Source organism: Clavibacter rahimiani, from assembly GCF_052654495.1.
In genome coordinates this window covers 1,173,071-1,229,516 of record NZ_CP199790.1, presented here as the reverse complement: position 1 = coordinate 1,229,516, position 56,446 = coordinate 1,173,071, and the positions used below count along the sequence as shown (strand labels likewise).

General features: G+C 75.0%; 48 protein-coding genes, 1 tRNA gene and 1 pseudogene (2 of these 50 cut by a window edge). 28 read left to right on the top strand and 22 right to left on the bottom strand.

All coding sequences use genetic code 11. The features are described from left to right. Window positions 1-1,198 carry the 3' portion of an FAD-dependent oxidoreductase gene (locus ACT7CP_RS05915; protein ID WP_445443722.1) on the top strand. 74 nt of this gene lie to the left of the window's left edge, so 1,198 of the gene's 1,272 nt are visible here — the last part of the coding sequence; the start codon falls outside the window, past its left edge; its stop codon occupies window positions 1,196-1,198. Then, window positions 1,195-2,091 (top strand): RNA polymerase sigma factor SigJ, encoded by an 897-nt coding sequence (gene sigJ / locus ACT7CP_RS05910; protein ID WP_445443966.1) that lies wholly within the window; start codon window positions 1,195-1,197, stop codon window positions 2,089-2,091. The genes ACT7CP_RS05915 and sigJ overlap by 4 nt, the downstream gene beginning before the upstream one ends. A 12-nt stretch (window positions 2,092-2,103) precedes the next feature. Here sigJ and ACT7CP_RS05905 read toward each other — a convergent pair whose 3' ends face one another. Next, on the bottom strand, window positions 2,104-3,420 hold the full coding sequence (locus ACT7CP_RS05905; protein ID WP_445443721.1) for a carboxylesterase family protein: 1,317 nt from the start codon (window positions 3,418-3,420) through the stop codon (window positions 2,104-2,106). Between the two features lie 77 nt (window positions 3,421-3,497). On the opposite strand from ACT7CP_RS05905, the gene ACT7CP_RS05900 reads away from it, so the two are divergent. After that, on the top strand, window positions 3,498-4,151 hold the full coding sequence (locus ACT7CP_RS05900) for a TetR/AcrR family transcriptional regulator (protein ID WP_445443720.1): 654 nt from the start codon (window positions 3,498-3,500) through the stop codon (window positions 4,149-4,151). Here ACT7CP_RS05900 and ACT7CP_RS05895 read toward each other — a convergent pair. Next, entirely contained in the window at window positions 4,148-4,579 is a 432-nt protein-coding gene (locus ACT7CP_RS05895; protein WP_445443719.1) for an arsenate-mycothiol transferase ArsC, read from the bottom strand. The genes ACT7CP_RS05900 and ACT7CP_RS05895 overlap by 4 nt on opposite strands. Before the next feature lie 831 nt (window positions 4,580-5,410). Between ACT7CP_RS05895 and ACT7CP_RS05890 the strand changes: the two genes are divergently transcribed. The 3 genes from ACT7CP_RS05890 to ACT7CP_RS05880 are packed head-to-tail and all read left to right on the top strand — an operon-like array spanning window position 5,411 to window position 7,669. Then, window positions 5,411-6,550 carry a glutathione-independent formaldehyde dehydrogenase gene (locus tag ACT7CP_RS05890; RefSeq protein ID WP_445443718.1) on the top strand — a complete coding sequence of 380 codons (1,140 nt, stop codon included), beginning with the start codon at window positions 5,411-5,413 and terminating at the stop codon, window positions 6,548-6,550. A gap of 55 nt (window positions 6,551-6,605) precedes the next feature. Then, window positions 6,606-6,959, top strand: coding sequence for a Cd(II)/Pb(II)-sensing metalloregulatory transcriptional regulator CmtR (gene cmtR / locus ACT7CP_RS05885; protein ID WP_445443717.1), 354 nt, complete (start codon window positions 6,606-6,608; stop codon window positions 6,957-6,959). After that, window positions 6,956-7,669 (top strand): cation diffusion facilitator family transporter, encoded by a 714-nt coding sequence (locus ACT7CP_RS05880; RefSeq protein WP_445443716.1) that lies wholly within the window; start codon window positions 6,956-6,958, stop codon window positions 7,667-7,669. The genes cmtR and ACT7CP_RS05880 overlap by 4 nt, the downstream gene beginning before the upstream one ends. A gap of 42 nt (window positions 7,670-7,711) precedes the next feature. Here the strand turns inward: ACT7CP_RS05880 and ACT7CP_RS05875 are convergent, their stop codons facing one another. Next, entirely contained in the window at window positions 7,712-11,167 is a 3,456-nt protein-coding gene (locus ACT7CP_RS05875; protein ID WP_445443715.1) for a sialate O-acetylesterase, read from the bottom strand. Between the two features lie 233 nt (window positions 11,168-11,400). On the opposite strand from ACT7CP_RS05875, the gene ACT7CP_RS05870 reads away from it, so the two are divergent. Beyond that, window positions 11,401-11,874 (top strand): DUF3817 domain-containing protein, encoded by a 474-nt coding sequence (locus ACT7CP_RS05870; protein WP_445443714.1) that lies wholly within the window; start codon window positions 11,401-11,403, stop codon window positions 11,872-11,874. Here ACT7CP_RS05870 and ACT7CP_RS05865 read toward each other — a convergent pair. Beyond that, the gene (locus tag ACT7CP_RS05865; RefSeq protein WP_445443713.1) at window positions 11,859-12,521 is read right to left on the bottom strand and encodes a YitT family protein; all 663 of its coding nucleotides are present in this window, start codon (window positions 12,519-12,521) and stop codon (window positions 11,859-11,861) included. The two genes, ACT7CP_RS05870 and ACT7CP_RS05865, sit on opposite strands and share 16 nt — an antisense overlap. A 110-nt stretch (window positions 12,522-12,631) precedes the next feature. Continuing rightward, on the bottom strand, window positions 12,632-13,513 hold the full coding sequence (locus ACT7CP_RS05860; protein WP_445443712.1) for a siderophore-interacting protein: 882 nt from the start codon (window positions 13,511-13,513) through the stop codon (window positions 12,632-12,634). A 94-nt stretch (window positions 13,514-13,607) separates the two neighbouring features. Between ACT7CP_RS05860 and lipB the strand changes: the two genes are divergently transcribed. The 5 genes from lipB (at window position 13,608) to ACT7CP_RS05835 (ending at window position 18,577) form a co-directional block, all read left to right on the top strand. After that, window positions 13,608-14,303, top strand: a complete 696-nt coding sequence (gene lipB / locus ACT7CP_RS05855) for a lipoyl(octanoyl) transferase LipB (protein ID WP_445443711.1) — start codon at window positions 13,608-13,610, stop codon at window positions 14,301-14,303. 43 nt (window positions 14,304-14,346) lie between these two features. Beyond that, window positions 14,347-15,336 carry a lipoyl synthase gene (gene lipA, locus ACT7CP_RS05850; RefSeq protein WP_445443710.1) on the top strand — a complete coding sequence of 330 codons (990 nt, stop codon included), beginning with the start codon at window positions 14,347-14,349 and terminating at the stop codon, window positions 15,334-15,336. A gap of 127 nt (window positions 15,337-15,463) precedes the next feature. Beyond that, the gene (locus tag ACT7CP_RS05845; RefSeq protein WP_445443709.1) at window positions 15,464-16,057 is read left to right on the top strand and encodes a PadR family transcriptional regulator; all 594 of its coding nucleotides are present in this window, start codon (window positions 15,464-15,466) and stop codon (window positions 16,055-16,057) included. Beyond that, complete coding sequence (locus ACT7CP_RS05840; RefSeq protein ID WP_445443708.1) at window positions 16,054-17,772, top strand: ABC1 kinase family protein; 1,719 nt, start codon at window positions 16,054-16,056, stop codon at window positions 17,770-17,772. The genes ACT7CP_RS05845 and ACT7CP_RS05840 overlap by 4 nt, the downstream gene beginning before the upstream one ends. 139 nt (window positions 17,773-17,911) lie before the next feature. After that, the gene (locus tag ACT7CP_RS05835) at window positions 17,912-18,577 is read left to right on the top strand and encodes a peroxiredoxin-like family protein (RefSeq protein ID WP_445443707.1); all 666 of its coding nucleotides are present in this window, start codon (window positions 17,912-17,914) and stop codon (window positions 18,575-18,577) included. Between the two features lie 123 nt (window positions 18,578-18,700). On the opposite strand, the gene ACT7CP_RS05830 is transcribed toward ACT7CP_RS05835, so the two are convergent. The 3 genes from ACT7CP_RS05830 to ACT7CP_RS05820 form a co-directional block, all read right to left on the bottom strand. Beyond that, window positions 18,701-18,774: transfer RNA gene (locus ACT7CP_RS05830), tRNA-Met, on the bottom strand. A gap of 145 nt (window positions 18,775-18,919) precedes the next feature. Then, on the bottom strand, window positions 18,920-21,859 hold the full coding sequence (locus tag ACT7CP_RS05825) for a UPF0182 family membrane protein (RefSeq protein ID WP_445443706.1): 2,940 nt from the start codon (window positions 21,857-21,859) through the stop codon (window positions 18,920-18,922). A 139-nt stretch (window positions 21,860-21,998) separates the two neighbouring features. Next, window positions 21,999-23,090 (bottom strand): YlbL family protein, encoded by a 1,092-nt coding sequence (locus ACT7CP_RS05820; protein WP_445443705.1) that lies wholly within the window; start codon window positions 23,088-23,090, stop codon window positions 21,999-22,001. Window positions 23,091-23,303: 213 nt separating this feature from the next. On the opposite strand from ACT7CP_RS05820, the gene ACT7CP_RS05815 reads away from it, so the two are divergent. Both ACT7CP_RS05815 and ACT7CP_RS05810 read left to right on the top strand, forming a co-directional pair. After that, window positions 23,304-24,719, top strand: a complete 1,416-nt coding sequence (locus tag ACT7CP_RS05815) for a zinc-dependent metalloprotease (RefSeq protein ID WP_445443704.1) — start codon at window positions 23,304-23,306, stop codon at window positions 24,717-24,719. A 159-nt stretch (window positions 24,720-24,878) separates the two neighbouring features. Beyond that, window positions 24,879-25,721: pseudogene (locus tag ACT7CP_RS05810) on the top strand (TOMM precursor leader peptide-binding protein); the annotation flags it as partial. On the opposite strand, the gene ACT7CP_RS05805 reads toward ACT7CP_RS05810, so the two are convergent. Both ACT7CP_RS05805 and nudC read right to left on the bottom strand, forming a co-directional pair. Continuing rightward, window positions 25,687-27,606: an ATP-dependent helicase gene (locus tag ACT7CP_RS05805; protein WP_445443703.1), complete on the bottom strand. Its 1,920-nt coding sequence runs from the start codon at window positions 27,604-27,606 to the stop codon at window positions 25,687-25,689. The pseudogene ACT7CP_RS05810 and the gene ACT7CP_RS05805 overlap by 35 nt on opposite strands. 10 nt (window positions 27,607-27,616) lie before the next feature. Then, the gene (gene nudC / locus ACT7CP_RS05800) at window positions 27,617-28,570 is read right to left on the bottom strand and encodes an NAD(+) diphosphatase (RefSeq protein ID WP_445443702.1); all 954 of its coding nucleotides are present in this window, start codon (window positions 28,568-28,570) and stop codon (window positions 27,617-27,619) included. A gap of 140 nt (window positions 28,571-28,710) precedes the next feature. Here nudC and ACT7CP_RS05795 point away from each other — a divergent pair, with 140 nt between their 5' ends. Then, on the top strand, window positions 28,711-29,787 hold the full coding sequence (locus ACT7CP_RS05795) for a phosphotransferase (RefSeq protein WP_445443701.1): 1,077 nt from the start codon (window positions 28,711-28,713) through the stop codon (window positions 29,785-29,787). Here ACT7CP_RS05795 and ACT7CP_RS05790 read toward each other — a convergent pair. Beyond that, window positions 29,700-32,978, bottom strand: a complete 3,279-nt coding sequence (locus ACT7CP_RS05790; protein WP_445443700.1) for an ATP-dependent helicase — start codon at window positions 32,976-32,978, stop codon at window positions 29,700-29,702. The two genes, ACT7CP_RS05795 and ACT7CP_RS05790, sit on opposite strands and share 88 nt — an antisense overlap. Then, window positions 32,975-36,244, bottom strand: coding sequence for an ATP-dependent helicase (locus tag ACT7CP_RS05785; RefSeq protein WP_445443699.1), 3,270 nt, complete (start codon window positions 36,242-36,244; stop codon window positions 32,975-32,977). Before ACT7CP_RS05785 ends, ACT7CP_RS05790 begins: the two co-directional genes overlap by 4 nt. Before the next feature lie 181 nt (window positions 36,245-36,425). Here ACT7CP_RS05785 and ACT7CP_RS05780 point away from each other — a divergent pair, with 181 nt between their 5' ends. Further along, complete coding sequence (locus tag ACT7CP_RS05780; protein ID WP_094115501.1) at window positions 36,426-36,650, top strand: DUF3107 domain-containing protein; 225 nt, start codon at window positions 36,426-36,428, stop codon at window positions 36,648-36,650. Between the two features lie 9 nt (window positions 36,651-36,659). After that, a complete protein-coding gene (locus tag ACT7CP_RS05775; protein WP_445443698.1) occupies window positions 36,660-36,947 on the top strand; it encodes a hypothetical protein in 288 nt (95 codons plus the stop codon). 99 nt (window positions 36,948-37,046) lie between these two features. Here ACT7CP_RS05775 and ACT7CP_RS05770 read toward each other — a convergent pair whose 3' ends face one another. Then, on the bottom strand, window positions 37,047-37,766 hold the full coding sequence (locus ACT7CP_RS05770) for a ferritin-like fold-containing protein (protein ID WP_445443965.1): 720 nt from the start codon (window positions 37,764-37,766) through the stop codon (window positions 37,047-37,049). 149 nt (window positions 37,767-37,915) lie between these two features. Here ACT7CP_RS05770 and ACT7CP_RS05765 point away from each other — a divergent pair, with 149 nt between their 5' ends. After that, window positions 37,916-39,433: a DEAD/DEAH box helicase gene (locus tag ACT7CP_RS05765; protein WP_445443697.1), complete on the top strand. Its 1,518-nt coding sequence runs from the start codon at window positions 37,916-37,918 to the stop codon at window positions 39,431-39,433. Between the two features lie 137 nt (window positions 39,434-39,570). Here the strand turns inward: ACT7CP_RS05765 and ACT7CP_RS05760 are convergent, their stop codons facing one another. Next, window positions 39,571-40,446, bottom strand: coding sequence for a PHP domain-containing protein (locus ACT7CP_RS05760; protein ID WP_445443696.1), 876 nt, complete (start codon window positions 40,444-40,446; stop codon window positions 39,571-39,573). A gap of 92 nt (window positions 40,447-40,538) precedes the next feature. On the opposite strand from ACT7CP_RS05760, the gene ACT7CP_RS05755 reads away from it, so the two are divergent. After that, window positions 40,539-41,564, top strand: a complete 1,026-nt coding sequence (locus ACT7CP_RS05755) for an endonuclease/exonuclease/phosphatase family protein (protein WP_413964025.1) — start codon at window positions 40,539-40,541, stop codon at window positions 41,562-41,564. A gap of 49 nt (window positions 41,565-41,613) precedes the next feature. After that, entirely contained in the window at window positions 41,614-43,254 is a 1,641-nt protein-coding gene (locus ACT7CP_RS05750) for an aminopeptidase P family protein (protein ID WP_445443695.1), read from the top strand. Window positions 43,255-43,300: 46 nt separating this feature from the next. Here ACT7CP_RS05750 and ACT7CP_RS05745 read toward each other — a convergent pair whose 3' ends face one another. Beyond that, window positions 43,301-43,969, bottom strand: coding sequence for a YflT domain-containing protein (locus ACT7CP_RS05745; protein WP_445443694.1), 669 nt, complete (start codon window positions 43,967-43,969; stop codon window positions 43,301-43,303). 58 nt (window positions 43,970-44,027) lie between these two features. On the opposite strand from ACT7CP_RS05745, the gene ACT7CP_RS05740 reads away from it, so the two are divergent. Genes ACT7CP_RS05740 through ACT7CP_RS05730 form a run of 3 tightly spaced genes read left to right on the top strand, consistent with a single transcriptional unit; the run spans window position 44,028 to window position 47,101 of the window. After that, on the top strand, window positions 44,028-45,374 hold the full coding sequence (locus ACT7CP_RS05740; RefSeq protein ID WP_445443693.1) for a magnesium transporter MgtE N-terminal domain-containing protein: 1,347 nt from the start codon (window positions 44,028-44,030) through the stop codon (window positions 45,372-45,374). Further along, window positions 45,358-45,936, top strand: a complete 579-nt coding sequence (locus ACT7CP_RS05735; protein WP_445443692.1) for a DUF1003 domain-containing protein — start codon at window positions 45,358-45,360, stop codon at window positions 45,934-45,936. Before ACT7CP_RS05740 ends, ACT7CP_RS05735 begins: the two co-directional genes overlap by 17 nt. Beyond that, entirely contained in the window at window positions 45,926-47,101 is a 1,176-nt protein-coding gene (locus ACT7CP_RS05730) for an Mrp/NBP35 family ATP-binding protein (RefSeq protein WP_445443691.1), read from the top strand. The genes ACT7CP_RS05735 and ACT7CP_RS05730 overlap by 11 nt, the downstream gene beginning before the upstream one ends. A gap of 95 nt (window positions 47,102-47,196) precedes the next feature. Here the strand turns inward: ACT7CP_RS05730 and ACT7CP_RS05725 are convergent, their stop codons facing one another. Beyond that, window positions 47,197-47,319, bottom strand: a complete 123-nt coding sequence (locus ACT7CP_RS05725) for a hypothetical protein (protein WP_255414062.1) — start codon at window positions 47,317-47,319, stop codon at window positions 47,197-47,199. 115 nt (window positions 47,320-47,434) lie between these two features. On the opposite strand from ACT7CP_RS05725, the gene ACT7CP_RS05720 reads away from it, so the two are divergent. After that, window positions 47,435-48,352, top strand: a complete 918-nt coding sequence (locus tag ACT7CP_RS05720) for a LysR family transcriptional regulator (RefSeq protein WP_413964019.1) — start codon at window positions 47,435-47,437, stop codon at window positions 48,350-48,352. A gap of 56 nt (window positions 48,353-48,408) precedes the next feature. Here the strand turns inward: ACT7CP_RS05720 and ACT7CP_RS05715 are convergent, their stop codons facing one another. Further along, window positions 48,409-48,783 carry a twin-arginine translocase TatA/TatE family subunit gene (locus ACT7CP_RS05715; protein ID WP_307502352.1) on the bottom strand — a complete coding sequence of 125 codons (375 nt, stop codon included), beginning with the start codon at window positions 48,781-48,783 and terminating at the stop codon, window positions 48,409-48,411. A gap of 151 nt (window positions 48,784-48,934) precedes the next feature. Between ACT7CP_RS05715 and ACT7CP_RS05710 the strand changes: the two genes are divergently transcribed. Beyond that, window positions 48,935-49,567, top strand: coding sequence for an O-methyltransferase (locus ACT7CP_RS05710; RefSeq protein ID WP_043587585.1), 633 nt, complete (start codon window positions 48,935-48,937; stop codon window positions 49,565-49,567). 79 nt (window positions 49,568-49,646) lie between these two features. On the opposite strand, the gene ACT7CP_RS05705 is transcribed toward ACT7CP_RS05710, so the two are convergent. The 3 genes from ACT7CP_RS05705 to dapE all read right to left on the bottom strand — a co-directional run bounded on the left by ACT7CP_RS05705 (window position 49,647) and on the right by dapE (window position 52,275). Next, entirely contained in the window at window positions 49,647-49,820 is a 174-nt protein-coding gene (locus ACT7CP_RS05705) for a DUF3117 domain-containing protein (RefSeq protein WP_012037866.1), read from the bottom strand. 134 nt (window positions 49,821-49,954) lie between these two features. After that, entirely contained in the window at window positions 49,955-51,196 is a 1,242-nt protein-coding gene (locus ACT7CP_RS05700) for a hypothetical protein (RefSeq protein WP_445443690.1), read from the bottom strand. Beyond that, window positions 51,178-52,275, bottom strand: a complete 1,098-nt coding sequence (gene dapE, locus ACT7CP_RS05695) for a succinyl-diaminopimelate desuccinylase (protein WP_445443689.1) — start codon at window positions 52,273-52,275, stop codon at window positions 51,178-51,180. Before dapE ends, ACT7CP_RS05700 begins: the two co-directional genes overlap by 19 nt. Window positions 52,276-52,363: 88 nt before the next feature. On the opposite strand from dapE, the gene dapD reads away from it, so the two are divergent. After that, a complete protein-coding gene (dapD, locus tag ACT7CP_RS05690) occupies window positions 52,364-53,350 on the top strand; it encodes a 2,3,4,5-tetrahydropyridine-2,6-dicarboxylate N-succinyltransferase (RefSeq protein ID WP_445443688.1) in 987 nt (328 codons plus the stop codon). A 15-nt stretch (window positions 53,351-53,365) separates the two neighbouring features. On the opposite strand, the gene ACT7CP_RS05685 is transcribed toward dapD, so the two are convergent. Then, a complete protein-coding gene (locus tag ACT7CP_RS05685; RefSeq protein WP_445443687.1) occupies window positions 53,366-54,202 on the bottom strand; it encodes a PP2C family protein-serine/threonine phosphatase in 837 nt (278 codons plus the stop codon). After that, complete coding sequence (locus tag ACT7CP_RS05680; protein WP_445443686.1) at window positions 54,199-55,419, bottom strand: FHA domain-containing protein; 1,221 nt, start codon at window positions 55,417-55,419, stop codon at window positions 54,199-54,201. Before ACT7CP_RS05680 ends, ACT7CP_RS05685 begins: the two co-directional genes overlap by 4 nt. Window positions 55,420-55,638: 219 nt before the next feature. Here ACT7CP_RS05680 and ACT7CP_RS05675 point away from each other — a divergent pair, with 219 nt between their 5' ends. Together ACT7CP_RS05675 and ACT7CP_RS05670 are read left to right on the top strand one after the other, a co-directional pair. Further along, window positions 55,639-56,118: an Lrp/AsnC family transcriptional regulator gene (locus ACT7CP_RS05675; protein WP_307502369.1), complete on the top strand. Its 480-nt coding sequence runs from the start codon at window positions 55,639-55,641 to the stop codon at window positions 56,116-56,118. Window positions 56,119-56,224: 106 nt separating this feature from the next. After that, window positions 56,225-56,446 carry the beginning of a methylated-DNA--[protein]-cysteine S-methyltransferase gene (locus ACT7CP_RS05670; protein ID WP_445443685.1) on the top strand. 390 nt of this gene lie beyond the right edge of the window, so the window shows 222 of its 612 coding nt (coding positions 1-222); its start codon is at window positions 56,225-56,227; its stop codon lies beyond the right edge, outside the window.

The window sequence follows — 56,446 nt, the reverse complement described above, 5'->3', positions numbered from 1 at the left end:
GATGTCGGTGCGCGTCGTGGTGATCGGTGGAGGGTATGCGGGAGTGATGGCCGCGAACAGGGTGGCGGCGAGCCGCGGGAGCGCAGGTCTGGAGGTGATCCTGGTCACCGAGGCCGATGCCTTCGTGGAGCGCATCCGCCTCCACGAGCACGCGTCGGGGGCGGCCTCGTCGGCGACGGTCCCCTTCGCGTCCCTGCTCCATCCCGCGGTGCGGGTGCGCGTGCGCGCGGTCGATCGGATCGACGCGGCCGAGCAGGTGCTCGAGCTGACGGACGGATCCCGGATGCCGTACGACCTCCTGGTGTACGCCGCGGGGAGCCGGGGACGCGTGCCGGAGGGCGACGGCGTCCACGCGATCGGTGACCTGCGCGCTGCGACGCGCTCGCGGGCCGCCCTCGAGGCGCTCCCGCCGGGCGCGGTGGTGGTGGTCGTCGGCGGCGGCCCGACCGCGATCGAGGCGGCCGCCGAGATCGCGGAGCGGCACCCGTCGCTGACGGTGCGGCTGCGCACCGGCGGGGAGCTCGCCCCGGGGGTCTCGGTGCGGAGCCGCGCGCGCATCCGGCGTCACCTCGCCCGGCACGGCGTCGGGCTGGAGGAGCACGCCCCCGTCGCGACGACCGGCGACGTGCGGGCCGCGCTCGGCGCCGACGCCGTCGTCTGGTGCACCGGATTCCGGGGTGCGGCCCTCGCCGCGGACAGCGGCCTCCCCGTCACCGCCGACGGACGCCTCCGGGTGGATGCGACGCTCGCCGTCGTCAGCGGCAACGGCAGCAGCGGCAGCGGCAGCGGCAGCGGCAGCGGGCGCGTCTTCGGGGCGGGCGATGCGGCGGTCATCGAGGACGGCCGCTACGCGCACCACCGGATGGGCTGCGCCTCCGCCCTCCCGATGGGCGCGCACGCGGCCGACAACGTCCTCCGGGTGATCGCCGGGGAGGCACCCCTGCCGCTCTCGGCCGGCTTCGTCGCCCAGTGCCTGAGCCTCGGCCGGCGGGACGGGCTCATCCAGGCCGTCAGCGCGGACGACCGGCCCCGGAGCCTCGCGCTGTCCGGACGGTCCGCCGCGTTCGTGAAGGAGGCCGTGTGCCGGCAGACGCTCCGGTGGCTCCGCGGGGAGGCGCGGCGCGGCGGCTCGTACTCTTGGCCGCGGGGCCCGGAGACGGCGGCGCCGACGATCGAGGAGGAGGCAGCGTGGAGATGACCCGCGAGCAGCTGTTCGACCGGCATCGCGGACTCGTCTTCACCATCGCCTACGACATCACCGGATCCGTGACCGAGGCCGAGGACGTCGCGCAGGAGACCTACCTCCGCTGGCGCACCGCCGACGCCGACGTGCGGGACGGCCGCGCGTACCTCGCCGCCATCGCCGCGAACCTGGCCAGGAACGCCCTCCGCGCGACCGCGCGCCGCCGCGAGGACTACGTCGGCGGCTGGCTCCCCGAGCCGCTCGCCACCGCTCCGTCGGCCGACGCCACCGCCGACGACCCGGAGCAGTCGGCGATGCGGGCCGACGCCGTGTCCACCGCGCTGCTCGTCGTGCTGCAGAGCCTCGGCGACGACGAGCGGGTCGGCTTCCTGCTGCGGGAGGTCTTCGACTTCCCGTACGGGGAGATCGCCGCCGTGCTCGACCGCAGCGAGGCGGCCACGCGGCAGCTCGTGCGCCGCGCGCGGGGACGCGTGCGGAGCCGACCGCCGCGCAACGCCGTCAGCCCGGCCGAGCACGGGCGCGTGGTCGAGCGGTTCCTCGCCGCCGCGCGCACCGGGGACGTCGAGGCCCTGCTCGGCCTCCTCTCCCCGGGCGTGACGCTGCTCGTCGACGGCGGCGGCAAGGCGACCGCCGCGCTCCGCCCCATCGTGGGCGCCGAGAGGGCGGTCCGCTTCCTGCTCGGCCTCGCCGAGAAGCACGGGCGGACGTCGGTCGCCGTCCCGGTCGAGCTCAACGGCCTCGGCGCCGTCCTCTTCGCCGAGCACGACGCGATCACGACGTCGTTCCAGTTCGACGTCGCGGACGGCGTCGTCCAGGGCGTCTACATCGTGAGGAACCCGGACAAGCTGCGCCACCTGCAGGGGCTCCCCCAGGACGCGCTCCGCTGACCCGGGCTGCGCTCAGCCCGCGACGCGCCGCAGCTCCAGCACGCCCGGCACGACCTGCCGCGTCGGGATCCGCCCCCGCGCGAAGTCACCCCACACCTGCCGCACCCGCCGGGCGTCGCGCTGGATCCCCTCCCACGGCGCGCTCGCCAGGAGCCCCGCGCCGCGCCACGCCTCCTCGTCGCCGAACAGCAGCGGCAGGTCGACGGTGTGGGCGGCGCCGAACGGGCTGCCGGGCGCGGACCAGCGGATGACGTACCGGTGGGCCGTGCCGCCGGCGCGCGCGTGCCGCCGGGCGAACCGGCGGGCGGGCCGCCCGTAGACGAGGCTCGTCACAGCGGCGACGGCCGCGCGCCGGACGAGCGGGCCGACCACGGGCACGCGCGTCACGCGCGCGAGCCACGGGATCCCCGGCAGGAACAGGCGCGCCTCCTCCGCCGTGTTGCCGATGAGCACGTCGGCGGCGGGCGCGGCCCGGTCCCACGCGGCGTCGAGCCGCGACTCGGGCGGCAGCGGCGCGTGCCCGTACTGGGTGCCGAAGGGCATCGCGCCGAGGAGTCCGTACGGCGCCGCGGCGCGCTCGACCTCGGGCTGGCGCGCGAGCACCTCCTCGACGGGCATCACGGCCGTGAGCCCGCGGGAGGCGCGCGCCATGGCCGCGTTCATGCGCCGCCGGCCGCGGGAGATCCCGAGGGGTGCGCTCTGAATGATCGCCCGCCGGAACAGCCCCGCGGCTCCCGGCACGGCCATCAGGTGCGCGACCGCGTCGCCGCCCGCCGACTGCCCGAACGCGGTCACCTGATCCGGGTCGCCGCCGAACGCGCGGATGTTGCGCGCGACCCAGCGCAGCGCCTCCAGCTGGTCGAGGAGGCCGAGGTTCGCGGCCCGCTCGCCGCCGGCGCCGAGGTAGCCGAGGAGCCCGAGCCGGTAGGTGACCGTGACCACCACGACCCGCTGCTCCACGACGAGGGGCGCCGGATCCATGATCGGCACGTCCCCGGCGCCCGAGACGTAGGAGCCGCCGTGGATCCACACCATCACCGGCAGGCCCTCGTCCGCCCGCACGTCGCCCGGCATCGTCACGGACACGCGCAGGCAGTCCTCGTCGACGGCGAGGTGGGCGAAGCTCCCGAGCACGTCGTCGAGCTCCGGGAGGGGCAGCTGCGGGCACGCGGGCGCCCAGGCGAGGGCGTCCCGCGGCGCCGTCCAGTCGGGGTGCGCGACGGGCGGGGCGAAGCGGGCGGCGGTCGCGTACGGGATGCCGGTCGCGCGGACGACGTCGCCGTCGGCCCAGCCGACGACGGGTCCGCAGGGCGGCGAGAAGGCGCTCATCCGATCGACGCTACCGTTCGGGAGGCGTTCGCCGGCACGCCCGCGGACGCCCGGGATCGCGGTGCTACCGTGACGCCATGCCCCGCCTGATCGACCACGCCCGCCGCGAGGAGGAGCTCGCCGAGGCGGTGTGGCGGGTCATCCGGCGCGAGGGCGCGAGCGGCGTCTCGGTCCGCACGGTCGCCGCCGAGGCGGGTCTCAGCACCGGATCCCTGCGGCACAGCTTCCCCAGCCGCATCGACCTCGTCGCCCACGCGACGGCGCTGGTGGCGGAGCGCATCGACGCCCGCATCCGGAGCCGCCGCACCGACCCGGATCCGCGGCGCCGGGCCGTCCGGATCCTCGCCGAGCGCCTGCCCCTGGATGACGCACGGCGCGCCGAGGCGGAGGTCACGGCGGCGCTCCTCGCCGACGCGGCGTCGCACCCGCGCCTCCGCGAGGTGCGGACGCGGGCGCACGCCGCGGCCCGCGAGACCTGCCTCGCGCAGCTCGCGCAGCTGCGGGCGGCGGGGCTGCTGCGCCCCGACGCCGATCCCGACCTCGAGGCCGACCACCTGCAGGCGCTCCTCGCGGGGCTCGCCCTGCAGCTGCTCGTGGCGGAGCCTGATCCGGCGCGGGCCGCCCGCGCGCTCGGCGTGCTCGAGCGGCACGTGGACGCGCTCGTGGCGCGGCGCGCGGACCGCCTGGACCGTCCCGAGCGCCCGGACCGCCCGGCGCGCGTCGACGCCTAGCCCGCGGAGGGCGCTCCCCCGCCGAGCCGGCCGCGCAGTTCCTCGACGCGCGCGCGGATGTCGTCCCGCACGAGCCGCATCCGCTCCATGCCGTCGATGCCGCGCTCCGACGGCTCGTCCGTGATCCACGTCTCGACCGCGACGCCCTGGTCGCCGTCCACGTGGGCCTCGGCGCCGAGGACCACCACGAGGTCGGCCGCGCGCACCATCTCGTCGGTGAGGGGCTTGGGGCGCTCGTCGCCCACGTCGATGCCGAGCTCGGCGAGCGACTCCACGGCGAGCGCGTTGAGCGAGGACCCGGGATCCGTGCCGGCGGAGGCGACCGTGACGGCGGCGCCCGCATCGTGGCGCATGAGCGCCGCCGCGAGCTGGGACTTGCCGCCGTTGCGGGCGCAGACGAAGACGACGTTCGGGGCGTGGTCGGGCATGGGTCCTCCGGAGGGCGGGATGCGGGCCGCTGTTCGGCGCGACGGTCCGATCCTGCCATCCGCAGGCGGTGGGACGGAGCGGGGCGGCCAAGGCGGCCGGACGAAGGACGGGACCCGGTCGCAGCGACAGGGGATCCTTCCCATCCGCCTCCACCCGAAGAAGACGCCTCGCAGCGGACCCGCTCTCGGCGGCGCACGCCCCGCCCTTCGCCGCTCACTATCCGCGTAGCATCGCCCGCGCGTCAGGGGCTTGACAGCGCCCCCTTCCTCGGGGGGCCGGACGACGTGGGTGGGCGGCGACCCTCCGCTCGGCCCTCCTCCGGCATGCCACATCGGCGCGTCCCCGGTCAAGGGGACGATGCGGACTCCGCACCGGCGACGACGGGGAACTACTGTCGGCTCGACGGAGCATGTACCCGGTGCTCCCCACCAGGACCGCGGCGCCGTCCTCCGTGCACCCACGGAGGACGGCGGACCGGAGCTGGGATGCGATGCCGCCCGAACGGCACCGCAGGAGCGCAGGGCTCGGGGTGGCACCGCACCCCGGCGCCATCCCGAGCTCTCGTGCCGGACGCGTCCGAACGCTCCGTGCGCGCTCCACACGGACCCTGTCGCCTCTCCTCGGCACCGGTGTCAAGCCCGCAGACACACCGCCGAACCGTCGGCAGTGTCGAAGGCATCAGGCACGCATCGGCTCGAGCGCCTAGCCGCCATCGAGGGCGGCCGAACGCTGTTCGGACGATGACCGTGGAGGCTCCGCCTCGGGGCTGCCCGCCGCACCGGGCAGACCCCGCCTGTCCACCTCCGAACGTCATCCAGAAGGAGAAGCACATGAAGGCAGTCGTCTACAAGGGACCGTTCGACGTCGCCGTGGAGGAGGTGCCCGATCCCACGATCCAGGGCCCCCTCGACGCGGTGATCCGCATCACGAGCGCGAACATCTGCGGCTCCGACCTGCACCCCTACGAGGGCCGCGTCGAGTTCGAGTCCGGCATGGTGTTCGGGCACGAGAACATGGGCGTCGTCGAGGCCGTCGGCGCCGGGGTCGAGCGCATCAAGGTCGGCGACCGCGTCTCCGTCCCCTTCAACCTCGCCTGCGGCACGTGCCGCAACTGCAACGAGGGGTTCACCTCCGCGTGCCTGCGCGCCAACCCGTCCGGGCAGCCAGGCGCCGGCTTCGGCTACCCGGCCATGGGCCCTTACTGGGGCGGCCAGGCCGAGCTGCTCCGCGTCCCGTGGGCCGACTTCAACCTGCTCGAGCTGCCCGAGGGCACCGAGAACGAGCTCGACTTCACGATGCTCTCGGACATCTTCCCCACCGGCTACCACGGCACCGAGCTCGCGAAGGTCGCTCCCGGGAAGACCGTCGCGATCTTCGGCGCCGGGCCCGTGGGCCTCATGGCCGCGCACAGCGCCATGATCCGCGGCGCCTCGCAGGTGTTCGTCGTCGACTACCAGCAGGACCGCCTGGTGCTCGCCGAGGAGTTCGGCGCCACCGCGATCGACTTCTCGAAGGTCGACGTCACCGAGGCGATCATGGACCTCACCGACGGCTTCGGCGTCGACAGCGGCGTGGAGGCCGTGGGGTACCAGGCGCACGACCACACGGGCGAGGAGCACCCCGAGATGGTGCTCGACGCGCTCGTCAGCGTGGTGCGGGCCACCGGCGCGATCGGCGTCGTCGGCGTCTACAACCCGTCCGACCCGAAGGGCGCGACCGAGGAGGCGAAGCAGGGCCGGATCGCGTTCGACTTCGGCACCGCGTTCACCAAGGGCATCAGCATCGGCACCGGCCAGTGTCCGGTGAAGAGGTACAACCGGGAGCTCCGCGACCTCATCATCCGCGGGCGCGCGACCCCCGGCCGCATCGTCTCCCACGAGGTCCCGCTTGATGACGCGGTCGACGCCTTCGACAAGTTCGACAAGCGCGTCGACGGCTACACGAAGGTCGTCCTGCACCCCGCGGCCTGATCCGCGGCCCTTGCGACATGGCGCGACGGTACAGCCCATGCTGTACCGTCGTGCCATGACCATGCTCGCCCCGCGCCTTGACGTGATGACCCGGCTCGGCCGGGCGCTCGCGGATCCCACGCGCTCCCGGATCCTCGTCGAGCTCCTCGACGGCCCCGCGTACCCCGCGCTCCTCGCGGAGTCGCTCGGCCTCACCCGGCAGAACGTGTCGAACCACCTGACCTGCCTCCGCGGCTGCGGCATCGTCCGCACCGTGCCCGAGGGCCGCAGCATGCGCTACGAGATCGCCGACGCGCGCATCGCCCGCGGGCTCGGCGCGCTCGTGGAGGTCGTGCTCGCGGTCGACGAGGAGCGGTCCTGCGCGGATCCCGCCCTCTGCGCCCCCGGCTGCTGCGAGCCGCGCGCATGACCGCCGCGTCCGGCGCCGCGGCGTCCCCCGCCCCGGCGGCCCCCGCGCTCACCCCCGCCCGCCGCGACCTCCTGCGCCGCCGCATCCGCTGGATCGTCGCGGGCACCATCGCGTGGAACACCGTCGAGGCCGTCGTCGCGCTGTCGGCCGGGGCGATCGCGTCGTCGACGGCGCTCGTGGCGTTCGGGCTCGACTCCATCGTGGAGGTGCTCGCCGCGTCCGCCGTCGCGTGGCAGTTCTCCGCGCCGGATCCCGAGCGCCGCGAGCGCACGGCCCTCCGGCTCATCGCGGTGTCGTTCCTGGGGCTCGCCGCCTACGTGGGCGTCGACGCCGTGCTCGCGCTCGTCGGCGGATCCGAGGCCCGGCCGAGCGCCACGGGCATCGTCCTCGCCGCCCTCAGCCTCGCCGTGATGCCCGTGCTCAGCCTCCTGGAGCGCCGCACGGGCACGGAGCTGGGCTCGGCCAGCGCGGTCGCCGACTCGCGGCAGACCCTCGTCTGCGCGTGGCTGTCGGCGGCGCTCCTCGTCGGGCTGCTGCTCGACGCGGGGCTCGGCTGGTGGTGGGCGGATCCCGTGGCGGGCCTCGCCATCGCCGCGTTCGCGGTCCGCGAGGGGCTCGAGGCGTGGCGCGGCGACGCGTGCGCCGTCCCCGTGGCCGCCCTCACGGGCGAGCGCCCGGCGGACGCGCACGACTACGGCTCCTGCTGCTGAGCGCGGCCGGGATCGCCCGGCCGCGCTCCCGCTCCCGCTCCCCTACCTCGAGAGCTGCACCGCGCCCGTGGCGCGCTGGTAGGCGGCGAAGTACTTGTCGCCCATCGCGCGCGCCCCGGCGGCCGTGTAGTGGATCGAGTCCTCGCTCCGGCTGTACCCGGCGGCCCCCGGGATGTACGACACGTTCGACCGCAGCGCGGGCATGCCCTGCTGGGCGACGTCGATGGCCTGGCGCATGGACGAGCCGTTCAGCCACTCCGGCACCATGCCGCCGATGAGGAACGGCACCGCGCCGTAGCGGGCGTTCAGCCGGTCGACGAGGTCGAGCAGCATCGTCTGGTACCCGGCCGCGTTCGTGCGCGTCGCGTCGGACTCGCCCTGGGCCCAGACGACCGCGACGAGGCGGTTGTCCGGATCCTGCGCGAGCGCCTGGTCGATCTGCCCGAGCGCCCGGGTGAACAGGTTGATGCGCGACCTCGTGTCCGACGGGTTCCAGGCGTAGGCGCCGTCGCCCGTCATCGAGGTGGACGCCATCGCGGCGGGGACGAGCAGCACCTTGCGGCCCGGGCGGGCGTCGGCGAGCATGTGCCGGCCGAGCTCCATCCCGGGGCCCACGGACTGCACGCCGCCGGACGTCGTCCACGTGGTCACGTGGCTCAGCGAGTCCTTGGCGGGCACGATCTGCCCGGCCTTGACGCCGCTGCCCGCGAGCTGGTCGAGCCCCGGGACGCTCACGTCCACGGACGGGTCCCACCCGGTGCCGACGCCCTGCGCGTTCGACTGGCCGAGCACCACGACGACGTCGTAGCCCTCGCCGGTCGAGGCGATGGCGCGGGGCGCGGAGGTGCGGGAGGTGGGCGCGTACCCGTCGGCGCGGCCGGTGACGGTCACGGTGACCTGCGACCCGGCGTCGCGCGGCGCCGGCACGTAGGTCGACGCGGTGCGGCCGGGCACGACGACGCCGTTGCGCTTCCAGACGTAGGACAGCTCGGTGGCGACGGGCGCCCAGGCGGGCGTCTCGGCCGTGAGGGTCGATCCCACGGTGGGCGTCCCCGCGATGACCGGCTCGGGAGCGGCCGCGAACGGCTCGTCGCCGGGAGCAGGGGCGGGCTGCGCGGGCGGGACGTCGAGTACGTCGACGACGGCCGCGGTCGGCTCGCTCGTGCGGCTGGCGTCCTGGTAGCCGGTGCGCGAGCCGGTGACCGTCACGGTGATCCGCGATCCGGCGTCCGCGCGGCGCACCGCGTACGTCGCGTCGGTCGCGCCGAGCACGGTCACGCCGTCACGGAGCCACGCGTAGGCGTAGGTCGTGGCCTCGGGCGCCCAGGCGGGCGTCGCGGCGCGCAGGACGGTCCCGGCGACGGGCGATCCCTGGATCGCGGGCGCGGTCGTCGCCTCGAAGGGCACGGCCGGCGGGGGCGGCGGGATGACGACGGGCGTCTCCACGACGTCGATGCCGGCGCTGGTCGCCGTCTGCGTGACGTAGCCGGTCTTCGTGCCGGTGACGCCGACCGAGATGCTCGTGCCCACGTCCTCCGCGACCACGCGGTAGCTCGCGCCGGTCTGGTCGGGGATCACGACGCCGTCGCGCATCCACGCGTAGGAGAAGGACGGCCACGGGCTCCAGGTGCCGGACCGGGCGTTGAGCGTGTAGTCGACGCGGCCGATGCCCGTGATGGACGGCGTGCCGGCGGCCTCGAAGGCGACGTCCGGGAGGGGCTCCGGCTCAGGCGCGGGCGCGGGCGGCTCGGGCGCGACCTCGGGCAGCGGCACGAGGAGGCCCGCGCTCGCGACGGACTGGGTGACGTACCCGGTCTTCGTGCCCGTGACGATCACGGCGATGGTGGATCCCTGGTCGCCCTCCTGCGGGCGGTAGGTCACGGCCGTCTGGCCGGGGATCGCGACGCCGTCGCGGGTCCACGTGTAGGAGAAGGTCGGCCACGGCGTCCAGACGCCGGCGCGCGCGGACAGCGTGAAGCCGACGCGGGCGGTGCCGGCGATGGTCGGGGTCGAGGCGACCGGGAACGGGACGGCCGCGGGCGGGGCGGTGGGCTCCGGGGTCGGGACGGGCGCGGTGGGCGTCGGCGTCGGGGTCGGCGCGGGCGTGCCGGGCGTCGCGGTGGGCGTCGGGGTCGGGGTGCCCGGCGTCGGGGTCGGCGCGGGCGTCGTCGGCACGGGGGTGGGCGTCGGCGTGCTCACCGCCGGGACCTGCAGCTCGGCGCTCGTGACGGACTTCGTCACGTAGCCGGTCTTCGTGCCGGTCACGGTCACGGCGATGCGGGATCCCGCGTCCCCGGCCTGCACGCGGTACGTCACGCCGGTCTGCCCGGCGATCGCGACGCCGTCGCGTAGCCAGGCGTAGGAGAAGGTCGGCCAGGGCGTCCACACCCCGGCGCGCGCCGACAGCGTGAAGCCCGGCCGGGCGGTGCCCGCGATCGTGGGCGTCGCCGCGGCGCTGAAGGGCACGGCGGCCGGCGTCGTCGGGGCGGGGGTGGGCGTGGGCGCGGGCGGCTGCGTCGGGGCGACCGTCGGCGTCGGCGCGGGGTTCGGCGCCTGCGTGGGCGCGACCGTGGGAGTCGGCGCGGGCGTCGGCGCGACCGTGGGAGTCGGCGCGGGCGTCGGCGACGGCGCAGCGGCCGGCACGGACATCCCGTCGCTCGTCATGGTCGTCGTCGCATAGCCGGTCTTCGTGCCGGTCACCCGCACGGCGAGCGCCGTGCCCTGGTCCGCCTCGGTGACGCGGTAGGTGGCGCCGGTCTGGCCGCCGATGGGCACGCCGTCGCGGGTCCAGGTGTAGGAGAACGTCGGCCAGGGCGTCCAGGTGGCGGGCCGCGCGGTGAGCGTGAAGCCGACGCGCGGCGTCCCCGCGACGGTCGGCTGGGGCGCGGCGGCGAAGGGCGCGACGACGGGCGTCGGCACGGCCGCGGTCGGCGCGCTGGTCTGCGTGGAGGGGTCGTACCCGGTGCGGCTGCCGGTGACGGCCACCGTGATGACGGATCCCGCGTCGGCGGCGCGCACGGTGTACGCGGTGGTGGTCTGCCCGCTCACCGGCACCCCGTCGACGAGCCAGGCGTACCTGCTGGTCGTCGCGGCGGGGGTCCAGCGCGCGGTCGTGGCCAGCAGGCGCTGGCCGATGACGGCCTTGCCCGTGATGACTGGCGCGGGCGTCGCGGTGAACGGCGCGGCCGCGGCGGTGGCCTGCAGCAGGCGCATCATCGAGGCGGTCGTCGGCTGTCCGTCGGTCGGGGCCGGCGGCACGACGCTCGTGCCGGTGGCGACGACGCGCGACGCGGACGCGGTCGTCGCCGCCTCGGCCGGCGCGGCGGTCGGCTCGACCGCGACGAGCAGCGTGACCCCGAGGCTCAGCCCCGTGACGGCGGCGACGAGACGTGCGCGTGCGGATGCGGATGCGGTGCGAGTCCCCCGTGTCGAAGCACGGCGGACGGCAGAGTGGTGCTCCCCCAATTGATCCCCCCAGATCGTCGAGGCGAGATTCACCTCATGTCGAAATATTCGCATACGCGGAGGGTGCTGCGTGACACGTGTCCGATCCGCGTCTCCCCACGCCGCGTCCCAGGCGATGCACATGTCGGCTCGGCGGGACGGCCCGACGCTCCCGCGGCACGTCCCCGGGCGGCGCGCGCTCAGCTCCCGCCCGACGCCGCCCCGTACCCTGGCCCCGACCTGACCGCCCGTCGATCCCGCGAGGATCCCCCGCCCCGGAAGGCCCCATGACGAACGCCCCGCATCCCGACGCCGCCCGCCCCGCCGAGTCCGGAGCACGCGGCGCGGGGACGTCCGCCGCCGGATCCCCGTCCGGCTTCGCGGCGCTCGTGCGCGGCACACGGGCCCGCTCCGACCAGCCGTCGCGCCTCGGGCGACTCTTCGCCGTCGTCGCGATCGTGGAGGCGATCACCTGGACCGGGCTCCTCGTCGGCATGTTCCTCAAGTACGTGACGGAGACGACCGAGCTCGGCGTCTTCGTCTTCGGCCGCCTGCACGGCGCGGCGTTCGTGCTCTACGTCATCGTCACGGCCGTCGCGGCGATCCGTCTGCGCTGGGGCTGGAAGCCGGCGCTCCTCGCGGGCCTCGCCGCCATCCCGCCGCTCGCGACGCTGCCGCTCGAGGTCGGGCTGCGCCGCCGCGGGTACCTGCGCCGGCCGGCCGCCGTAGCCGACGGCACCCCGGATCACATGCCGGTGTAGCGCCCCGGCCGGTGGTTGAGCGCGAGCACGAGGTTGAGCAGCACCGCGCCGACCGCCGACCACACGACGCCCACGACGGACACGACGGTGAGGCCGAGCAGGATCACGATCACGTCGAGGATCATCTGCGCGTAGCCGGCCCGGAACCCGAACCGCTCCTGCACGACGAGCGCCACGATGTTGAACCCGCCGAGGCTCGACCCGTGGCGGAACACCACGAGCAGCCCGATCCCGACGAGCAGGTTGCCGGCGAGCACGCCGTACACGGGCTGCAGCTCGAGCCCCGTCACCATGGCCGGGTGCAGCGTCGAGAACAGCGACACGAGCGCGACCGAGATGGCCGTGCGGATCGTGAACCGCCACCCCTTCTTCCACACGGCGAGCGCGAAGAACGGCGCGTTCACGACGAAGAACAGCACGCCGAACGGCAGCGCGCCCGTGTAGCTCAGCAGCAGCGCGAGCCCGGCGGTGCCGCCCGTGACGGCGCCGCTGTCCCGCAGCAGGAACAGCCCGAACGACGCGACGAAGGTGCCGGTGAGGATCCCCAGCACGTCCTCGATGACGGAGTGCGGGATCCCCGCGGTCGTCGCCTCACCGGGGGCGACGGAGGGCGGGACGGGCAGGGGCTCGGACGCGGAAGCGGTCATGGCGGTCTCCGGGGTGGGGGGACGGGATCCGCGCGGGCGGTCGTGCCGCGTTCCGCGCAGGGACCAGCATGGCGGATGCGCGCGGCGGCCGACGACGCGACCGGGGCTCCTCACTCCGCGAAGATCGCCCCCACCGGCTCGCGCTTCTCCGCCTGGAAGCGGTCCTCCGCGCGGCCGAGCGCCCAGTAGGCGGAGAGCGACAGCGCCCGCCGGTCGATGCCCCAGCCATCCTGGAGGATCGCCCGCAGCTCCTTCATCGCGCCGCGCTCGCCGTGCGCGAAGACCTCGACCTCGCCGTCCGGCCGCTCGAGGGCGCGCACGGCGTCGACGAGCGGTGCGCTCGGCACGGCGTCGGGCGTGCGCGTGCGGTGGATCCACCGCACCTCCACGCCCGCGGGGTGCGCGAGCTGCAGCTCGTCGTCTGCGCCGTCGACCTCGATCAGCGCGATGCCGCGCGCGTCGGCGGGCATCGCGGCGAGCGCGGCGGCGATCGCGGGGACGGCCGAGTCGTCGCCGACCAGCAGGCGCACGACGTCCGGGTCCGCGCTCGGCCGGAACATCCCGCCGGGGCCGCTCGCCGCGAGCAGGTCGCCGGGGCGCGCGGTCGCCGCCCACGGACCCGCGAGCCCCTCGTCGCCGTGCACGACGAAGTCGATCGCCGCCGTGCCCGCGGCCGGATCCGCGTGCCGCAGCGTGTAGGTGCGCTGCGCGGGCAGCGCCTCGGGCGGCAGGGAGGCGCGGAGCGCGGGCAGGTCGAACGGCGGGACGACGCCGGATCCGGGCTGCGGCAGCATCAGCTTCACGTACGCGTCGGTCGACGCGAGCCGCTCCGGGACCGCCACCGCGAGGAGCGCGCGGGTGCCCGCCCCGCCGAGGTGCACGCGCACGAGGTGCGGGGACAGCCGCTCGGTGCGGATCACCTCCAGCACGTGCTGCGCCCGGGGGGCGCGGACGGGACGGTCGGGGACGGCGGGTGCGGCGGTGTCGGTCATCGAGGACGATCCTCCGCTCCCCGCCTCCCCCTCGCAACGTGACGGCCGGGCGCGGACCCTCGCCGCCCGGGGATCGCCCGCCTACACTGACCCCGTGGTCGACATCGTCGTCACGGGGCTAAGCGCCAACTCCGTGCCGTACATCGAGGCCCTCGAGCGTCAGCGTGCCCTGCATGCCGACGTCGTCGCGGGCCGGGCGCAGGACACCGTCATCCTCCTCGAGCACCCCTCGGTCTACACCGCGGGGCGGCGCACGGAGCCGACGGACAGGCCGCGCGACGGCACGCCGGTCGTCGACGTGGACCGCGGCGGCCGCATCACCTGGCACGGACCGGGCCAGCTCGTCGGCTACCCGATCGTGCGGCTGCCGGAGCCCCTCGACGTCGTGGCCCATGTGCGCCGCCTCGAGGACGCGCTCCTCGGGCTGCTCGCCGACCTCGGCATCGCGTCGTGCCGCGTCGACGGCCGCTCGGGCGTCTGGATCCGCGGCACGGGCCCCGGCGGCTACGACGAGAAGATCGCCGCCATCGGCGTGCGCGTCGCCGAGCGCGTCACGATGCACGGCTTCGCCCTCAACTGCAGCAACGCGTTCGACGCCTACGACCGCATCGTCCCGTGCGGGATCCGCGACGCCGGCGTCACCTCCATCAGCCGCGTCCTCGGCCGCACCGTCACGCCCGCCGACGTGGTCCCCCTCCTCCGCCCGCACCTCCTCCGCGCCCTCGCACCGAACGGATCCGCCATGACCGCCACCGCTCCCCTCCTCCCCACCGCCGGGGCCCGCGCATGACCGCCGCTACCCCCGCCTCCATGCCCGTCGCCGGGTCCCGCGCATGAGCGCCGCGCCGGACGGCCGCCGCATGCTCCGCCTCGAGGTGCGGAACGCCGAGACGCCCATCGAGCGGAAGCCCGCGTGGATCAAGACGACGGCCCGCATGGGGCCGGAGTACCAGGCGCTCCAGCAGCTGGTGAAGACGGAGGACCTGCACACCGTCTGCCAGGAGGCCGCCTGCCCGAACATCTACGAGTGCTGGGAGGACCGCGAGGCCACGTTCCTCATCGGCGGATCCCAGTGCACGCGCCGCTGCGACTTCTGCCAGATCGACACCGGCAAGCCCGCCGACTACGACACCGACGAGCCGCGCCGCGTCGCCGACTCGGTGCGCCGCATGGGCCTCCGCTACGCGACCGTCACGGGCGTCGCGCGCGACGACCTGCCGGACGAGGGCGCGTGGCTGCACGCGGAGACCGTGCGGCGGATCCACGCCGACAACCCCGGCACCGGCGTCGAGATCCTCGCGACCGACTTCTCCGGCAACCCGGACCTGCTCGCCGAGGTCTTCTCCTCGCGCCCCGAGGTCTTCGCGCACAACGTCGAGACGGTGCCGCGCATCTTCAAGCGGATCCGCCCGGCCTTCCGGTACGAGCGCTCGCTCGACGTGATCACCCAGGCCCGCGACGCGGACCTCATCACCAAGTCGAACCTCATCCTCGGCATGGGCGAGACGCGGGAGGAGGTCTCGGAGGCGCTCCGCGACCTGCACGACGCGGGCTGCGACATCATCACGGTCACGCAGTACCTGCGACCGTCGCCGCGGCACCTGCCCGTCGCGCGCTGGGTGCGGCCGGACGAGTTCGTGGAGATCAAGGCGGAGGCGGAGGCGATCGGGTTCCTCGGCGTGCTCGCCGGGCCTCTCGTCCGCTCCTCGTACAGGGCGGGGCGCCTGTGGGCGCAGTCGATGAGCGCCAAGGGCCGGCCGCTCCCCGCCGGCCTCGACCACCTCGCGGACCCGTCGCGGGGCTTCGCGCAGGCCGTCGGCTGACCCGCCGGCCCCTCCCCGGGCCGCGGACCTGTCGGCTCGCTGACGAACCGGCCGCTCCCGGGTCCGCGGCCAGGTGCGCGCCCTATCGTCGGAGGCACCGCGCACGTCCCACAGCTAGGAGCTCGTCATGGCCGCATCGTCCCCGACCTCAGGATCCCCGTTCGGAGACGCCGCCGACGGCGTGTGGCAGGCGATGGAGTCGCTCCGCGCGCGCTGGGAGAAGCGCGACGGGGGCAGCGGCGACGCCGGCACCGGCACCGCTCCCGGCGAGGGCCACCACGACGTCCGCCGGGCCGTGCTCGCCCTGCTCGCCGAGGAGCCCATGCACGGCTACCGCGTCATCCACGAGATCGAGGAGCGCACCCGCGGCGCGTGGACCCCGACCGCCGGATCCGTGTACCCCACCCTCCAGCTCCTCGCCGACGAGGGCCTCATCGCCGCCGAGACCACGGACGGCCGCAAGGTCTACGCGCTGACGGAGGCCGGCCGGGCCGCGGTCGCGCGCGACGGCATCACCGCGCCGTGGGCGGTCGCCTCCGACGCGCACGGCCGCGACGGCCACGACCGCCGCGACCGCTCCACCCTCCCCAAGGCCGGCCTCGCGCTCGCGCAGGCGGCCGCGCAGGTGCAGCGCACGGGCACGACCGAGCAGGTCGCCGAGGCCGCGGCCGAGCTCGACGCGGTCCGTCGCCGCCTCTACGCGATCCTCGCCCGGGAGTGACCGCGGCCACGGCCGTCGCCGCGCCCGGGGCGGGGCCTGAGGGCGACGCCCCGGGCACGCGCGCCCGCTACCGCCGGATCCTCCGCTTCGCCGCCTGGAACCTCGCGGTCACGTGGTGGTACGAGCTGTTCCTCCCCCGCGTCGGCCTCCGCCGCATCGCCGACCGCACGCGCACCCGCCGCATGCAGCGCTTCGCCCGGCGCTTCCGGGTGCTGGCCGTCGAGCTCGGCGGGCTCATGATCAAGGTGGGCCAGTTCATGTCGTCGCGCCTCGACGTGCTGCCGCCCGAGATCACGGCCGAGCTCGAGGACCTGCAGGACGAGGTGCCCGCGGTCCCCTTCCCGGAGATCCGCGCGCTCGCCGAGCGCGAGCTCGGCATGCCGCTCACGGAGGCCTTCGCGTGGGTCGACGAGACGCCCGTCGCCGCCGCGTCGCTGGGCCAGGCGCACCGCGCGATGCTCGGGCCCCTCGACGCCGCGGACACGGGCCTCACGGGCGCCGTCATCAAGGTGCAGCGGCCGGGCATCGACGACATCGTCCGCGTCGACCTCGCCGCGCTCCGCCGCATCGGCGGCTGGCTCACGCACGTGCGGCTGGTGTCCGACCGCGTCGACGCGCCCGCCCTCGTCGAGGAGTTCGCCGAGACCAGCCTGGAGGAGATCGACTACCTGCACGAGGCGCGCAGCTCCGCCCGGTTCCAGGAGATGTTCGCCGACGACGCGCGGGTCGCCGTGCCCGAGATCGTCTGGGAGCGCAGCACCCGCCGCGTGCTCACGCTCGAGGACGTCACGGCCATCAAGATCACCGACCACGCCGGGCTCCTCGCCGCCGGCATCGACCCGGTGGACGTCGCCCCCGTGTTCGCCGCGGTGATGTTCGACCAGCTCTTCGCCGACGGCTTCTTCCACGCCGACCCGCACCCCGGCAACGTCTTCGTGACGCCCGTCGCGGACGGCTCCGTCGAGCAGGGCTGGACGCTCACCTTCATCGACTTCGGGATGATGGGCGAGGTCCCGCCGAGCACCCGCCGTGGCCTCCGGAAGATGCTCATCGCCGCGGCCTCCCGCGACGGCAAGGGCCTCGTCGACGCGGCCCGCGACATCGGCGTCCTGCTGCCGTCCGCCGACACCACGCAGCTCGAGCTCGCCATGACGCGCCTCTTCGCCCGCTTCGGCGGCCTCGGCTTCGCGGAGCTGCGCGAGGTGGATCCTCGGGAGTTCCGCGCCTTCGCCGAGGAGTTCCAGGAGGTCGTGCGCACGCTGCCGTTCCAGCTGCCCGACGACTTCCTGCTCATCATCCGCGCCATGTCGCTCACCTCGGGCGTGTGCAGCGCGCTGGATCCCCGCTTCAACCTCTGGGACTCCGTCGAGCCGTACGCGCAGCGCCTCATCCGCGAGGAGCGCGGCAACGTCGTGCGCGACCTCGGCACGCGCGTCGCCGACACCGCGGGCACGCTGGCCCGCCTGCCCGGCCGGGTCGACGCGCTGCTCAGCCGCATCGACGAGGGCTCCCTGCCCATCAGCGATCCGACTCTCGAGCGCCGCGTCGGCTCCCTCGAGCGCACGATCCGACGCGCCGTCTCCGCGCTGGTCTTCGGCGGCCTCCTCGCGGGCGGCGTGCTCCTCCGCCCGGACGACGAGGTGCTCGGCACGGTGCTGCTCGTGGTCTCCGTCGTGCCGCTCGCGCAGGCACTGCTCCCCGGCCGTCGCCGCTGACCCCGGCCGGTGCCCGCGCATCGCCGCGGCGGCCTGTCCGCTGGGTGTCGGTCGTGACGCCGTGTGACGGCCGTCCCGCGTCCCTCCCGGATCGCCCGCCTACGGTGAGCCCACCGACCCGACGGACCGAGGAGACACCATGACCGACACCAGCATCCAGGCGCAGATCGCCGACTTCGACCGCGGCTTCGCCGAGCAGATCGGCCCGGAGCTCTCGGCCGTCTTCGCCGCGGAGCAGCAGGCCCTCCGCGCGGACGGCGTCCCGTCCGGCGCGGTCTCCCCCGGCGACGCCCTGCCCGCGGCGACCCTCGTGGATCCCGACGGTGCGCAGGTCGACCTGCACGCGGCCCTCGGCGACGGCCCCGCGGTCGTCGTGCTGTACCGCGGCGCCTGGTGCCCGTACTGCAACCTGACGCTCCGCCAGTACCAGGCGGAGCTCCTGCCCGCCCTGCGGGAGCGCGGCGCGACGCTCGTGGCCGTGAGCCCGCAGACGCCCGAGGGCAGCGCGCAGGCGGTCGCGGGCGGCGGGCTCGACTTCGCCGTGCTGTCGGATCCCTCCAACGCGTTCGTGCGCGCGCTGGGACTGGTGACCGAGCCGTCCGCCGAGGCGCGCGCCGCGCACGCGCGACTGGGCTTCGACGTGGCCGACGGCAACGCCGACGGCACGGGCGACATCCCGTTCCCCACCGTGATCGTCGTGGACGCGGACCGCCGCGTGACGTACGCCGACGTGCACGTGGACTACACGACCCGCACCGAGGTGCCGGAGATCCTCGCCGCGGTCGACGCCCTCGACGCGCGGTAGCCGGGCCGCCGGGCCGCCCAAGGGACAGAGCCTCCGGGAACACGGCCTCGGGCACACGGCCCCGGGGACACAGTCCCGGGAACGCAGAAGGCCCGGTTTCGAGGAGACCGGGCCTTCATCTTGTTGCGGGGGCAGGATTTGAACCTACGACCTCTGGGTTATGAGCCCAGCGAGCTACCGAACTGCTCCACCCCGCGCTACGAGGAATACATTACCAGACCTCCGGGGTGCTCATGACCACATCGGCGACTCCGGCCGCGAGACGGGTCCCTCGCACGAGGACGGCCCCGGCGGCACCCGCATCGCGGGGCCGTCGGGGCCGTCGTCGTGAGGAGCCGGTGCCTACTGCTGCTGGCTCAGCTCGTACGCGCGCTGGACCGCCTCGGTGAACCGCTGGTCCGCCTGCGCCGCGGCGACGAGGTCGCCGGACGCGTACGCGGCCTGCCGCTCCTGGAGCGCCGTGTTGGCCGCGTCGAGCGCCGCCTGCACGTCCTGTGCGGGAGCCGCGGGTGCGGTGGTCGGCGCGGGCGCCGGGGTGGTCCCGGCCTCGCCGTCCGTCGCGCCCTCGCCCGTGCCGTCGTCCGTGGGCGTCGTGGGCACGACGTCCTCGTCACCGGCGGTGGCACCCGAGTCGCCCTCGAAGATGCTGTCGAGGGCCGCGTCCAGCGTGTCCTCGAACGCGATCTTGTCGCCGAACGCCACGAGCACCTTGCGGAGCAGCGGGTAGCTCGTGTCGCCCGTCGAGCGGACGTACACGGGCTGCACGTAGAGCAGTCCGCCGCCGACCGGGAGGGTCAGCAGGTTGCCGCGCACCACGGAGGTGCGGCCGCCGCGCTCCAGCAGGTTGAGCTGGTTCGCGACGTTCGTGTCGGAGTTGAAGTTGTTCTGGATCTGCGTCGGCGCCGGGATGGTGTCGTCGTTCGGCAGCGTCAGCAGGCGCAGCTTCCCGTAGTCGGACGCCTTCTCGCCCGCGGTGCTGCCCGCGTCCGAGTCGACCCCGAGGTAGCCCGTGAGCACGCTCCGGGCGGTGTCCTGCGTGGCCGGCGGGATGAACGTCGAGTACAGCGAGAACCGCGGGGCGTCCTGACCGGGCATCTGCATGGTCAGGTAGTACGGCGGCTGGAGGCTCGTCGGCGTGCCCGCGTCCGTGGACTGCGTCGGGTCGTTCGGCGTGGTCCAGAGGTCCTGGTTCGAGTAGATCGAGCCCGGGTCGGTCACGTGGTACTTGCCGAGGACGAAGCGCTGGACCTTGAACATGTCGGCCGGGAAGCGCAGGTGGCTCATGAGCTCGCCCGAGATGTCCGCGATCGGCTTGAGGGTCGAGGGGAACACCTTCTGCCAGGTCTTGAGGATCGGGTCCTCGGTGTCCCACGCGTAGAGCGTGACCTTGCCGTCGTACGCGTCGACCGTCGCCTTGACCGAGTTGCGGATGTAGTTGATCCGGTCCGTCGGCACGAGCGGCTGCGTCTGCTGCGAGTCGGCGATGAGCCGGCTCATGTCGTTGCGCTCGGAGTACGGATACTGGTCGCTCGTCGTGTAGCCGTCGACGATCCACACCACGCGGCCGTCGACCACGCTGGGGTACGGGTCCTTGTCGATCGTGAGGTAGGGCGCGACCTTGCCGACGCGCTCCGCCGGGTCCCGGTCGTAGATGATCTGCGACTGGTCGTTGATCTGGTTGGCCAGGAAGATCTGCTCCGACTGGAACTTCAGCGCGTAGATGAGGCGCTTGAAGACGTTGTCGACCTTCGGACCGCCGTTCCCCTGGAACGTCGTGTAGGTCTCGTCGGCGCCGTCCTCGCCGGACGGGTAGTCGAGCTCGACCTTGTCGCCGGACTCGGGTCCGCCGACGATCGAGTAGTCGGGCGAGTTCTCGCCGAAGTACACGCGCGGCTCGAAGTCGCCGAGGTCGCCCGAGGCCGGGATGCCGGACTCGAGGAACACGGGCTGGCCGTCGGAGGTGCGCTGCGTGCCGTACGCCGCGACGAGCGAGTAGCCGTGCGTGTAGACGAGGTGCTGGTTGACCCACGACGTGCCCGTGTTGGTCGGGCTCAGCTCGCGGACCGCGACCACCGTGTCCTGCACGCGGCCGTCGATGTCGTACCGGTCGACGTCGAGGTTGTCGCCGAACTGGTAGTACTGCCGGAACTGCTGCAGCTGGCTGAACGCGTCGCCCACGACCGCGGGGTCGAGGATGCGGATGTTGGCCGTGGTCGCGGCGTCCTCGCGGAGCGCGCCGGGCGTGGTGTCCGTGGTCGCGTCGTAGGGGATCTCCTCGATGTCCGCCAGGCCGTAGGCCTCGCGGGTCGCCTCGATGTTGCGCTCGTAGAACTGCGCCTCGAGCGCGCGCTCGTTCGGCTCCACCTGGAAGCGCTGGACGATGGCCGGGTAGGCCGTGCCGATGAGGATGCTGGCCACGACGAGGCCCGCCGTGCCGATGATGGGCAGGCGCCAGCGGCCGATGGCCGCGGTGACGAGGAACAGCACCGCGACGACGGCCGCGATGCCGGCGAGGATCGTGCGGCCGGGGATGACCGCGTTCACGTCGGAGAACGCGGCACCCGTGAACAGGCCGCCGTTGGCCGTGTTGACCACGGAGGAGTACTGGTCGAGCCAGATGCTGACGCCCTGGAGCAGGAAGTACACGCCGGCCGTGATGGCGATCTGGATGCGCGAGCTCTTCGAGATCCGCACCTCGCGGCCCGTGAAGCGCACGGCGCCGTAGAGGTAGCTGGTGGCGAGGACGCCGAGCATCGAGATGATGACGACGGCCGAGGCGAAGCCGACGACCGCCTGGTAGAAGGGCAGCTCGAACATGTAGAACGACGTGTCCAGCTTGAACTGCGGGTCCGTGTTGCCCGAGGGCGTCCGGTTCAGCCACAGCAGCGTGCGCTGCCAGCCGCTCGACGCGGAGACGCCGGCGAAGAGGCCGAACACCGCGGGGATCGCGAACATCGCGAGGCGGCGGAGCGGCTCGATAACCTGCTGGTAGCGGTCGAGCTGCGAGTTGAGCTTCGCGTAGACCGGCCGCGAGCGGTAGGCCACCTGGATGCTGACGAACACCGGGATCGCCATGGCGAGGAACCCGATGAGGAACAGCGCGATGCCCGCGCCCCACTGCGTGAGCAGCACTCCCAGGTAGCCCAGCTGGTCGTACCAGAGGACGTCGGCGTAGAAGCCGGCGAAGATGAAGAACGCGATCACCAGGGCGGCGATGATGGCCGCGGTGATGGCGAGGGGGGCTCGGCTCCGTCTGGCGGGCCGGGCGGATGTGCTTGTCACGTGTGTGCCTCAGAGTCGGGGACAGCGGAGTCCTCATCCTAGGCGGGCACCTTGCCAGGGACCTGCGAGGGTCCGGGCGTGCGGATCGGGTGAGGGGACCCTCTCGTCCGGGTCCGCGACGACCCTCCGCGTGCGCGCGTCAGCAGGTCGGGAGCGCGTCCAGGTCGCCGCCGGAGGAGACCGACCCGAGCGCCGCGAGCGCGTCGTCGAGGGTCGACACGGCGAACACCCGGAGGCCGTCGGGCACGTGGCCGCGGACCTCGCCGCAGTTGTCGGCCGGGGCGAGGAAGTACTCGGCGCCCGCGCGCTCGGCGCCGACGAGCTTCTGCCGGATCCCGCCGATGGGGCCGACCGTGCCGCCCGCGTCGATCGTGCCGGTGCCCGCGATGGCCTTCCCGCCGGTGAGCGAGCCCTCCTCGAGCTTGTCCATGATCCCGAGCGCGAACATCATGCCGGCGCTCGGTCCGCCGACGTCGTCGAGCTGGATGTCGACCTCGAACGGGAACTCGTAGGACGTGGAGGTGACGACGCCGATGACCGGGCGCCCCTCGCGCTCGGCGGGCGTGACCTCGGCCGTGCTCTCCTGGCCGTCGCGCGTGATCCCGAAGGACAGCGGCGTCGTCGTGCCGGCCGCCGCGACGCGCGCCTGCAGGTCGGCGAGGTCGACCACGGCGGTGCCGTCGACGGTGCGGATCGCGTCGCCCGAGCGCAGGGGTCCGTCGGCGGGCGATCCCGCGAGGACGCTCTGCACCTGCAGCGTGCGCGGCACGTCGATCCCGAGCTCCATGAGGGCGGCGGCCACCGCGTCCTGCTGGGAGTCCGTCATCTGCACCTGGTTCTGGGCATCGCGCTCCTCGGCGGTCTGGTCGGCCGGGAACACCGCCTCCATGGGGACGACGCTGCGGCTCGGGTCGAGCCACGCGGAGACGACGGAGTACCAATCCGGGCGCTGGGCCGGGTTGCCGACGACGCTGACCGTGAGCATGTCGAGCCGGCCGTCCGTCGGGTACGTCGGCTGGTCGGGGATGGAGATGAGCGGGCGCTCCGTGCCCTCGTGGTCGCTCGTGCCGAGCGTGTCGAAGACGGGGCCGGGCTGCTCGATCACGTACGGGGACGGCAGGAGGCCGAGCGCGAGGGCGAGCACGGCGCCCGTGCCGGCGAGCACGCGGCCGACGCGCCGGCGGCGCGACGGCCGGGGTGCGCGGGGGGCGTGCTGGGCGAACAGGCTCATCCGGGGTCCTCGCGGTCGGGTGGCGCGACGGGCCGGGATGCGGCCGCCGGGCGGGTGACGGGGCGGCCCGCGGGCCGCTGTTCGCGGCGGGCGGAAGCCGCGACGGCCCAGCCTAGGCGAATGCGGATGGGTTTCCCGTGGGCGCGGGCTAGCGTGGATCCACCGCCCGCGGCACCGCGGTCCGGCCCCTCCAGACCCACCGGGAGACCCTCCATGGCCGACGAGCCCACCCCGAATCCCGAGGACGAGTTCCGTCGCATGCTGGAGCGCTTCCTCGGCGCCGACGGGCAGATCGACCCCGACAAGCTCGCGGGCGCCGCGGGCCTCCCCCAGGACCCGGAGATGGTCCGCCAGCTCCTCGCGCAGCTGCAGGGCGCGCTCCGCAACACGGGCGACGGCGTCGACTGGAAGGTCGCCCGCGAGGGCGCCCGCCAACTGGCCGCGGCCGAGCAGACGCAGGTCACGGCCGCGTCCTCCGCGCCCCTCGACCAGGCCTTCCAGGTCGCCGCCCTCTGGCTCGACGAGGTCACGTACGTCAGCCAGCTCACGGTCCCGCCGCGCCTCATCACCCGCGCGCAGTGGACCGAGCTCACGATGCCCGTCTGGACGCAGCTCGCCGAGCCCGTGGCCCTCAGCATCGCCGACTCCCTCACCGAGGTCCTCCAGCAGAACGCGCCCGAGGAGATGCAGGGCATGGTCGCCGGTGCCGGCCGCATGATGCGGAACCTCGGCGGCACGCTCTTCGCGATGCAGCTCGGCCAGGTGGTCGGGCAGCTGTCCACCGAGGTCGTCTCGGGCGGGGACGTCGGCATCCCGCTCCTGGACGACCAGCAGGCCGCGCTCCTGCCGCAGAACGTGGCGGCGTTCGGATCCGGCCTCGACGTGTCCGAGGACCAGGTGCAGATCTACCTCGCCGTCCGCGAGCTCGCCCACGCCCGGCTCTTCCGCCACGCGCGCTGGCTGCGGCTGCAGCTCATCTCCTCCATCACGGAGTTCGCGAAGGGCGTGCACATCGACACCGAGCGGCTCGAGGCGCTCGCCGAGGGCTTCGACCCGTCGAACCCCGAGGAGCTCCGCCAGGCCATGGTCGACGGATCCCTCATCCCGCCGAAGACCGACGCGCAGCTCGCGGCGCTCGCCCGGCTCGAGACGATGCTGGCGCTCATCGAGGGCTGGGTGGACGTCGTCACGGCGGCCGCCACCGTGCGCCTCCCCCGCGCGTCGGCCATCGCCGAGACCGTGCGCCGTCGCCGCGCCACGGGCGGCCCCGCCGAGTCCGCGTTCGCGACGCTCGTGGGCCTCGAGCTCCGACCGCGTCGCCTCCGCGAGGCCGCGGCCATGTGGCAGGCGGTGTCCGACGGCGTCGGCGCCGAGCAGCGCGACGCACTGTGGTCGCACCCCGATGTGCTGCCCACCTCGGAGGACATCGACGCGCCGCACGCGCTCGTCGCGCGGCTCACGCAGGGCGAGCCCGAGCCCGACGAGGTCGACCAGGCCCTCGAGGACCTGCTGAGCGGATCCGACGCCGGCCGCCCCGTGGAGGACGGCCAGGGTCGCGCGACCGAGCCCGACGCACCGACCGGCGACGGGACCGGCGACGACCGGGGCGAGGACCCGCGCCCGGTCTGACCCGCGTCCCGCATCCCGCACCGCTGCCGAGGCCGGCGCCGCACCCGCTGCGTCGGCCTCGCGCGTCGCGGCGCGCGCACCGGCTCCCCGGGCCGCCTCGCGGCGGACCCTGTGGACGCGCGCCGCGCGCACGGCGCCGGTCGGGCACCCTCCGCGGCCATGGCCATCCGACTCGATCCCCGTCTCCCGCTCGTCTGGCGCACGCCGGACTCCCTCCAGCTCGGCGTCGACCGCCCGCCCGTGGTGCTCACGGCCGTGTCGCGGCTCGACGAGCGCCTCCTCGACGCGCTGCGCCACGGCATCAGCCGCGGCGGGCTCGACATGATCGCCGCGACCGAGGGGGCGACGCCCGCGCAGGTCACGCAGCTGCTCGACCTGGTGCGGCCGGCGCTCCTCCCGCCGCGCGAGCCCGCGGCCCGGGCGACGCCGGCGACCCCGGCGACGACGCCGCCGCGCGAGGAGCGCGCTCCCCTCCCCCGGTCGCCGCGCCGCGGACCCGTCGCCGTGCGGGGCGGCGGCCCGACCGCCGAGCGCATCGCGGACGCCCTGGCCCGCGCCGGGCACGACGTGCGGATGCGGCACCTCGCCGACGACGCGGATCCGCGCGCGGCCCTCGCCGTCCTCGTCGCGCACTTCGCCATCGCCCCGGCCGTCTACGGGCGCTGGTCCCGGGAGGACGTGCCGCACCTGCCGGTGGTGATCGGCGACCGGCACGCGGCGGTCGGACCGCTCGTCGAACCGGGCCGGACGGCGTGCTGCTACTGCCTGGACCTCCACCGGGTCGACGCGGATCCGGCCTGGCCCGCCATCGCGACGCAGCTGCTCGGGCGCGACAGCGGATCCGAGGCCGGGCTCGTGCCCGCGGAGCTCGCCGCCCTCGCGGCCCGGCCCGCCCACCTCCTCGTCACCACGGGCGAGAACGCGCTCGCGTCCCACCAGGCGGTGCTCGACGTGCGCACGGGTCGCGTCACGCGCCGCGCTTCGCGCCCCCACCCGCGATGCGGGTGTCGAGCTCTGCCAGGAACCGCGACCGCTCCCGCTGACCCGACCGCTGCGGTCCGCTCCGGCTCCAGGAGAGCCGCAACCCGGATCGGGCGCGCGTGATCCCCACGTAGAGGAGGCGCCGCTCCTCGTCCACCGCCTCCAGCGTCTGCGCGTAGCTGATGGGCACGAGCCCCTCGCTGAGCCCCATCAGGTAGACGTGCTCCCACTCGAGGCCCTTGGCGGAGTGCAGCGTCGCGAGCGTGACGGCGGAGACGGTCGGCTCGTGCTGCCCGGCCTGGCGCTCGAGCAGCTCGTCCGTGAAGGCGCGGAAGGTGCTGCCCGCGGGCATGCGCTCCGCCAGGCCCATGATCGCGTCGAGCGACTCCCAGCGGTCGCGCACCGCGCCCGGCTGCTCGGGCGGCTGCTGGCTCCAGCCGAGGCCGCGGAGCACGTCGCTCACCGACTTGAAGAGGGGCTCGCCGGAGATCGAGACGGAGGCGCCGCGGAGCGCGAGGAGCGCCTGCTTGATCTCCGGCCGGTCGAAGAAGCGCTGGGATCCGCGCACCTGGTAGCTCACGCCCGCGTCGCCGAGGGCCTGCTCGAGCACGGCCGACTGGCCGTTCATCCGGTACAGCACGGCGATGTCCTCGGGCGCGATGCCGGAGGCGATCTGCTGTGCGATGGCTCCCGCGATCGCGCGCGCCTCCGCGCCGTCGGACGGGAACGCGCTCACCTGGGGTGCGCGGAAGCCCTCGCCGCGGCCGGGCACGGCGGCGGATCCACGCCCGGAGCGGGCGGCGCCCGTGCCGTCGCCGTCGGGGTCCGCGTCCGCCGAGACGAGCGTGAGGGCCCCCGGCCGGCCGCGCATCAGCCGGTTCGCGGCCTCGGTGATGCCGGACGTCGACCGGTAGTTCCGCTCCAGCCGCACCACGGTCGCCTCGGGGAAGCGCGACGCGAAGTCGAGGAGGTAGGCGCTCTTCGCGCCCGCGAACGAGTAGATGGTCTGGCTGGCGTCGCCGACCACGCAGAGGTCGCGGCGGTCGCCCATCCAGAGGTCGAGGATCGTCTGCTGCAGCGGCGAGACGTCCTGGTACTCGTCGACCACGAAGAAGCGGTACTGCTCGCGGACCTGCTGCGCGACCCAGGGCTCCGCCTCGATCATGCCGGCGGTCGCGAGCAGCACGTCCTCGAAGTCGAGCTGTCGGCGCTGGTCCTTGATGTCCTCGTAGGCTTGCAGGAGGGCGACGGCCTGGTCGGGGTCGAGCTTCGGCGGCAGCGTGCGGGTGGTGCGCGCGGCGAGCCCGTACTGCTCGATCGAGATCATCGAGACCTTGCGCCACTCGACCTCGGCGGCCATGTCGCGGAGGGCGGCCGTGTCGAGGCGGAGGCGGAGGGACTCGGCGGCGTGGCCGAGCATCCGGCCCTTGCTCTCGATGAGGCGCGGCATGGTGCCGCCGACCACCTGCGGCCAGAAGAAGTTGAGCTGCTTGAGGGCGGCCGCGTGGAAGGTGCGCGCGGCGACCGGGCCCGCGCCGAGCTCCCGCAGGCGTCCGCGCAGCTCCGCCGCGGCGCGCGAGGTGAAGGTCAGCGCCATGACGCGGTTGGGCGGGTAGACGCCCGCCTGGATCCCGTACGCGATGCGGTGCGTGATGGCGCGCGTCTTGCCGGTGCCGGCGCCCGCGAGGACGACGACGGGTCCGAGGAGCGCCTGCGCGGCGAGCCGCTGCTGGTCGTCGAGCGCCTCGAGGAGGGCCTCGGCGGTGGGCCCCTCCTCCGCGGCCTCGACGGGGACGAGGGGGGCGAGGCCCGCGGTGCCGGGCACGGGGCCCGCGGCGGATCCGCCCGGTGCGCGCGATCCGTAGGGGTCGGGCCCGGGCGTCCCGGGGACGAGCTGGTCGGTCACGATCGGCGGGTCACCACTCCCGCTCGCCGTCCTCGAGGGGGCCGCCGTACCACTCCTCGATGATGGCGCGCGCGATGGACGACGGGCCGGGCAGCGCGATCTCGCCGAGCGACGCGTGCAGCTCCTCGCGGCTGAACCAGCGCAGGTCGATGATCTCGGTGCCGTCCGGCGTCGCGGGCCCGCTCTCGGCGGCGACGCGCGCCAGGAACCCGACCATGACGGACGCGGGGAACGGCCACGGCTGGCTGCCGAGGTAGCGCGGGTCCTCGACGGTGACGCCGGACTCCTCGAGCACCTCGCGCTTCACGGCCGCCTCGAACGACTCCCCCGGCTCGACGAAGCCGGCGAGCAGCGAGTAGCGGTCGCCGCCCCACATGGCGTTGGCGCCGAGGAGCAGGCGGTCGTCCTGGTCGACGACGCCCATGATCACGGCGGCGTCGGTGCGCGGGAAGACCTGCGAGCCGTCGGAGGGTGCGCGGCGCACCCAGCCGCCCTGCTCGACGACGGTCGGCTCGCCCGTCTTCGGCGAGAAGGGGTGGGACGCGTGCCAGTTCGCGGTGGCGAGCGCGCCCGTGAAGAGCGCCGCGTCGCGGTCGTCGAGCTGGACGGCGGTGGCGCGCAGCTCCAGCCAGCGCTCCTCCGCCGGCTCGAGCGCGAGCGCGGCGGCGTCGCTGAGGACCGCGGCGACGACGGGCGTGCCGACGGGCTCGCCCTCGTGGGCGACGGTGGTGCGGCCGAGGTAGATGCGGATGGTCGCCGACGTCACGCGGTCGACCGGGAGGAGGTCGAGCGCGGCGGGGCCGTCCGCGGCGGAGCCCAGCGCACGGTGGCCGTGCAGGGCGAGGACGCGCGTGGCGGGATCCGCCCAGAGCTCGTCGAACAGGGCCGGCGAGTCGCGGCGCAGCCCGTCGCGGTCGACGCCCTCGCGGGACAGGGGCAGGCGGGAGAGGAAGCTGTCGAGCACGGGTGACCAATCGACTTCGGGGGCGGACGGGCCGAGGGGCGCCGACGGCGGGAGCTGCGGTCCGCCCACGGTGTCCGTGTGCGGCCGGAAGCGCGTGGCGCGGTGAGACGGAGGGCTCCCGGCGACCTAACCTGTAGGGCATGGCCAGATCCCACCTCACTCTAGCCGCGTTGGCGACCTCGGCCGTCGCGGGGCTCGACGTGGTCCGCAGCTCCCCCTTCACGGCCGGCGGCGCGGGCGACTTCGACGCCGCCCTGCTCACCACGAAGGACGACCGCGAGCTCCTCGTGCGCGTCCCGACCACGCAGGCCGCCGAGTCCGAGCAGTCCGCGGACCTCGTGGCGCTCCGGGCGCTGAGCACGGGGATCCGCTCGCGCCTGCCGTTCCAGGTGCCCGAGTTCCTGGGGCAGGCGCCCATCAAGCCCACGCGCGGCTTCGTCTACGGGCACGTGCCCGGCCGGGTCATCTCGCTCGACGAGATCCCCGCGGGCGACGGCCTCGCGCGCGCCATCGGCGCGGCCGTCTCGGCCGTGCACAGCCTGCCGACCGGGTTCGTCGCCGACGCGGGGCTCCCGGTGCTCTCGGCGGCCGAGATCCACAGCCAGACCGCCGCCCTCATCGACCGGGCCGCGGCCACCGCGCTCGTGCCGAGCCTCCTGCTCAGCCGCTGGGAGGAAGCGCTCGACGACGCGTCGCTCTGGCAGTTCCAGCCCACGGTCGTCAACGGCGCCGTGCAGGCGTCCTCGTTCCTCGTCCAGGGCGACGACGTGACCGGCATGATCGGCTGGTCGGAGCTCCGCGTGGCCGACCCCGCCCACGACCTGCACTGGGTGCTGGGCGCCCGCGCCGAGCACGTCGCGGAGAGCGTGTTCCGCGCCTACAACGCCGCGCACCACGTGACGGTCGACCGCCAGCTCAAGCAGCGCGCGCTGCTCTACGCCGAGCTCGAGATCGCCCGCTGGCTCCTGCACGGCACGGACACCCGCAACCAGGGCATCATCGACGACGCCGTGAACATGCTCAGCGCGCTCGTCGACACCGTGCGCGCCGACGAGGGGCACCGCATCGCCCACGAGACGCTGCCCGTGATGGACGTCGACCAGGTCGAGGAGATGCTCGACTCCCGGCCTCAGCCGACCATCGGCCCCGACGGCCCGCGCGACCCGTCCGGCGTGCGCGCGCCCGACCACAGCGCCACGAGGTCCTCCTCGGAGTAGAGCCGCTCGGGCTTCAGCGACCGGTCCTCGGCGACGAAGTAGAACTCCGCGTCGATGAGCTCCGGGTCGATGCCCCGCCACTTGGCGAAGGCGAGGCGGTAGAGCGCGAGCTGCAGCTGCTTGAGCTCGAGGTCGGCCGCGTCCTTCGGGGTGCGGCCGGTCTTCCAGTCGACGACGCGGTACCGGCCGTCGATGAGGAACACGGCGTCGATCTTGCAGATGACGACCTGCCCGGCGAGCTCCATGTGGATCTCGACCTCGACCTCCTCCGGCTTCCGGTTCGCCCACTCGCTCGCCTCGAAGATGGCGCGGAGCCGGTCGAGGTCCTCCTGCTCCACGGGCGGCTCGGTCGGGTCCTGGTCGAGCTCGATCCCGGACGCGTCGATGACGTCGCCCGTGCCCGCGGGGCCGTAGCGCGCCTCGACCCAGCCGTGGAAGAGCGTGCCGAGGCGGGTCTGCCGGTAGGGGCGCTCCGGCATCGGGCGGCGGAGCCGGGCGGCGACGCCCGCGGGGTCGCTCACGAAGTCCTTGAAGCGGGATGCGGGGATGCGCGTGGGCAGGTCGACGAGCTCGGCGTCCCGCGCGCGGGCGTCGCGCTCGGCGAGGAGGAGGTCGATGTCGCGCGTCCAGACGGTCTCGGCCTGCGGGTCGGCGACGGCCACGGCCTCGGCGGCGGCGCGCACGCGGGCCTCGCGCGGTCCGAGCGGCGGGAGCGGCCAGGCGACCCGGGCGGTGCCGGGCTCGAGCGGGTTCTCCTCGAGTTCCGGTGCCTCGGGCAGCGCGTCCGCGGCGATCAGCCCGACCTCCTGGATCTCGCGCAGGAACGTCCCGGGTCCCCGCGGCTTCTGCTGCGTGGACCAGAACGACCCCGTGAGGAGCAGGTCGGAGCGCGTGCGCGTGATGGCGACGTACGCGAGCCGCCGCTGCTCCGCGGCGTTGCGCTCCTCGAGCTCCTCGCCGAACGCCTCCATGGCCTCGGCGAACTCCTTCTGCGTCTCGACCCCGCGCCAGGCGAGCGACGGCAGCTCGGCGGAGTCGCCGCGGAACTCGAACGGCAGGGCGCCGAACGCGACCCAGCCCCGCTTCTCCCGCAGCGTCCCGGGCAGCTCGCCGTCGACCATGCGCGGCACGGCCACCACGTCCCACTCGAGCCCCTTGGAACCGTGGATCGTGAGGATCTGCACCGTGCCCGGCTCCGGCTCCTCGGTGCGCGGCGCGAGGTTGTCACGCCGCTCCGCCTCGGCGAGCCAGGCGAGGAACGGGCCGAGCGTGCCGGCGGAGTCGCCCTGGAGGTAGCCGGCCACCTGCTCGGTGAAGGCCTCCAGGCTCGCGCGGCCGAGCGGATCCGTCTCGTTCGCCGCGACCTCGATGTCGAGCAGCAGCTCCTGCTGCACGACCGTGACGAGGTCGACCAGGTCGAGCCCGACGCGGGACCGGAGCACCTGCAGCTGGCGGCCGCAGGCGCGGAGCCGCGCGAGGCCCTCGACGCTGAACGCCTCGAGCGCGCGGTGGCCCTCGGGGGCGCCGGCGACGAAGTCGAGCGCGTCGACGACGGAGCCGACCTCGTCCGGGACGACGGAGGCGCGGAGGCCCGTCCGGACGTCCTCGGCCAGCTCCTTCTGCGCGTGGTCCCGGGACATGAGCCACGAGGCGACGCGGGACAGCGCGTGCACGTCCTTGGTGCCGACGCGCCAGCGCGCGCCCGTGAGGAGGCGAACGAGCTCGCTGCCCGCGGTGGGGTCGTGCAGCACGCGGAGGACGCAGACCAGGTCGACGACGGCCGGCTGGTCGAGGAGGCCGCCGAGGCCCAGCACGCGGAACGGCACGCCGCGGTCGGCGAGGGCCGTGGTGAACGGCTCGATGGTCTTCAGCGAGCGGCAGAGCATCGCGGCCGAGCGGGGGCGGCCGTCGGATCCCGCCTGCCGCAGCCGGTCGGCGAACCACGCGGCCGTGGCGGCGGCCTCGTCGGCGATGGTCTCCTCGTACGCCACGTCGAGGCGCCCATCGCCCGCGTCGGGGCGGGGCTCGAGGCGCGCCACCGGGATCCGGGACGCGGCCGTGAGCGGCTCGACGATGCGGTTCGCCGCGCCGAGCACGGAGCCGGGGTTCCGCCAGCTCGTGGAGAGCGCGTAGACGGGCACGTCCGCGCCGGACGCCCCCGCGGGCGCGAAGTCGGCGCCGAAGCGCGCGAGGTTGGCCGCGCTCGCGCCGCGCCAGCCGTAGATGGACTGGTGCGGATCCCCCACGGCCATGACGGGCGTGCCGCCGAAGAGCGTGGCGAGGAGCCGGGTCTGCACGACGGAGGTGTCCTGGTACTCGTCGAGCAGGACGACCCGGAAGCGCGCGCGGTGCTCGGCGACGACCTGCGGCACCCGCTCGCAGATCGCGAGCGCGAAGGCGACCTGGTCGCTGTACTCCACGAGGCCGCGCCGGGTCTTCTCCTCCTGGAACCGCACGGCGAGGTCGACGAGCGGCGGCAGCGCGCCCACCGCGGCGACGGCCTCGGCCGCGGGCGCCTTCCGGATGCGCGCGGATCCGAACGGCAGCTCCTCGAGGCGTGTGAAGGCCCCGGCCAGGCGCACGACCTCGCCCGGGTCGGCGACGTTCTCGCTCATCGCGCGGCTGAGCGAGATGACGGCCTGCGTGATGGGGTCGACCCCGCGCCCGAGCTCGAGGAGCCGCGGGTCGGTGCTCTCGACCACGAGCCGGCGCGCGAGCTGCCACGCGGACGCCTCCGTGAGCACGACCGACTCCGATTCGCGGCCGATGAGCGTCGCGCTGTCGCGGAAGATGCCGTTCGCGAAGGCGTTGTAGGTCTGGACGGTGGGCGTGGCGAACGCGTCCGCCGGCGCGGCCGCGAGCCCGGCCTGCTGCAGCTGCTCGATGCGGGCGCGGATCCGCACCCCGAGCTCGCCCGCGGCCTTGCGCGTGAAGGTGAGGCCGAGGATCTCCTCGACGCCCACGTGCCCGTTCGCGAGGAGCCACACCACGCGGCTCGCCATGGTCTCGGTCTTGCCGCTGCCGGCGCCCGCGACGACGAGGCCCGGCTCGAGCGGCGACTCGATGACGCGCCGCTGCTGCTCGGTGGGGCTCGGCAGGCCGAGCGTCTCCGCGATGCGGCGGGCGCTGATCGGGCCGTTGGCCGCGGCGCCCGCGTCCGGGCGAGCACCCGCGCCGTCCACGGCGCTCACGCCGACACCGCCCGCACGAGGTGGATGCGGTACCGCCGGGCCGATCCCGGATCCCGCTCCCCCAGGTCCGGCGTGCCGTCGAAGGTCGCCCCCGCCATGCCCTGGGCGGCGTCCGCGATGCGCGTGCGGAAGCCGTCGAGCTCCTCGCGCGTGAGCGGCTCCTGCGGCAGCTCGCGGTACGGCCGGCCGCCGGTGCCGCCCGAGACGTAGAGGAGCTTGGCGCCGCCCGACGGCGCGTCGGCGGGCACCTGCTCGAGCGAGCCCTCGACGAAGGCCAGCTGGTACGAGCCGAGCTGCGCGTGCGTGGGGATCTCGCCCCGGGTCGGGTAGCGCCGGCCGGTCTTGAGGTCGACGATGACCACCTGGCCCTCCTTCGTCAGCTCGATGCGGTCGATCATGCCGCGGAGGCGCGCGACGCCCACCTCGAGCTCGAAGGAGCCCTCGGCCGCGAGCATGCGCCCGCCGTCCGCCTGGAAGTCGCGGAGGTAGCCGCTGACGCCGGCGATGAGCTCGCCGGCCTGCCGCCGCTCGCGCTCGCCCACCCAGGGCGACTCGAAGGGCAGCTCGCCCCAGCGCTCGTCGAGGCGGACCTCGAGGGCGGGCGGGCGGAGGTCGGCGTCGGGGTCGAGGCTCGCCTCCTCCATCACCGCGTGGACGATGGTGCCGATGCCCATGGCCGTGCTCGTGGATCCGCCGGACGCCTGGTCGATGAACCAGTTGAGCGGCGAGCGCTCGAACGCCTCGAGCCGCGACGGCGACACGGGCACGCGCGCCGCGGGGTCGGAGAGGTCGACGACGGGGTCCGTCGTGGAGGGCTCGCGCAGGCCGTACCACTCCGCCGGATCGGCGCCCGTCACGCCCTCCGCGGCCAGCCGGGCGAGGGCCGACGCGGCGGCGAGGCCGCGCTCCCGGGTGGCGTCCGCGGGACGCCTGGCCGTGCGGTCGCCGGAGACGACGCGGCCGTCGTCGAGCAGCACGGCGTCGCGGTGGACGACCGCGAGCTCGCGCCGGAGCGCGCCGACCAGGCCGCGGAGCGACAGCGGGTGGTCGGGCCGGATCCGCAGGGCGGCCGGCGCGTCCTGCGCCACGCGGCCGGCCTCGGCGCCCGCCTCCGCCTCGGCGAGGCCGGGCGCGGGCGGCACGAGCCGGAGGAACGGCGACGGCGCCTCCTCGTCGTTCGCGGTGGCGCTGAGGACCACGACGCGCGACGCCCGCGACACGGCGAGCGCGAGCATCCGCAGCTCGTCGCCGAGGACCTCGGCCCGCTCGTCGACGTCGGCGCGGTCGAGTCCGCGCGCGACCGCCGAGAGGCGCTGGGGGTGCAGCAGGGATCCGCGCAGGCGGAGGTTCGGCCAGACGCCCTCCTGCAGCGCGGCGACCGCGACGACCTCGTACCCGGCGCCGACGACGGCGGAGGGCGTGGCGACGAGCACCGTGTCGGCGAGCGGCTGCGGCGACAGCGTGTCCTCGGGGACCTCGGCGCCGAGCAGCTCCTCGACGAAGTCGGACGCAGGTCGGCCCGGGTTGCGCTCCACGAACCGCCGCGCGGCCGTGAAGAGCGCGACGATCCCGTCGAGGTCGCGGTTGGCCTGGTCGGCGACGATGCCGGTCTGCAGCGCCTGCTCGAACCACTGCGGCGCGAGGCGCGAGCCCTCCCACAGGTGCCAGAGCAGCTCCTCGATGGTGGCGGCCGCGGCCGCGAGCTCGCGCCCGGCCTGCAGCGAGCGGGCGAGGCGCGCGAGCCGACGGGCGGGCGCGAGGTCGAGCGTGTCGAGCCGCCCGGGCGCGGCGAGCGCCTCCACGAGCAGCTCGTCGCTCGACCGGTGGCCGTCGCCCGCGAGCTCCTCCTGGCGGAGCGCGAGGCGGAGGCGGCGGAGCGCGACCCCGTCGAGGCCGCCGAGCGGGCCGGTGGCGAGCTCGGCCGCGATGTCGGGCGTGAGCGGCACCCGCCCGAGCACGACGTCGACGGCCCGGATGAGCGCGAGCGCGGCGAGGTCGTCGCGGAGCGCGCGCCCGGCGACGGCCGTCCGCGTGGGCACCTCGGCGGTCGCGAGGTTGCGCGCGACCTGGGGCACGAGGGATCCGGAGCGCACGAGCACGACCATCCGCGCCCACGGCACGCCGCCGAGCAGGTGCTCCTCGCGGAGCCGACGCGCGAGGCGGGCGAGCTCGATGGCGCGCGTGGGCGCCTCGATGACCTGGACCGGGTCATGGTCGTCGACGAGCCCGGGCGCGGATCCCGCCTGCCGCTGCCGCCCTGCGCCCGCCGCGCCGATGCGCGCCGTGACCGCGGACGTGAGCGCCCGGAGCGCGGGCGGCTGCCGGTGCACGCGGTCGAGGACGAGCGTGCGGAGGTCCGGCAGCCCGAGCACGGTGGACAGGCGGCCGAGCGCCGAGGCCTCCGCCCCGCGGAAGGTGGCGGCCGCGACGTCGGGGTCGCCGAACGCGACCACGTCGGCGCCGCGCGCCGCGAGCGCCTGGAGGAGGGAGAGCGTGGCGACGGTGGCCTCGTGCAGGTCGTCGGCGACGACCAGCCGGATCCCGGTGAGCGCCTCCCCCCGCGACACGAGCAGCACGGCCTCCGCGAGCAGCTCCGCGCTGTCGAGGTGGTCGCCGCGGAAGGAGTCGACGACGTCCTCGTACTCGCGCGCGAACGCGGCCGCGCCGATCCATTCGGGGACGCCGTGCGCCTGCCCGAGCGCCGCCAGCGCCTCCGGCCGCACGCCCTCCTCGGTGGCGCGCATGAGCAGCTCGCGGAGCTCCGTGCGGAAGGCGCGGAGCCGCCGCACCTCGACCCCGAGCGGGTCGGGCCACGCGGGCCCGATGCCGAGCTCCTCGTGCCCGGCGAGGAGGTCGGCGATGATCTGGTCCTGCTCGGCGCCCGTGAGCAGCCGCGGCGGCTCGGTGCCGGTCTCCGCGGCGCGGCGGGCGAGCACCTCGAACGCGACCGAGGTGGCGGTGCGCGCGAGCGGCCCCAGCGTGGGCACGCCGACCCGCAGCGCGAGCTCGTCGCGGAGGCGCGTGGCGGCGGCGCGGGACGGCGCGAGCACGAGGACCTCGGCGGGATCGAGCCCCCGCACGAGGATCCGCTCGGCGACGAGCTCCTTCAGCGTCGTGGTGCGGCCGGATCCCGGCGCGCCGAGGACCGCCGCGCTCACCCCGACGGGCAGCTCGACGACCGCGCGCTGCGACGGATCCAGCTCGACCGCGGGACCCCCGTCGCCGGCGGCGGAGGCGGGCGGCTGGCGGAATCCCCTGATGGTCACGCGCCCACGCTACCGGCGGCCTCCGACGTCGCCGGATCCGCGGACCGCCCCCGTGCCGGTCGACGAGAGCGCCCGCGACGGCCGCCGCGTCCGCCCTCAGTGAACGCCGCGGGACCGCGCGGGAAGGTGCCCTAACCTCAGGGGAGCACCGTCGCATCCGACGCATCGAAAGGCACCTCCCGTGGAAATCCGTATCGGCCTCGTCAACACCGCCCGCGAGCTCTCCTTCAGCACCAAGCAGACGCCCGAGGAGGTCCAGGAGACCGTCACCGCGGCCGTCCGCGACGCCGCGCCCTTCATCTCCTTCACCGACGAGAAGGGCGCCACCCACCTCGCGGTCACCGCCCACCTCGCCTACGTGGAGCTCGGCAGCGCCGACGCCCCGCGCATCGGCTTCGTCCGCTAGCCCGACCCCGTGGAGCTCCTGTTCGTCGCGCTCCTCGGCGCCCTCATCGGGATCGTCGCGCGCTACGCGCTCCCCCACCGCGCCACGCACGGCGCGCTGCTGGTGCCCGCGGTCGGCTCGGCCGCCGCGATGGCCGGCTGGGTCGCGCTCACGTGGGCGGGTCTCCGCTCGGACCAGGGCGTGATCTGGATCGCCGCACTCGCCATCTCCGCGCTCGTCGCGGCGGGCGTCGACCTCGCGGTCGGACGTCGCCGCTCCGCGGCCGACGCGCGCGACCTGGCGGCCATCGCCGGCTGATCCGCCCCGCACGACACGACGCCCGGTCCCTCGAGGGGCCGGGCGTCCATCGTCCCGGAGGTCGCGCGACGGGACACGGGGCCGATCGCGCGGGACGGGTCAGGCCGTGAGCCCGAGCGCGTCCATCCGCCGGGTGTGCGCCGTGATGATCCCGGCGAACACGGGCTCGAGGTGCACGCGCGCGTCGTCCGGGTCGGCGAGCGACGCGCGCATGGCCGTGCCCGCGACGAGGAGCGTGTCGCCCACGAGGCGGCGGCCCCACATGGCGAGGCGGGAGGCGAGGCGGGGATCGCGGCGGATCCCGGCGCGCACGGCGTCGACGATCCCCTGCTGGCCCACGCCCGAGGAGAGCAGCACGACCACGCGGTGCCGCTGGTCCGACGGCAGACCCGAGGCGAGCCGCACGAAGAAGTCGTCGAGCAGCCCGGTGGTGATGTAGGAGGAGAGCAGGCTCTCGTACCAGTCGCCGCCGGCGACGGTGGCGGTGAAGCGGTCGAACGCGCCTCGGTGCGGCTCCATGACGATGCTCGGGTCGCCGTCCAGCCGCTTGATCTCCGCGGCGAGCGCCTGGTGCTTTCCGAGCGCGATGCCGGCGGCGGTCGAGACCGCCTCCTTGCCCGCGAGGTCGGGGGCCTCGGTCACCGCGCGCGACAGCGTCTCGAACACGGTCAGCTGCAGGTAGGCGACGGCGCCGAGGAAGCGGAGGGTGTCGGGCGAGAAGTCGTCGACGCTCACGGTCGGCGCGGAGCTGCGGCGCTTCGACTCGCCACGGGACCTGACCCGGGGCGCGTCGATCGTCGTCGACCGGCGTCCGAACATCTTGAGCACGTGGCCAGCGTATAGGGAGCGGGAGGCGGCGTCCGGGCCCCCGCCCGCTAAACTCGCCCGTGGTCCCTCAACGGAAGGGCCCCATCGCGCCCGCAGAGAAGCAGTCCGGGCGTGGACCGCACCGCTAGACAGGGCACAACGTGACTTTCACCGAACTGAACATCGACGAGGACATGGTCCAGGCGCTCGCCGACCACGGGATCCTCGAACCCTTCCCCATCCAGGAGCAGACGATCCCCCTGGCCCTCTCCGGCCAGGACATCATCGGCCAGGCCAAGACGGGCACCGGCAAGACCTTCGGCTTCGGCCTCCCGCTCATCCAGCGGCTCGGCCTCACCCCCGAGCCCGGCGTGCAGGCCCTCGTGGTCGTGCCGACCCGCGAGCTCGCGGTCCAGGTGACCGAGGACCTCCAGGTCGCCACCGCGAACCGCGCCACCACCGTCGTCTCCATCTACGGCGGCAAGGCCTACGAAGGCCAGATCGAGCAGCTCAAGGCCGGCGCGCAGATCGTCGTCGGCACCCCGGGCCGCCTCCTCGACCTCGTGGGCCAGCGCCTGCTGTCGCTGAAGGACGTGCGCGAGATGGTGCTCGACGAGGCCGACAAGATGCTCGACCTCGGGTTCCTCTCCGACATCGAGAAGCTCTTCGCGCAGACCCCGGCGGTCCGCCACACCATGCTCTTCTCCGCCACCATGCCGGGCCCGATCGTGGCGCTCGCCCGCCGCTTCATGACGAAGCCGATCCACATCCGCGCGACGGACCCCGACGAGGGCCTCATGCAGGCGAACATCCGCCACCTCGTCTACCGCGCGCACAACATGGACAAGGACGAGGTCATCGGCCGCATCCTCCAGGCCGAGGGCCGCGGCAAGACCGTGATCTTCACGCGCACCAAGCGCGCCGCCGCCCGCCTCGTCGAGGAGCTCAACGACCGCGGCTTCAACGCCGCGGCCGTGCACGGCGACCTCAACCAGGAGCAGCGCGAGCGCGCCATGGCCGCGTTCAAGGCCGGCAAGAAGGACATCCTCATCGCCACCGACGTGGCGGCGCGCGGCATCGACGTGCTCGACGTCACCCACGTGATCAACCACACCATCCCCGAGGACGACAAGGCGTACCTGCACCGCGTCGGCCGCACCGGCCGCGCCGGCAAGACGGGCATCGCCGTCACGTTCGTCGACTGGGACGACCTGCACAAGTGGGCGCTCATCAACCGCGCCCTCGAGTTCGGCCAGCCGGAGCCGACCGAGACGTACTCCTCGTCGCCGCACCTCTTCACCGACCTCGACATCCCCGCCGGATCCAAGGGCCGTCTCCGCGCGACCCCCACCGTCAACCCCGACGGCACCCCGCGCGAGCGTCCCGGCAGCCGCGGCTCCGACGGCGGTCGTGACGGCGGCCGCTCGGGCGGACGCGACGGCGGCCGCGGCGGCGACCGTGGCGGCGACCGCTCCGGCGGACGGGGCGGCGACCGCTCGCGCACCCGCAGCTCCGCTCCCACCGCGACGTCACCCGCCGAGGCGACCGCGGCCATCGGCAGCGAGCAGCCGGCGACCGCGGGCGGCCACGACGCGCCCCACGCCGACGGCCAGACGCGCCCCCGCTCGCGCAACCGCCGTCGTCGCTCCGGCGGCGAGCACCCGACCACGACGGCCTAGCGCCGCGCGCACGGAACGCAGGAGAGGGGCCGCATCCATCGGATGCGGCCCCTCATGCGTGCGACGTCGGCCGCCCTCATGGTTCCCCGGAGCGGGACGACCGGCGCTGTCGTCGCGGAGTGCGACGCGGCGGACCGTCAGGCGGCGCGGACCGGCACGACCGGTGCCCAACCCGTCGCGCGCTCGACGATGCGCGCGAGCACGGCGGGCTCCGTGGAGTTCTCCGCGAGCCGGTTGGGCTTGCCCGTGCCGTGGTAGTCGCTGGATCCCGTGACCTCGAGCCCGAAGCGCTCCGCGAGCTCCGTGAGGCGCACGCGCGAGGCCGGCGGGTTGTCGCGGTGCCGCACCTCGAGGCCGAAGAGCCCCGCGGCGACGAGCGCGGTCATGCGCGAGTCCGACAGCACGCGCTCAGGTCCCCGGGCGCCCGGGTGCGCGAGGACGGCGAGGCCCCCGGCCGCGGTGATCAGCTCGACGCCGAGGATCGGATCCGGCGCGTAGTGCGGCCGGTAGTAGCCGCCCTGCCAGTGCAGGATGCTCTCGAACGCGGCCGTGCGGGTCGCGACGTGGCCGCGCGCCACGAGCGCGTCGGCGATGTGGGGCCGGCCGATGGTGCTGCCGGGCGTGGTCTGGGCGAGCACGTCGTCCCAGGTGAGCGCGTAGTCGCGGCCGATGCGGCCGACCATGGCCTCCGCGCGGGTCATCCGCTCGCCGCGGACGCGGGCGGTCATCGCCGCGAGGTCGGCGTCCTCGGGGTCGAAGAGGTAGGCGAGGACGTGCACGCTCGCGTACTCGAGCTGCGTGCTCATCTCCATGCCGGGGACGAGGGTGATCCCGTGCGCGAGCGCCGCGGCGGACGCGTCGGCCCAGCCCGCCGTGGAGTCGTGGTCGGTGAGGGCGACGGCGGAGAGGCCCTGGCGGGCGGCCTGCGCGACGAGCTCCGCGGGCGTCTCGGTGCCGTCGGACACGGAGCTGTGCGTGTGCAGGTCGATGGGACCCCGCTGCTGCTCCGGCATCCCGCCATCCTATGCGGCGGGTCGCGGAGCCCCGGCCGCATGCGGGCCGCGAGGGCGCTCTCCCAGAGAGCCGCCATAGTGTGGGGCGCGTCATGGGTCGGGTCGTCGGAGCAGCAGTCATCCTCATCACGGGGGTGGGGCTGCTCGTCATCACCTGGCCGCAGCTCCTCGGCCTCGAGCAGTCGTACCTCGTCGCGCACGCCGTCGCCATCCGCGGCGGACTCGTCGCGGCGGCCGCCGCCGTCCTCCTGCTGACCCTCGTGCTGTGCGTCGCCATCCGGCCCGGCCGACGGCTCCTCGGCGGCCTCGCCGCGCTGCTGGCGGTCTTCATCGGCGCCAACTGCGCCGTCCTCGCCACGCGCGGGCTCGGCGACACCGCGTTCGCCGAGCCGCGGGACGCGGACGTCACCGTGCTCTCCTGGAACACGCTCGGCGGGGCGACCGGCGCGCGCGCCGTCGCCGACCTCGCCATCGAGTCCGGCGCCGACGTGATCACGCTGCCCGAGACGCGCGAGGAGACGGGCGCCGAGATCGCCGTGCTCATGCGCGAGGCGGGCCGGCCGATGTGGGTCCGCACGGTGGCCTTCGACGACGTCGCGGCCGCCCGCTCCACCACCATCCTCATCAGCGCGGCCTACGGCGACTACCGGCTCGACGAGTCGCGCGGCACCACGGCGGTGCTGCCCACCGTGATCATGGAGCCGGTGGACGGCGTCGGGCCGACCATCATGGCCGTGCACCCCGTCTCCCCCATCCCCGAGCAGATGGACAACTGGCGGTCGGACCTCGCCTGGCTCGGGAACCGCTGCGACGAGGGCAACGTGATCATCGCGGGCGACTTCAACGCCACGCTCGACCACATGAGCCGTTACGGCGGCACGCCCACCGAGCGCGACCAGGTGACGGACCTCGGCCAGTGCGTCGACGCGGCGCGCGCCTCGGGCAACGCCGCCGTCGGGACCTGGCCGACCGACATCCCCGCGCTCCTCGGCACGCCCATCGACCACATCATGGCGACGCCCGGCTGGGCCGTCACGGGCTTCCGCGTCGTCGAGGACCGCGACGGGGCCGGCAGCGACCACCGGCCGATCGTCGCCCAGCTCACGCCGCTGCGCTGACCCGCGGTCCCGCCCGCGCGGCGGCCGGGCCAGGTGGGATGATCGACGGATGGCCGAGAACACCGACACCGCGTCCGAGACCACCCCCGCCGACATCGCCGCCGACCCGGCCGCGCCGCTCGCCACGACCGAGACCGCGTCCCCGGCGGTCGCCCCCGCGGGTGCGCCCGCTCCCGGATCCGGCGACGCACCCGTCCCCCGCGCCACGTCGAACCGCAGCACGACCCCCGCGAGCACCGCGTTCAGCGACTTCGTGTCCGCGCACTGGGCCGACCGCGAGGAGGTCGACCCGCCCGCGCGCGAGCAGGCCCCCTTCGCCGCCGACCGCCGCCGCCGCCTGTCCGCGCAGCACGTCGGCACGCGCCTCGTGATCCCCGCGGGCCGCCTCAAGCAGCGCAGCAACGACACCGACTACCCGTTCCGCGCCCACTCCGCCTTCGCGCACCTCACGGGCTGGGGCGCCGACAGCGAGCCCGGCGCCGTGCTCGTCCTCGAGCCCGTGCCCGGGGGATCCGCCGCCGACGGCTCCGCGCACGAGGCCACCCTCTACTTCCGCGAGCGCGCCGGCCGCGACAGCGACGAGTTCTACGCCAACGCCGAGATCGGCGAGTTCTGGATCGGGCCGCGCCCGTCGCTCCGCCAGGTCGCGGCCGACCTCGGCCTCGCGACCGCGCCCCTGGCCGACGTGGACGCGGCCATCGCCGCCCCCGGCGCCGTGCGCGTGATCCGCGAGGCCGACCCCCAGCTCGCCGCCCGCGTCGACGACGCCCGCGCGGCCGCCGCGGAGGCCGACGCCGGCACCGACGCCGACGCCGACCGCGCCGCGGGCGACGCCCTCCTCGCCCGCGACGCCTCCGAGCTCCGCCTCGTGAAGGACGCGTACGAGATCCGGCAGATGCGCGAGGCCGTCGACACGACCGGCCGCGGCTTCTCCGACGTGATCGCCGACATGCCCGCCGTCACCGCGCACGCGCGCGGCGAGCGCGTCGTCGAGGGCGTCTTCAACGCGCGCGCCCGGGCCGACGGCAACACGGTGGGCTACGACACCATCGCCGCCTCCGGCCCGCACGCCTGCATCCTGCACTGGACCCGCAACGACGGGCGCGTCGTGCCCGGCGACCTGATCCTCATCGACGCGGGCGTCGAGCTCGACAGCTACTACACGGCCGACATCACGCGCACGCTGCCCGTGTCGGGCACGTTCACCGACGTGCAGCGCGAGGTCTACGAGGCCGTGCGCGAGGCCGCCGACGCGGCCCTCGCGATCGTGCGTCCCGGCATCCGCTTCCGCGAGGTGCACGCCGCGGCGATGGAGGTCATCGCGCGCAAGGCCGCCGGCTGGGGCATGCTGCCCGTGACCGCCGAGGAGGCGCTCCAGGCCGACAACCAGCACCACCGCCGCTACATGGTGCACGGCACGAGCCACCACCTCGGTCTCGACGTGCACGACTGCGCGCAGGCCCGGCGGGACATGTACATCGACGGGATCGTGGAGGCCGGCATGGTCTTCACCATCGAGCCCGGCCTCTACTTCCAGCCGGACGACCTCACGGTGCCGGAGCGCTTCCGCGGCATCGGCGTGCGCATCGAGGACGACATCCTCGTAACGCGCGACGGCGCCGAGAACCTGTCGGCGGGCATCCCGCGCACGGCCGACGAGGTCGAGGCGTGGATGGCCGGTCGGGCCTAGCCGCCGCAGCGGGTCCGGCCGCGGAAGCCGGCCGGGCGCACCGGGGTCAGATGCCGGTCGCGCCCTGCTCGCCCACGGGCCGGTCGGTCGACGTCGGCGGGGCGGTCGGCTCGGGGGCGGCGGACCCGCCCTGCTCCGGCACGCGCTCCCCGTAGGGGCCCGCGGGCCGTGCGGCGGGATCCGCGGCGGGCGGCGCCGTGACGACGGGCTCGCCGTACACGGACGTCCCCGCACCGCCGATGCCGAGCACGTTCCGCGCGCGGTGCATCGAGTCGGGCTCGACGACCACCGAGTAGCTCGTGGCGGTGACCTGCATCACCGATGTGAAGTCGCGGCGGCGGCGCGTGATGCTGTAGCTGACGATCCCGTAGATGGCGCCGAACCCGACGCCGATGATGACCGCGCCGACGACCGACGACACGTTCGGCACGGGCGAGAACAGGAAGGTCACGAGGCCGAGGAAGAGGCCGAGCCATGCGCCGCTCGCCGCTCCGGCGGCCGCGGCCCGAGCCGAGGTGAGCTTGCCGGTGACGCGCTCGACGCTCGTCAGCTCGTTGCCCACGATGCTCACCTGCGTGACGGGGAAGTCGGCCTCGGCGAGCGTCACGACGGCCTTCTGCGCCTCGTCGTACGTCTCGTAGGTGGCCACCGGCTCGCCCTTCGGCAGCTTCGGCATGCGGGTGCGGGCGGTGCGTCCGAGGAGGGGGTTGGTCACGCGTCCAGTGTTCCACGGGGTGCCGGGCGGCGGCTGGGCGAGCGACTAGATTGACTCTGTGAGCGCCTCCCGAGTCTTCGTCGCCCGGCTCGCCGGGTGCAGCGTGTTCGACCCCGCAGGCGACCGGGTGGGGCGCGTGCGCGACGTGCTCGTCGTCTACCGCAAGGACGATCCGCCGCGCGTCGTGGGCCTCATCGTCGAGATCCCCGGCAAGCGCCGCGTGTTCCTCTCCATCGGCCGCGTCACGAGCATCGGCTCCGGGCAGATCATCACCACCGGTCTCATCAACCTCCGCCGCTTCGAGCAGCGCGGCGGCGAGGTGCGCGTCATCGCCGAGATCCTCGGCCGGCGCGTGAAGCTGCGCGACGGATCCGGCACCGCCGTCATCGAGGACGTCGCGATCGAGGAGTCCGGCCAGGCCGAGTGGGAGGTGTCGCAGCTCTTCTGCCGCCGACCCCGCACCAGCCCCTCCCCCTTCGCCAAGGGCGCCACGCTCTTCGCGACCTGGGACGAGGTCGCCGAGCTGCAGGACGAGGGCGTCGCGCAGTCCGCGTCCCAGTTCCTCGCCGCCTACTCCGACCTGCTCCCCGCCGACCTCGCCAACACCCTGCTCGACCTGCCGCAGGCCCGCCGCCTCGAGGTCGCCGAGGAGCTGCCCGACGCGCGCCTCGCCGACGTGCTCGAGGAGATGCCGGAGTCGCAGCAGGTGGAGATCATGGCCACCCTCGACGACGACCGCGCCGCCGACGTGCTCGACCAGATGCAGCCGGACGACGCCGCCGACCTCATCGCGCAGCTCTCCGAGGAGCGCGGCGAGGCCCTGCTCGAGCTGATGCAGCCGGAGGAGGCGGACGACGTCCGCATGCTCCTCAGCTACGCGCCGGACACCGCGGGCGGCCTCATGACGACCGATCCCGTCATCGTCTCGGGCGACGCGACCGTCGCGGAGGGCCTCGCCCTCATCCGCCGCCACGAGCTCGCGCCCACGCTCGGTGCCGCGGTGTGCGTCACGCTGCCGCCCTACGAGCCGCCCACCGGCCGCTTCCTCGGCATGGTGCACTTCCAGCGGATGCTGCGCTACCCGCCGCACGAGCGCCTCGGCACGCTGCTCGACCAGGGCCTCGAACCCGTGCGGGCCGACACGAGCGCGGCCGAGGTGTCCCGCATCATGGCGAGCTACAACCTCGTCTCGGTGCCCGTCGTGGACGAGAACCACCGCCTGGTCGGCGTGGTCACGATCGACGACGTGCTCGACCACCTGCTGCCCGACGACTGGCGCAGCGCCGACGCGGAACGCGAGACGCGCAAGCGCGCGACCGCCCGCTTCCACGGCACGGCCACGGCCGCCATCCCCACCGCAGGACCACGACGAGGACGGAGGGCCCCCCGTGGCACGGCAGAGTAACCGCGACGTCCGCCTGGACGCGCCCAAGGGCCTCCGCACGACGGTCCTCCCGCTGCGCAACCGCGCCAGCCGCGACCGCTTCGGCCGCTTCACCGAGTCCATCGCGCGCGGCATGGGCACCCCGTGGTTCCTCATGGGCCTCACGCTCTTCTGCGTGGCGTGGATCCTCTACAACACCTACGGCCCCGAGTCCGCGCGCTTCGACTCGGCGGCGCTCGGCTTCACGGCGCTCACGCTGATCCTGTCGCTGCAGGCCTCCTACGCGGCGCCGCTCATCCTGCTCGCGCAGAACCGGCAGGACGACCGCGACCGCGTGCAGATCGAGCAGGACCGCCAGCGCACCGAGCGCAACGTGGCCGACGTCGAGTACCTCGCCCGCGAGGTCGTGTCCCTCCGGCTGCAGATGAAGGACGTCGCGTCGAAGGACTTCATCCGCGCCGAGCTCCGCCAGCTCCTCGAGGAGCTCGACCGCCGCGACGAGCCCGAGGCGGACGACGCCGAGGGCGCCGGCAGCACCGGCAGCGCCGGCAGCACCGGCAGCCGCAGGGCGCATGGCCGCTGAGGCACCCGGTGGCAGCCCGCTGACGGCGGAGGCGATCCACCGTGCGCTCGCGGGCGTCGTGGATCCCGAGATCCGCCGCCCCATCACCGAGCTCGACATGGTGTCCGACGTGCGCGTCGAGGACGGCGGCGTGGCCCGCGTCGACATCGCGCTGACGATCGTCGGCTGCCCCGCGGCGACCTCCATCGAGCGCGACGTGCGCGAGGCGGTCGAGGCCGTGCCGGGCGTCGCGCAGCTCGAGCTCACGGTCGGCGTGATGAGCCCGGAGCGGCGCCGCGCGCTCACCGAGCGCCTCCGCGGTCCGGCCGCGAAGCGCGGCATCCCGTTCGGGCCGGAGAGCCTCACGCGCGTCTACGCCGTCACGAGCGGGAAGGGCGGCGTCGGCAAGTCCACGCTCACGGCCAACCTCGCGGTGGCCCTCGCGGCGAAGGGGCTGGCGGTGGGCCTCGTCGACGCCGACGTGCACGGCTTCTCCATCCCCGGGATCCTCGGCCTCGTCGACGCGGACGGACGCACCGCGCAGCCCACCCGCGTCGGCGACATGATCCTGCCGCCCGTCGCCCACGGCGTGAAGGTCATCTCCATCGGCATGTTCCTCGACCCCGACGCCACGGGCGGCACGGCGGTCTCCTGGCGCGGGCCCATGCTGCACCGCACCATCCAGCAGTTCCTCACCGACGTCTTCTTCGGCGACCTGGACGTGCTGCTCCTCGACCTCCCGCCCGGCACCGGCGACGTGGCCATCACGGTGGGGCAGCTGCTGCCGGACGCGGAGGTCCTCGTCGTGACGACGCCGCAGCCGGCCGCGGCCGACGTCGCCGAGCGCAGCGGGCTCGTCGCGCGGCAGACGGGCCAGCGCGTGGCGGGCGTCGTCGAGAACATGGCCGGGTTCGTCCAGCCCGACGGATCCGTGCTGGAGCTCTTCGGCGCGGGCGGCGGCGCGGAGGTCGCGCGGCGGCTCTCGCTCGGACAGGACGCGCCCGTGCCGCTCCTCGCCAGCGTGCCGCTCAGCGTGGCGCTCCGCGAGGGCGGCGACTCCGGCGCCCCGCTCGTGCTGGCCGCGCCCACGGATCCCGCGGCGGTGCAGATCCTGCGCGTGGCGGACCACCTGGCCACGCGCGGCCGCGGGCTCGCGGGCCGGAAGCTCGGGCTCTCGGTCTCGTAGCTCGCGCGCTCCCCCGAGCCGATCCGCACCCCGGACGCACGAGAGGACGGCAGCCCGCGGGCTGCCGTCCTCCTCATGTGCGCTGCGCGTGACGCCTAGACGTGGCTGCGGTGCGTGCGCGTCGGCACGGCGCGGTAGCCGTCGCGCGCGGTGACGACGACGGTGCCGGCGATGGCGGAGACGGAGAGGGCGGCGACGGCGATGAGGAAGACGGTCATGGTGGTGCTCCTGCGGGAAGGCGGATGGCGGCGCATTCCGCCGCATGACCATGACACCACCCGGGATCGTTCAGGACAAGCTCATAGTCCTTGCCTGGTTGTGTAGCCTGCCTTCATGGACATCCGACGCCTCGAGCTCCTCCGCGAGCTCGCCGACCGCGGCAGCGTGGGCGCCGTCGCGCGGGCGGCCGGCCGCACGCCGTCGGCCGTCTCGCAGCAGCTCAAGGTGCTGGAGCGGGAGGCCGGCGTGCCCCTCACCGAGCGCTCGGGCCGCGGCATCGTGCTGACGGACGCGGGCCGCGCGCTCGCCCGGACGGCGACCGACATCGCCGTCGCCGTGGCCCGCGCCGAGGCCCTGTGGGAGGACTTCCGGCACCAGCCGTCGGGCGAGGTCACGCTCGCCACGTTCCCCACCGCGGCGCAGATGCTGCTGCCGGGGCTCCTCGACCGCGTCGCCGCGATCCCCGACCTCACCGTCCGCGCGAGCGACCGGGATCCGGCGTCGCGCGCCTTCGCGGACCTCACGGCCGACTTCGACGTCGTCATCGCGCACTCCCTTGCGGGCGCCGGCACCTGGCGCGGGCTCGGCCTCGTGATCGTGCCGCTCATGGTGGAGCCGCTCGACGTCGCGATGCCGACGGACCACCGCCTCGCCGGCCGGGCGTCCGTCAGCCCGGCGGACCTCAGCGGCGAGCCGTGGATCGGCGTACCGCAGGGCCTCCCGTTCGACCGGATCCTCCTCGACATCGAGCAGGCCGTCGGCGCGCCCGCGCGCGTCGTGCAGCGGTTCAGCGACACGCGGATCACGGAGTCGCTCGTGGCGTCGGGGCACGGGATCGCGCTGCTGCCGCGCTACACGGCGGGCGAGCACGACGGCGTGGTCGTGAAGCGGCTCTCCGGCGTCGCGTCGAAGCGGCACCTGCACGTCCTGCTGCGTCCCGACCGGGCGGAGCGGCCGTCCGTCCGCGCGGTGGTGGACGCCCTCCGCGAGGAGGCGCGCGCGGTGGACGCGCGCTTCAGCGGCAGCGCCTGAGCGCGATCGACGCGGACGTCAGCGGCAGCGCGTGAGCGCGCCGGCGCGGATCCGGGTCAGGTGGCCTCGGCGTCGAAGGGGGCGGGCTGCGCCGACGCGGCGGCCGCCTCGCGCTCCAGGCGCTGGCGGCGGGCGACGGTGGTCTCGACGGGGACGCGCGGCTTGGTGACCACGGGCTCGTCCTCGAACAGCGCCTCCTTGATGATGCGGCGCGGGTCGTACTGGCGCGGGTCGAGCTTCTTCCAGTCGACCTCGTCGAACTCCGGGCCCAGCTCGTCGCGCATGCGCTCGCGCGCCCCGGTGGCCATGCGGCGGGCCGCCTTCACCAGATCCGCGAGCTTCTGGGTGTAGATCGGCAGCCGCTCGGGGCCGAGCAGGAACACGGCGATGATGCCGATGAGCATCAGCTTCTCGAACGTCAGGCCGAACATGATCACAGGCTAGCCGGTCGCCGCCCGATCTCCGCCCGCGCGCAGGGTCCCGTCAGCCGGGATCCTCCCCCGGGGCCTGCGCGGACAGGGCGCCGGTCGGGCGCGCGGCCGCGGGCCGATACCCTGGGGACCCGGAAGAGGGAGGTGCCGCGTGTCCGACCAGGAGACCGGGTGGAAGTTCGCCGAGGACGTCGTCGTCGAGGACGAGCACATCGCCCTGGCCCGCCAGCACTCCCGCGAGCTCGGCATCGAGGCCGTCTCCCCCGCCGTCGGCGCGCAGCTCTCGCTCCTGGCCGCGGCGACGCGCGCCACCAGCGTCATCGAGATCGGCACGGGTGCCGGCGTCTCGGGCCTCTGCATCTTCCGCGGGGCGCCGCGGGCCGTCCTCACGAGCATCGACGTGGAGTTCGACCACCAGCAGGCCGCGCGCGAGATCCTCGCCGACGCGGAGGTGCCCGCGAACCGCGTGCGCCTCATCACGGGCCGCGCGCTCGACGTGCTGCCGCGCATGAGCGACGCGAGCTACGACCTCGTGCTCGTGGACGCGGATCCCGCCCAGGTCATCGAGTACGTGGAGCACGGCCTGCGGCTCGCGCGCACGGGCGGGCTCGTCCTCGTGCCGCACGCGCTCTGGCGCGGCCGCGTGCAGAACCCCGCGGCGCGCGACGCGCAGACCGCCGCGTTCCGCACGCTGGTGCAGGAGACCGCCGGCTCGGGCGCCGTGGTCGCCTCGCTGTCTCCCGCGGGCGACGGCCTGCTGCAGATCGCCAAGACCGGCCGCTGATCCCCGCAGGTCCCCGCCCGGACGCGACACCGCCCGCCCCGTCGACGACGGGGCGGGCGGTGTCTCGTGATGCGCTCGGCTAGCTCGCGCTGGTCACCGCGGCGAGGGCATCGTGAAGCTCCTTCGCTTCGGCGTCGTTGACGGAGACGACGAGACGTCCGCCGCCCTCCAAGGGCACGCGCACGATGATGAGCCTGCCCTCCTTCACGGCCTCCATCGGTCCGTCGCCGGTCCTGGGCTTCATGGCTGCCATTCGGCTCCCCTTTCGTGGATGTGCGTCCATTATCCCGCATGGACGCGCTCCTCGATGAACGCGCGGCCCCGTGCTACGCCTCCGGCGCCCCCGTCGGGGTGAGGAGGGGGCGCGGCGGGCGGGCCGGGGCGGGGTCACGGGGGCGTCCAGTCGCCCGCGGTGGCGCGCCAGACGAGGTCGATCCAGATCCACTGGCCGGCGACCATGGCCACGACCACGGCGGCGCGGTAGGCGCGGGACCGGGGCACCGCGAGCGCGCCGGCCAGCGGGATCATCGGCAGGAGCAGGCGGAACAGGCTCGACTGCGGGAAGAAGACGGCCAGGAGGTAGAGCCCGTAGGAGGCGACCCAGATGCGCAGCTCGGGGCCGAGCGCGCGGACGGACGGACGCGTGAGCACGACGACGAACGCCGCGACGGCGGCGAGGACCGCGATCGTGCCGAGGGGGCCGCCGATCCAGAAGCCGCCCGCGTCGAACCACGCCTCGAAGGGCACGAGGTGCCGGTAGCCGACGTAGGCCGCCCGCCAGGAGAGCTCCGTGTCCGTGTAGGCCGTGAGCGACCCGGTGCCGATCCACGCGATGACGGGCCATGCGGCGCCCGCGGCTGCGGCCGAGGTCGTCGCGAGGACCAGCCGGGCGCGCTCCCCCGGGCGGAACGGATCGCGCGCGGCCGTGGCGAGGCGGTGGACGCCGTGCAGCAGGAGCGCGAGCGCGAAGGCCAGGCCGAGCGGCCGGGTGAAGGCGAGGAGCACGACGACGGGAGCGAGCAGGGCGTAGCGCCGATCGACGAGGAGGAGCAGCGCCGTGAGGAGCAGGAGCGTCTGGAGGCTCTCGGCGTACGCGATCTGGAACAGCGGCGACACGGGGGCCACGCAGACGATCACGACGGCGAGGAGGGTCGACGAGGGCGACAGGGAGCGCGACAGCAGCCGGTGCAGCACCAGCACGGCGCCCGCCCCGGCCACCACGGACACCGCGACGCCGGCGAGCTCGAAGGACGCGCCCGTGGCGTCCTGGATCGCGCGCACGAGGGCCGGGTAGACCGGCATGAAGGCCCAGGGGTTCGACTGCACGTGCCCCGCGGCGTCGACGGGCAGGACCGCCGGGTAGCCGGAGGTCGCGATGTCGCGGTACCAGCCCGCGTCCCAGAACGCCGCGAACTGCAGGTACGACGGCGACGCGGCGGCCCACGGCGTGCGGATCTGGCTGCGGGCGGAGAGCAGCATCATCCCGGTGGTGAGGACGCGGCTCGCCAGGTAGACGCCGAGGACCGCCGCCCACCAGGGCCAGCGGGAGGGCCGGGCGAGGGGCAGGTGCCCCGGCCCGGGCCGTCGGGCGGGCCGGGTGGCCGGCCGGGTCAGCGCGCGGTCAGCCACGCCCGCAGGCCGCGCTCGCACGAGGTGATCTGGGCGACGTCGACGCGCTCGTCGTCGTGGTGGGCGAGGAGCGGATCGCCGGGGCCGTAGTTGACGGCCGGCACGCCCAGCGCGCTGAAGCGGGCGACGTCGGTCCAGCCGTACTTGGGCTTGGCCTCCCCGCCGACGGCGGCGAGGAACGGCTGCGCGATGGCCGCGTCGAGGCCGGGGCGCGCGCCCTCCGCGAGGTCGACGACCGTGATCTCGAAGCCGGGGAACAGGCTCGTCACGTGCGCGACGGCCTCGGCGCCCGAGCGGCTCGGCGCGAAGCGGTAGTTGACGTGCACCATGGCCTCGTCCGGGATCACGTTGCCCGCGATGCCGCCGGACACCCCCACCGCGTTGAGGCCCTCGCGGTAGACGAGGCCGTCGACCTCGACCTCGCGGGCCTCGTACGCGGCGAGCGTGGCGAGCACGGGGGCGATGCGGTGGATCGCGTTCTCGCCGACCCAGGAGCGGGCCGAGTGCGAGCGCCTCCCGAACGCCCGGACCTCGACGCGCAGGTTGCCGTTGCAGCCGCCCTCGATCTCGGCCCGCGTCGGCTCGCCGAGGATGGCGAAGTCGCCCTCGAGGAGCTCCGGGCGGGTGCGGGCGAGGCGGCCGAGGCCGTTGAGGCTGTCGGACACCTCCTCGTGGTCGTACCAGATCCAGGTGATGTCGTAGGCGGGATCCGCCAGCTCGGCCGCGAGGACCAGCTGCACGGCGACGCCCGCCTTCATGTCGACGGTGCCGCGGCCCCAGAGGTACTCGACCCCGTCCTCGTGCTCGGTGCGGGTGGGCAGGTTGCGGTTGAGCGGCACGGTGTCGATGTGGCCGGCGATGACGACCCGGCGGTCGCGCCCGAGGTGCGTCCGCGCGACGACCGCGTCGCCGTCGCGCTCCACCTCGAGGTGCGCGCAGCCCGCGAGGGCGCGCTCGATGGCGTCGGCGAGCGTCGCCTCGTCCCCGGAGACGGACTCGATGTCGCAGATGGCGCGGGTGAGAGCGACGCTCCCCGCGGTGAGGTCGAGCTCGGGCACGGCGGGCGTCTCGGTGGGCATGCGAGACATCCTAGGTCGGCGGTGGCACGCACCTCCGGGGAGGACCCGGATCCGCGGGACCGCGCGCGGCGATCGGTACGCTGGCCGCATGGCCTCCCCCGCTCCGACCCCGTCCGCCGCGCCCGCCACCGGATCCGCCTGGGGCTACGGCCTCGCGACCGTGGCCTCCGACGGCACCGTGCTCGACACCTGGTTCCCCGCCCCCGAGCTGGGCGCCCTGCCCGCGGGACGCGACCGCTGGATCGCGCCCGCCTGGGTCGAGGAGCTCGCCGTGGCCGACCCGCGCCGCGGCGTCACGGTCGACATCGTCACGGTGGAGATCGACCTGCAGGCGCCGCCCGCCTCCACGCCCGACGCCTACCTCCGCCTGCACCTGCTGAGCCACCTGCTCGTGCGGCCGAACGCGCTCTCGCTCGACGGGATCTTCGCGCACCTCCCCATCGTCGTGTGGACCAACGCGGGCCCCGTGCACCCCGACGACTTCGACCGGCTCCGCCCGTCGCTCCAGCGCGCGGGCATCGCCGCGCACGGCGTGGACAAGTTCCCGCGCCTGCTCGACTACGTCACCCCCGACCGCGTGCGCATCGCCGACGCGTCGCGCGTGCGCCTCGGCGCCCACCTCGCGCCCGGCACGACCGTCATGCACGAGGGCTTCGTGAACTTCAACGCCGGCACCCTCGGCTCCTCCATGGTCGAGGGGCGGATCTCGCAGGGCGTGGTCGTCGGCGACGGCTCGGACGTCGGCGGCGGCGCCTCCATCATGGGCACGCTCTCGGGCGGCGGCACGGAGCGCGTGGTCATCGGCGAGCGGGCCCTCCTCGGCGCGAACTCCGGCGTCGGCATCTCGATCGGGGACGACAGCGTCGTGGAGGCCGGCCTCTACGTGACCGCCGGCACCAAGGTGCGGCTCGCGGGCCAGGCGCCCGGCCCCGACGGCACCGTGCCGCAGGTCAAGGCCGTCGAGCTGTCGGGCCGCCCGGGGATCCTGTTCCGCCGCAACTCCCTCACGGGCGCCGTCGAGGCGGTCCCGCGACGCGGCGGCGGGCAGATCCTCAACGAAGCGCTGCACGCGTAGCGGCGGCCCGTCGGATCAGCGGCGGAAGCCCCGGCGGCGGGCCGGGGCGGGCGCCTCGGCCGGCGGGTCGATCCGCAGCACGTCCACCACGACGGCCGTGACGTTGTCGCGCCCGCCGTTCTCGAGCGCGTGCGCGACGAGGGCGCGGACGGCCGTCCCGGCGTCGTCGGCGCGGAGCAGGTGCCCGCGGATCTCCGCGTCCGCCAGCTCCTTGGTCAGGCCGTCGGAGCAGACGAGCAGCCGCAGCCGCGCCGTGACGGGCAGCAGCCAGTAGTCGACCTCGGCCGCGTCGCCGACGCCCACGGCGCGCGTGATGATGTTGCCGTCCGGGTGCCGGTCGGCCTGCGCGCGCGTGAGGCGGCCGGCGTCCACCATCTCCTGCACGACGGAGTGGTCGACGGTCACCTGCTCCAGCACGTCGCCGCGCAGCTGGTAGACGCGGGAGTCGCCGACGTTGAAGACGGCCCAGTACGGGCGGTCGGAGACGAGCGTGAGGCAGGCGCCGGTGACGGTCGTCCCCGCGTGCAGCTCCAGGTCGCCGGTCTCCTCGCGGATGTCGTCGACCGCGCGGTCGAGGGCGGGCTCCAGCCCCTCCGGATCCGCGAAGCCGCCCTCGGCGCGGCCCTGCTCCTCCGCGAGGCGGCGGATGACGGCGTCGCTCGCCACGTCGCCGGCCGCGTGGCCGCCCATGCCGTCGGCGACCGCGAAGTACGGGACGGCCGCGAGGACGCTGTCCTCGTTGTGGTCGCGGCGGAGGCCGCGGTCGGTCGCGGAGGCCCAGCCGAGCACGAGCCGGCGCCCGTCGGGCAGGACGAGGGCGGTCTCGGCGACGTCGACTCCGATGGCGGTCATCGGGCGGACAGGATCTCGAGGACGACGCCGTCGCCGATGTCGACGCGGGTGCCGGGCACGACCACGAGCGACTCCCCCGGGCGGAGCGCGAGGCGCTCGACGCCGGGCGCGAGCACGACGGTGCCGTTCGTGGAGTCCAGGTCGGTCACGACGATCGCGCCGGACTCCTGCCGGAACGCCACGTGCGTGCCGGAGATCTCGCCGAGCGGGGAGGGCACCGTGACCAGGCGCGGCTCCGGGCCCCGCACGATGCGCGGCGGCCGGGGCCGACGGCCCACGATGACGGGGACGTCGAGCGGGATGCGCTCGGGATCCGGGAGCCCCGTCGCGCCGGCGAACGGCACCCCGTCGCGGACGACGCGGAGGGCGTGCACGATGCGCGGGGCCTCGGCCTCGGCGTCCGGCGTGGTCGCGATCGCGGCGGTGGGGACACCGGCCGAGCGGGCCCGGGCGGCCGCCTCGTCGGGCGAGACGGAGTCGCCCGGGGCCGAGGGGGACCGGTCGGGGACGTGGGCCGCCGGGACGGACGAGGACGCGGAAGCGGGCGGCCCGGCCGGCGCGGAGGCCTCCCCCGCGGACGCCTCGAGGACCGTCGAGACGAGTCCCGGGTCGACGGGCCCGGACGCGCGATGCGCACCTCCCCCGGCCCGGCGGCGGCTCCCGTCGGCGGATCCCGGCACGCGGCCGTCGGACGCCCGTGCCTCGACGCGCCACGCCACCGCGTCCGCGACGACCGCACCGGCCACGACGGGCAGGCCGTCGGCCACGACGACCGACACGGGCGCGAGGGCGCTCCCCACGCGGTAGGCCCGGACGCGGTCGAGCGTCGCGAGGTAGAAGGGCAGCGCCTGCCGCGCGTCGACGCGACGCGGGGCCCGGTCGCCCGCGGTCGCGGGCTCGTCGTGGCCGCCGTCGTGGCCGCCGTCGACGTCGATCACGGCGTCGCCCCGCAGCACGACCTGGAGGCGGTCGGCGTCCGGGTCCCCGGCCTCGTGCACGACGACGGCGAAGGACGCGACCTCGTCGGGGCCGCGCAGCGGGAGCACCGCGACGATCGACTCGGCGGCGACCCGAGGTTGCGCGAGGATCCGCCAGACCTCGTCCACGAGGCGCGTCGGCGCGCCGTGGGGCAGGAGCACGACCGCCTGCGGCGTGACGACCGCGACGCCGGCGGATCCCGCGGCGGCGGGAGAGGATCGGTGGGAGCCCTCGCTCACGTCATGGGCTCCATCGAGGGTCGGCGCCCGGTCGGGCGGTCGGCGCCGGGCCTCGGGCGGCCGGACGCGCTGGGATGGATCCTATCGCGCGGGCGACCCCCGGCCGAGGGGTGCGCGGGCGTCGGCCATCGGGCCCCGGGAGGGGCATCCGCGCCGCCGGAGGGTCCGCGCACCGCGGATCCGGTTGCCCGGCCCCCGTCGGGCTGTCATGCTCGGACGATGAGCACGCCGCCGCGCCCCTCCGCCCGAGGGCTCCCCGTCGACGCGATCTCCCGTTCCATCGTCGACCAGCTGCGCGAGGACGGCCGCCGGTCGTACGCCGAGATCGGCAAGGCGGTCGGGTTGAGCGAGGCCGCCGTGCGCCAGCGGGTGCAGAAGCTCACCGACGCCGGCGTGATCCGCATCGTGGCGCTCACCGACCCGCAGCAGCTCGGCCTCACGCGCCAGGCCATGATCGGCGTCACGGTGAGCGGCGACGTGCGCGTCGTCGCCGACGCCCTCGCGGCCATCCCCGCGGTCGACTACGTCGTGATGACGGCGGGCACGTTCGACCTGCTCGCCGAGGTCGTGTGCGAGGACGACGAGGAGCTCGTGGAGCTCCTGAACGCCCGCATCCGCGGGCTCGAGGGCGTCGTGAGCACGGAGACCTTCGTGTACCTCAAGGTCCACACGCAGGACGGGCACGGGCGCTCCCGGTGACGCCGCCGCGGCCGCCCCGGCTCCTCCCCCGACGCGGCTCCGCCGGACCGTCCCCCGCCCGCGTCACGGCGGTCCCGCTGCGCGGCGCCCGCCGTAGCCTCGCCGCATGACGCCCTCCCCCGCTCCCGCCCTCGCTCCCCCGCGCCGACCGGGTGCTCCCGGCACGCGCGCTCCGTCGCCGTCACGCGATCCCGGCGGTCGACTCCTACCGGCGGCCGGCTCGCTGCCCCCGGGAGCCGCGCTCCTGCGCGTGCCGTCGCCCGTGGGACGGCTCGAGCTCGTGGCCGAGGGCGACCGGATCACCTCCCTCACCATCGCGACGGCCGGT

Excerpts from the sequence above, each read along its gene's own strand:
- ACT7CP_RS05675 (WP_307502369.1), top strand. The coding sequence starts at position 55,639 with ATGAGCACGCCGCCGCGCCCCTCCGCCCGAGGGCTCCCCGTCGACGCG.
- ACT7CP_RS05730 (WP_445443691.1), top strand. The coding sequence starts at position 45,926 with ATGGCCGCTGAGGCACCCGGTGGCAGCCCGCTGACGGCGGAGGCGATC.
- ACT7CP_RS05835 (WP_445443707.1), top strand. The coding sequence starts at position 17,912 with ATGACCGACACCAGCATCCAGGCGCAGATCGCCGACTTCGACCGCGGC.
- ACT7CP_RS05895 (WP_445443719.1), bottom strand. The coding sequence starts at position 4,579 with ATGCCCGACCACGCCCCGAACGTCGTCTTCGTCTGCGCCCGCAACGGC.
- ACT7CP_RS05685 (WP_445443687.1), bottom strand. The coding sequence starts at position 54,202 with ATGACCGCCATCGGAGTCGACGTCGCCGAGACCGCCCTCGTCCTGCCC.
- ACT7CP_RS05795 (WP_445443701.1), top strand. The coding sequence starts at position 28,711 with ATGGCCAGATCCCACCTCACTCTAGCCGCGTTGGCGACCTCGGCCGTC.
- ACT7CP_RS05860 (WP_445443712.1), bottom strand. The coding sequence starts at position 13,513 with ATGACCGACACCGCCGCACCCGCCGTCCCCGACCGTCCCGTCCGCGCC.
- dapE (WP_445443689.1), bottom strand. The coding sequence starts at position 52,275 with ATGCCCACCGAGACGCCCGCCGTGCCCGAGCTCGACCTCACCGCGGGG.
- ACT7CP_RS05815 (WP_445443704.1), top strand. The coding sequence starts at position 23,304 with ATGGCCGACGAGCCCACCCCGAATCCCGAGGACGAGTTCCGTCGCATG.
- ACT7CP_RS05820 (WP_445443705.1), bottom strand. The coding sequence starts at position 23,090 with ATGAGCCTGTTCGCCCAGCACGCCCCCCGCGCACCCCGGCCGTCGCGC.
- ACT7CP_RS05880 (WP_445443716.1), top strand. The coding sequence starts at position 6,956 with ATGACCGCCGCGTCCGGCGCCGCGGCGTCCCCCGCCCCGGCGGCCCCC.
- ACT7CP_RS05750 (WP_445443695.1), top strand. The coding sequence starts at position 41,614 with ATGGCCGAGAACACCGACACCGCGTCCGAGACCACCCCCGCCGACATC.
- ACT7CP_RS05900 (WP_445443720.1), top strand. The coding sequence starts at position 3,498 with ATGCCCCGCCTGATCGACCACGCCCGCCGCGAGGAGGAGCTCGCCGAG.
- ACT7CP_RS05905 (WP_445443721.1), bottom strand. The coding sequence starts at position 3,420 with ATGAGCGCCTTCTCGCCGCCCTGCGGACCCGTCGTCGGCTGGGCCGAC.
- ACT7CP_RS05760 (WP_445443696.1), bottom strand. The coding sequence starts at position 40,446 with ATGCCGGAGCAGCAGCGGGGTCCCATCGACCTGCACACGCACAGCTCC.
- ACT7CP_RS05705 (WP_012037866.1), bottom strand. The coding sequence starts at position 49,820 with ATGGCAGCCATGAAGCCCAGGACCGGCGACGGACCGATGGAGGCCGTG.
- ACT7CP_RS05725 (WP_255414062.1), bottom strand. The coding sequence starts at position 47,319 with ATGACCGTCTTCCTCATCGCCGTCGCCGCCCTCTCCGTCTCCGCCATC.
- dapD (WP_445443688.1), top strand. The coding sequence starts at position 52,364 with ATGGCCTCCCCCGCTCCGACCCCGTCCGCCGCGCCCGCCACCGGATCC.
- ACT7CP_RS05720 (WP_413964019.1), top strand. The coding sequence starts at position 47,435 with ATGGACATCCGACGCCTCGAGCTCCTCCGCGAGCTCGCCGACCGCGGC.
- ACT7CP_RS05755 (WP_413964025.1), top strand. The coding sequence starts at position 40,539 with ATGGGTCGGGTCGTCGGAGCAGCAGTCATCCTCATCACGGGGGTGGGG.
- cmtR (WP_445443717.1), top strand. The coding sequence starts at position 6,606 with ATGACCATGCTCGCCCCGCGCCTTGACGTGATGACCCGGCTCGGCCGG.
- ACT7CP_RS05715 (WP_307502352.1), bottom strand. The coding sequence starts at position 48,783 with ATGTTCGGCCTGACGTTCGAGAAGCTGATGCTCATCGGCATCATCGCC.
- sigJ (WP_445443966.1), top strand. The coding sequence starts at position 1,195 with ATGACCCGCGAGCAGCTGTTCGACCGGCATCGCGGACTCGTCTTCACC.
- ACT7CP_RS05845 (WP_445443709.1), top strand. The coding sequence starts at position 15,464 with ATGGCCGCATCGTCCCCGACCTCAGGATCCCCGTTCGGAGACGCCGCC.
- ACT7CP_RS05890 (WP_445443718.1), top strand. The coding sequence starts at position 5,411 with ATGAAGGCAGTCGTCTACAAGGGACCGTTCGACGTCGCCGTGGAGGAG.
- lipA (WP_445443710.1), top strand. The coding sequence starts at position 14,347 with ATGAGCGCCGCGCCGGACGGCCGCCGCATGCTCCGCCTCGAGGTGCGG.
- ACT7CP_RS05865 (WP_445443713.1), bottom strand. The coding sequence starts at position 12,521 with ATGACCGCTTCCGCGTCCGAGCCCCTGCCCGTCCCGCCCTCCGTCGCC.
- ACT7CP_RS05770 (WP_445443965.1), bottom strand. The coding sequence starts at position 37,766 with ATGTTCGGACGCCGGTCGACGACGATCGACGCGCCCCGGGTCAGGTCC.
- ACT7CP_RS05870 (WP_445443714.1), top strand. The coding sequence starts at position 11,401 with ATGACGAACGCCCCGCATCCCGACGCCGCCCGCCCCGCCGAGTCCGGA.